Genomic DNA, 57,671 nt, shown 5'->3' on the forward strand with positions numbered 1-57,671 from the left:
TTGCTTGGTGTTTTTTTGCTGAACCAAATTTACAAGTTGGAGACCACCTTTTTCTTTTTGGTTGCAGAAATTTCAACTAACTTTGGGGCATCTTCTGTGGCGCACCTACCAGACCGAAATCAACGCCACTGAAGAAGTCACCACCGAAGACGACAAGATGAAGGGCGAAATCGACCAGGACTTCTGGGATTACGGTGGAGTCGTCACCTTGTCTAACAGCCCGTCCGCCAAGACGGTGTTCTGGGCTGCCGGTGTCGCTGCCATTCGTCATTCGAACTACACCGAAGTAAAGGTCAATGGAACCAAGACCAAAGTCACTGGCAACGCCGCCAACATTTCCATCACGCCGATGTTCAACATCGGTCTCCCGATTCTTTCCACGACCAACGCCCGCGTGTTGCTGGGCGCCAACACCGAAATCCCGCTCGTCTTCTATGACGAAATCAAGGACGAAAACCGCAAGAACAAGGACAACTACCACATCATTGGTGTCGAAACCACACCGAACATCTTGGCAGAACTCGCCCTCGGCAAATGCTGGATGGTCTTTGGTGGCGCCGCCTACACTTGGGACGTGTTTGACATGGAACAGGACGAATACGTCGCCAACTATGACGATGCCGATACCAAGCACAAGCAGAGCTTCACCAAGATTGAATCCGTCACTGGGATGACCACCGTGAACGCCGGCGCCCGTTTCCAGTACAGCAACTTCGCCTTGGAAGCCTCCATCCAGAACAGTTTCTACAACAATCCGCTCGAAGGATTCAACGGAACCAACTTCCTCGCTCAAGTGGGCGGCTTCATCTATTTCTAACACAGGAGTATAAAACATGAAAAAGATTTTCTCTATTCTTTTTGCAACGGCGCTGGTTAGCGCTGTGGTTGGCTGCTCCGGTGAAAAGGACAGCACCATTAGCGGTCCTCGTATGTCGGACCGTCTTAACCCGGAAGATTTGGAAGACATCGCTAAAGGTTCTTCTACCACGCAGCCGACGACTCCTTCCTCACAGGAAGAAGACGAAGTCATCGCCGAATACTGCAATAATTTTACCGAACTCGAACGCGATGGCAACGAAACGGAGTACTATTGCCTGGATAACTCAGAATTCTACCTCTGCACCCAGACTTCGTGCACCAAAGAATAATAAGCGAAAGTTCTCTTAAAGCAAAAAGCCCTGGTCTTGGACCGGGGCTTTTTCTTTTTGACGATAATGCCTTTGCTACTGAAATTGCGGTAGCGAATCAATTTTAGTGAAACGCCTAGTTTCGGGATTAATGACAAAGTAACGAACAGTGTCGCCGAGGGCGAGCATCACGTAATTCGGCGTGATGACCTTGAGATACTTGTTAAGCTGCACCTGCAAAGCCTCCCAGGTGTACTCGCCGGGAGCCTTGCACTCCACCAGGAGCCACGGGAGGTCCATAGTAGCGCCCGTACGAAAACCGTGCACCAAAATATCCACGCGATCGTCCGTTTTGGGGTCGATCGTCGAGAGCGGGAACTCTACCGCAATCAAATGCTCCGGCACCTTCACCTCGTGGAGCAAATAGCGGACTGTCGCCTGACGCACGCGTTCTTCGGGCGTGTTAGGGACTTCTTTTTTGCGAATCGGGTCGTATATCGTTCCGTGGGTCATAACCTGAATATAGAAATCTTAATGGCAAACTTGACAACCTCCACACTTGGAACTATATTTCGGGACATGAACAAATTCTTTGGACAGAACACCGCAGCAGCGGCAAAGGCAGCAAGCCCGGCAGCAGCCCGAGCTATTGTGGGGCTGTCCAGAGAAACCGAAGTCTGCAAGGCATAGCGCTAAAATCCAGACCAAAAGTTTCAAGGGCAGCCCCGTAAAAGGCTGCTTTTTTTATTTACCCCAATTTTAACCACTAACCACAAGGATCGGAAATTCTTACCTAGATCCTTCGCCCTTTACAGGGCTCAGGATGACACTGAGTTGAAAATCAAGGCTCTGGATGGCATTGAAGCAACATTACAGGATGATTATTATTCTATAATTACGCAGTAAAATTTGAGAATTTTCGATACCTATACAGGAGCATAAAATGCGCAGAAGACTTTTGAGCGAAGGTGCCAAGGAACTCTCTTACGAAATCCGCGAGATCGTGAAGAAGGCAAACCAGCTCAAGGCACTCGGCCTCCCCATCCACTGGGAAAACATCGGCGACCCCATCGAAAAGAAGTGCCAGATTCCCGACTGGATCAAGGACATCGTGGTGGACCTCGTCAAGACGAACCGCAGCTACGGCTACTGCCCCTCCAAGGGCATGCTCGAAACCCGCGAATTCCTGGTAAAAGAGAACAACAAGCTCGGCGGTGCACAGATCAACGTCGATGACATCCTGTTCTTCAACGGCCTCGGTGACGCCATCGCCACCATCTACGGACTGCTCTCGATGAACACCCGCATCATCGGACCTGCCCCGGCCTACTCCACCCATAGTTCCGCCGAAGCGGCACATGCCCACACGGCCCCCATCACCTACAGCCTCCAGCCCGAAAACCACTGGTACCCGGACCTGGAAGAACTCGAGAACAAGGTGAAGTACAACCCGAGCATCGCGGGCATCCTGATTTTGAACCCGGACAACCCGACCGGCATGGTCTACCCGCTCGACATCCTCAAGAAGATTGTGGATATCGCGAAGCGCTACAACCTGTTCATCATCTGCGACGAAATCTACAACAAGATTACGTACAATGGCGCCCACGCCTACGCCCTGGCCGAATACATCGGCGACGTTCCGGGCATCGCGCTCAAGGGCATTTCGAAGGAATACCCGTGGCCGGGCGCTCGTTGCGGCTGGGCCGAATACTACAACCGCGACAAGGACGAACAGTTCGACGCCTTCTGCCGCGCCATCGACAACGCGAAGATGGTGGAAGTCTGCTCGACCACGCTCCCGCAGATGACCATTCCGCGTGTGCTGGGCGATCCGCGCTTTATCGAGCACCGCACCGCACTGAACGAGAAGATTGGCCGCCGCAGCGCCATCATCAACGAAATCCTTTCCGACATTCCGGAACTGTACTTCAACCCGACCTACGGCGCGTTCTACAACACCATCATCTTCCGCGAAGGAACCTTGAACAGCCACCAGAGCTTGAAGATTGACAACCCGATCATCAAGAAGAAAGTGGAGGAATGGTGCAGCAAGACCACGAACCTGGACTACCGCTTCGTGTACTACCTGCTGGGCGCGAAGGGCGTCTGCGTGGTTCCGAGTACCAGCTTCTGCACTGACTTGAAGGGCTTCCGCGTGACGCTCCTCGAAGAGGATGAAGACGAACTGCGCAGCGTGTTCACCACGATCCACGACGCCATCGTGGAATACCTGCATAGTTAAGGGACTTTGCGGGAACGGGACATGGAAAGCGCGGACCTCCACATCAAGGGTGTTCAAAAGAGCTTTGGCGACAAGGCAGTTCTAAAGAATATCGACGTCACCATCAAGGACGGCGAGTTCGTGACGCTCCTCGGCCCTTCGGGCTGCGGAAAGACGACGCTCCTCCGCATTATCGCGGGCTTCGAAAAGGCAGACGCGGGCGCAGTTATCCTTGGCGGCGAGGACATCTCGAAAAAGTCCCCTGCAAAGCGCGACATCAATACGGTGTTCCAGAGCTACGCGCTGTTCCCGCACCTGAACGTTTTCAACAACATCGCATTCGGCCTCAAAAGCAAGAAAGTCCCGAAGGACGAAATCGAGCGCCGTGTGAACGCGATGATGGAAGTCGTGAACATCACGGACTTTGCAAACGAGAAACCCAACACGTTGAGCGGCGGGCAGAAGCAACGAGTGGCGCTCGCCCGTGCCCTCGTGAACGAGCCCGACATTCTGCTTTTGGATGAGCCACTTTCGGCACTCGACGCGAACCTCCGCAAAAAGCTACAGACCGAACTCCGCGACGTACAACGTAAGACCGACACCACCTTCATCATGGTGACCCACGACCAAGACGAAGCTATCGCCGTCAGCGACCGCATTTTTGTGATGTACAAGGGCGAAATTGTGCAGGAAGGCACCCCCGAAGACGTGTACGAGCGTCCGGTGAACCGTTTTGTGGCGACATTCATCGGCGAAGCGAATATTTTGGAATGCGAACGCATTTCCAACTCCATAGTCCGCACATGTTTCGGCGATCTCGTTGTGGAACGCGCTCCATCATGGGAAAGCGTAAGTTCGGCTACCGCAAAGGGCGGCGTCGCCATCCGCATGGAAGACATCCACGTGTGTACGCCGAGCGAGCATTTCGAGAACAACACCTTCCCCGCCACTATCTTGGAACGTATCTTCCGCGGCGACTACTGGGAACTGATTGCGCAAATGAAGGACTCAAACGGAAACGCCTGCCGCACGCTCCGCGTAATGACCGACCCCGACGAAATCTACAACGCAGGGGACCAGGTGACACTCTACATGGAGCCTCAATATTTGCAAGTGCTGAGTGACTAATGCGAAAAGCAAACGCAACAAGCAATCCTCACACTCCCGAGGTTATTGAAGGCAAGCTCACGACCAAGAGCCGCATGCGGAAGTTCGGCCTTTTGCTTACGGGACCGGGCATGCTGTGGCTTTTGGTGTTCCTGCTCCTCCCCACCGTTTTCCTTTTGGTGATGGCTTTTGCACAGCGCGGTTCCTACGGCACCATCGACTGGACGTTCAGCATCGAGAACCTGAAAAAGCTCGTGGGCTTCAGCTCGTTCGGCTGGTCCGCCGACAACCTACTCATCATCTGGCGGAGTTTCAAGATCGCAGTCATCACGACACTCCTCTGCCTTGCGGTTGGCCTCCCCATGGCCTTCTGGATTGGTGCCCACAGCAAAAAGACGAGCGCCCTGTTGCTTGCCCTCGTGATGGTTCCGAGCTGCACGAACCTCGTCATCCGTACTTACGCGTGGATGATTTTCCTTGGTGCGCAGATGCCGCCCACGTGGCTAGCCCGCGCGCTCGGCCTTATCGGCGAAATGGAATCGCTTTACCCCGGCACCTTCGCGGTCTACATTGGCATGGTGAGTTGCATGCTCCCCTTCGCGGTACTCCCGCTCTACACGAGCGTCGAACGGCTTGACTGGGGAATCGTCGAGGCGGCACGAGACCTTTACGCAGGGCCCGTTCGCGTATTCTACCACGGAATCTTATCGCAGATGATGCCCGGCATCGTGGCGAGTGTCGTCCTTACGCTTGTGCCGACACTCGGCATGTACGTGGTGAGCGACCTCCTCGGCGGCGCAAAGTTCATCCTCATCGGGAACCTAATACAGCAGCAGTTCTTTGGGACGGCGCTCGACTGGCCGTTCGGTGCAATGCTCGGCATTGTCCTCATCATCTCAAGCGTTTTGAGCCTCATTGTGTTCCAGAAGACGGGAGGGAAGTCCTTTGTCTAAGCGCCTCCCGCTATACGCCCGCATTTTAGCCTACATCGGCATGCTGCTTTTGTACATGCCGCTCTTGGTGGTGCTCATCCAGAGTTTCAACGCGAACAAACACGGCCAGACCTGGGGCGGCTTCACCTTCGACTGGTACGCAAAGCTCTTTGACAACGCACTCGTGCAGTCGGCGACGGTCAACACGCTCATCCTCGCCATCGTGAGTACCGTCATCTCGACCGCCCTCGGCACGCTCCTCGCCATCGGCATCCACCGCACGCCCTGGGGCAAAAAAATGCAGGGCCTCTACGACATGAGCATCAACGTCCCCGTGGTGACGCCCGACATCTTGATGGCAATCGCGCTCGTGAGCGTATTCGCCCTCTTCAGGAGCTTCACCCCGCTATTCGACCCGGGCATGCTTACCCTCATCATCGCCCACGTGACCTTTGAAATCAGCTTTGTGGTGCTCGTGGTGCAGAGCCGTCTCGTCTCCATCGGCAAAGACCAGATCGAGGCCGCCCGCGACCTTTACGCAAGCACCGCCGGTGCCTGGTTCCGCGTGATTCTCCCGCAGCTCTCCACGGCTATCGTCTCGGGGGCGCTCCTCGCCTTCACGCTCTCGCTCGACGACTTCATCATCAGCTTCTTTGTGAGCGGGCCCAAGTCCACGACCCTCCCGCTCTACATATACGGCTCGCTCAAGCGAGGGATTTCCCCGCAAATACATGCCCTCTCTACGCTGATTTTCGCCATCACGCTGTTTGCGATGCTCATTTTCGCCCTCAAAGGATCGTTCAAGAAGAAACGCAAAAAAACTTCTTGTTAGATTTTAGTATAACACTTGCCAAAACGTCCCCGGATCCACCCTCCCGGTGGCTTCAGGATGACAAATGTCGTTCACAATTATTGTAAGGATTACAGAATGAAAAAAATTCTCCTTGCTGCATTCGCCCTTCTTGCAAGCCTCGCCTTCACGGCATGCAACGAGCAAAAACAAGAACAGAAGGCCACGGCCGAAGCCCCGAAGACCGTCACCGTGATGATCTACAGCGAGTATATCGACCCCGCCATGCTGGAAGACTTTGAGAAAAAGACCGGCTACAAGGTTCAGCTGGAACTCTACGAAGCCCAGGAAGAAATGATCGGCAAGCTCCAGGCCGCGGGCACAAGCCAATACGACGTGGTCATCGCCAGCGACGTGGTAATCCAGCAGATGGTGCACTTGGGACTCATCCAGCCCATCGACACGAACAAAATCCCGAACCGCAAAAACATCGCCGAACAGTTCATGGGCCAGCCCTACGACCCGACAAACACCTACACCATCCCCTACCTCTGGGGCACCACGGGCATTCTCTTCCGCGGTGACAAGGTGGACCCGGACAGCGTGAGCTACTCCATGCTCTTTGACGCAAAGCAGACCAAGGGCAACTTCAGCCTTTTGGAAGAGAGCCGTTCCATGCTCTCGATGGCGCTCCAGGCTTTGGGTTTTGACGCGAACAGCACCAAGCAAGAGGAAATCAACAAGGCTGTGGAATACATTCTGCAGGCCAAAAAGGACCCGCACTTCCTCGCCTTTGACGGAAGCGTCGGCGGCAAGGACAAGGTGCTCTCCAATATGGATTGGGCTGCCATCGTCTTCAACGGCGAAGCTGCCGTTGCCATCGACGAGGATTCCACGCTCCAGTACGTGATCCCGAAGGAAGGCTCCTTCATGTGGGTGGACGCCATGACGCTCAGCTCCAAGTCCCCGAACCCGGAAGGCGCCTACGCCTTTATGAACTACATTCTCGACGGTCAGATTGGCGCACAGCTTGCGAAGTTCGTTTACTACGCGACCCCGAACAAGGCAAGCCTCGAAGTCATCGACCAGGATTTCAAGGACAACCGCGTGATCAACCCGACCGAATCTGAAATCAAGCGCATGGTGTTCCTCGCTGACCCGGGTGATGCCGCCAAGCTCTTTGACGAAGCCTGGACCATAGTCAAGACTAGATAGACCCAAAAGACCGCGCTCTCGCTCGGTACAAAAAAAGCCCCTTTGCAGGGCTTTTTTTAATGCAATTTATTCTTCGACTGCCGTAGGCGCGATCGGGAGCGGCGCGAAGGGAGGCTCGAGTTCGATGCTGATGGGGCAATGGTCCGAGCCCATGACCTTCGTATGGATCTCGGATGCGGTGACGTTCGGCACCAGGGCCTCGTCCACAAAGGCGTAGTCCAAACGCCAACCCACGTTCCTCGCACGGGCGCCAAAGCGGTTGCTCCACCAGGAATAGACCCCCGCCTCGTTGGGGTGGAAAACGCGGAAGCTGTCGACAAAGCCGTGCTCCACGTACTTGTCCATCCAGGCTCGTTCGATGGGCAAAAAACCACTCACGTTCTCGTTTTCCTTGGGCCTCGCGATATCGATTTCCTTGTGACAGGTGTTGTAATCGCCCACGGTGACCACGTGCTTGCCGCTGTCGAGCCAGTGATGGCAATTCTCGAGGAACGCGTCATAAAAGCGGAGTTTATAGTCCAGTCGGTCGTCGCCACTGCCGCCATTGGGGAAATAGATGGAGTTCAGCACCCAGTCAGGGAAAACCAACTGGAGCACTCGCCCTTCCTCGTCGAATTCCTCGATGTCGAAACCGTAATTGACGGAATCGGGCTCGATTTTCGTGAAAACGGCCACGCCGCTGTAACCCTTCTTACGCCTGCAGGGGTTCCAGTAAGTCATGTAGCCGTCCAGGTTGCGGAGCGAATCGGGAACCTGGTCCTCGTCGGCGCGTACCTCTTGCAGGCACAAAATATCGGGCTGAGTCTCGGTTACCCAGTTCTCAAAACCCTTCTTGATCGCCGAACGTATCCCATTGACGTTCCAACTGTAAATATTCATCTCTTACCGTTAAAGAAAGTGATCGCCTTAAAGATAGGTTTTTAAAAACGCAAACCGCTGTCAAAAGCGTACATTTTTTTAAAAAACCTTTTTTGGGGCCCCTCAGTCCATTCTTGTAACTAGATTTTTACAATTGCAGTGACCCGAAGTCAAAAAATTTTATTTTTTTCACAATATCTCAACAAAAAAAATGTTTTTTCTTTTGGATAATTTATATTTGCGATATGAAGTTCTCGTACGCTCTTTTAAAGATTTCTCCTGTACTAGTAGCTCTTTCCATGCTGTCCGGTTGCGCCGGTTCCTCCGAAGAGACGCTTGAAGTCCCCACCAACCTCCCTCCCATCTGTCGCGATATCGACTTCTCGGCGAACCCCGACATGCGCGAAGTGTGCGGAGTCCGCAAGGTACACAACAAGGCGTACAAGAACATCCCGCAGCAGCGTTACCTCATCAAGCCAACCGAAACTTCCATCGTAAAGACGGGCAACAAACTAGAGCTCCGCTTCCAGAACTCCTTGCCGCTCTACCTGGAAGGCCCAATCGTGAATGACCTCCAGTTCGGCCAAGAAAAGCGCCTGCAGAAGGTGCCCAACACCTACGACTACCATGAAATTTACAACAAGGCCTCGGGCGAACGTCTCCGCGTGTTCAAGATGAACATCCCGACCGACGCCGGCACCCGTTATGACTTCTGCTTCCGCATCCCCGAAAAGAAGGGCAGCGACAGAACCCGTAACAGGGCTATGGGTTCCAACATAGAACGCATGGACTGCGAAGACTTTGAACAGGTCGTCGCCGCCGACAGGGCAGCCAAGGCCGCCCGCTAGTTCGCCAAGCTACAATTGAACGGGCCGCGTCTTTAAAAGCGCGGCTCTTTTTTTGTGCCCATTTTTCTAAATTTGAATACAAATGACAACAGAGAGCAAGTACATCCACAACGCGCTAAAGCAGGTCCGCCTCACGACCTCGGTCTCGAGCGTCCAGGGGTTCTCCATTTCGGGGCTCGCCACCTACATGCAGTTCCCCGAACTGGACTTTTGCGTCGACATGGGAGAATGTCCGCTCTCGGCAACACCGATGAACCACGTGTTCTTGACGCACGCCCACGGGGACCACGCCCGCTGCCTCATGCGCCATCACAGCCTGCGCAAAATGATGGGCGTCGAGCGCGACAGCGTGTACTACATCCCCAAAAGCATTAGCGACGGCGCCAAGGCCTGGATCAAGGCAGAGGCCATGTTCGAGGGCGTTGGCGAGGCAAAGTTTCGCTACCCCGAGATAGAGCCCGTCAAGGCAATGGAGCGCATCCCGCTGCGCTACCGCAAGGATTTGGTGCTGGAGCCTTTTGAAGTCAAGCATTCCATCCCTGCGATGGGGGCGACCCTTTACCTGCACAAGCGCAAGTTAAAGGACGAATACCTGGGCAAGACCCCCGCCGAGATCATTGAACTCCGCACAAGCGGGGTCGAAATCACCCGCGAGGTGTACGAACCGCTCGTAAGCGTCATGGGAGACTGCCTGGGCGAGAGCCTGCTCGAGAACCCGCACGTCTTTAAATCGAAGGTGCTTGTTACCGAATGCACCTTTTTGGACGACGACGAACAGCAGATGGCGCACAAAAAGGGACACACGCACATAGACAGCATCGTCAAGGCATTGATTAAACTGGGCGACGAAGTGAAGTGCGAACAAATTATTTTGAGCCACTTTTCGATGAAGTACTCCGAGAGGCACATCCAGGAGGCCATCGCCGAAAAGATTCCAGAGAGGTTCAAAGGCAAGGTCGTGGCGTTTTTGTAATTATCGCAGTTTGAGGGAAGGTTTTTAATCAACAATGAAGAGTGAAGAAATTAAAGAAGAAAAGAAAGAAAAAGAAGTCGTGATTCCCGAATTTTATAGGGACTTGAACGAGGACCCCGAACAGAAGGGCCTTTGGCACTATGTGTTCCGCACCAACGGCGACCGCAAGCCCATCAAGACCGAAGACGGTCTCCCCCACAAGTTGGACTTTAACTGGAAGGACATGTTCCCCAACGTGAACGACCACGTGGAAGTAGAAATCGGCAGCGGCAAGGGAAACTTTATGACGGACTACGCCGAAAAGCACCCCGACTACTTTATTATGGGCAGCGAATGGGACTACACCTGGGCGGTCTTTGCGCTGGAACGCATGAAAAAGCGCGGTGTGCTGAACAATGCCGCCATGCTCCGCGGCGACGTCTTTTACTTTTTGCGCGACTGCGTAAAGAGCAACACCGTGGACGCTTTCCACATGTACTTCCCGGACCCGTGGCCCAAGGAACGCCACCACAAGAACAGGCTGTTGCGCCCCGACTTTTTGGACGAGGTCGCCCGCTGCCTCAAGCCCGGCAAGCGCTTTTTTTACTGGGGGACCGACCACAAAGAATACAACGAAATCGCCCTCGAAACCTTTGACGCCTACCCCACCTGCAAGGTCGTTGTCCGCAACACCGCGGAACCTACCGAAGGGATCCAGACTGGCTTTGAACGCAAGTACAAGCGCGAGGGCAGACCAATTTACAGGAGCATTATAGAATTCGAAAAGTGATTTGACAAATCCTGACACTTGAAATTTTATAATTTATCCCCGCTATGTTAAAACAACTTTCGATCAACGGATTTACCCTCATCGCACAGGCCGAAGTCCCCTTCCACAAGGGCTTTACCGCCATTACGGGCGAAACGGGCGCAGGCAAGTCTGTGCTCTTGAAGGCGCTACGCATGGTCTGCGGCGACAAGGCACAAGCGAACATGGTCCGGACCGGCGAACAAAAGGCCGTTATCGAAGGGTCTTTCGATATTCAATACGAGCCGCGCGTCAAGCAGATGCTCGAGCAGCTCGAGATCGACAGCGACGACGAACTCATCATTCGCAGGGAAATTCTTGAGAACGGCAAGGGACGCGCCCGCGTGAACGGCGCCGTGGTGAGCCTCTCCGACTTGCAAAAGCTGGGCGAAGAACTCATCCAAATGCATGGGCAAAGCGAGCAGTTGCTGCTGCGCGATATACGCACCCACACGCAAATGCTCGACGACTACGCCAGCAACAGCGAACTCTTGGCCGAGTACGCCAAGCATTGGGCCGCCTGGAACGCGACCCTCGCCAAAATCGAGGAAACCGAGAACCGCGCCAAGGACCTGGCCGCCCAAAAGGACTTTTTGAAATTCCAGTTCGAGGAACTCTCCAAGGCGAACCTCAAGGATGGCGAAGAAGAGGAACTCGAAGACAAGGTCAGCGCAGCAAGCAAAGGCGAAGCCGAACGCCACTACCTTGACGAAATCCAGGGGATGCTGGGGACCGAGAACGGCCTCTTGGACCAGGTCCGCATTTTGCAGGCGAAACTGCGCGGCCTCGCCGCCAAACTCCCCCGCTACGAGCAGGAATCCAACGCCCTCGCCGAGGTCGCCGACCCGTTCGAGAGCATTTGCAAGGATTTGATGCGACTCGCCCCGGCAAAGTCCCTCTCGGCGGCCGAAATCGACCGCGCCAACTCCCGCATTGCGCAAATACAAAAGCTCAAGCGCAAATACCGCACCGACGTCGCCGGCCTCATGGCCCTTGTGGAGCAGCGCCGTGCCGAACTCGAGAGCCTGGAGAACCTGGACGCCGACCTCGAGGAACTTGAGCGCGAAGCCGCCAAAAACAAGGCAGAACTCGAACGCATTGCCGCGGATCTCACGCAAAAGCGCAAGACCGCCGCACAAAACTTTGACAACGCCGTGCAAAAGATCTTGCACAGTCTGGGCATGCCCAAGGCCACATTCAAGACGAGCATCGAAAAGCAAGCCCTGAGCCAAAACGGAGCCGACCGAATCGAATTCCTGCTGGCGCCCAACCCGGGCGAAGGCGAAAAATCCCTGCAAAAGGCGGTATCGGGCGGTGAACTTTCACGCGTTTTGCTAGCCATCAAGAGTGTAATGGCCGAACTCGACAAGGTTTCTTTGCTAATTTTTGACGAAGTCGATTCGGGAATCAGCGGCGAGGTGGGCAACAGCATCGGCGAAGCCCTCAAAAACCTGGGCAAGCACCACCAGGTGCTCACCATCACCCACCTACACCAGGTGGCAAGCCGCGCCCAGAACCAGCTGGCCGTGAGCAAAAAAGAACTTGACGGCCGCACGTTCACGTCCATCAAGGACCTGGGGTATGACGAACGAATTAACGAACTTGTACGTATGCTCGGCGGGGAGTCCGAAACGGTCCGCGAGCACGCCAAACAACTTTTGGAGAACAACAAATGAGTGAAAAGCCATCTGAAGTCCGCCTGCGCACGCGCATTTGGAGCGTACTCAGAGCCCTTGTATTTGTTTGTGTCATCTTCTTTATATGGAACGGCATGGCAAAGACCGCAGCGGCCTTTGTGCTCGTGGCACTCGTGATGGGCTGGGTCAACCTCTACCAGTTGCGTTCCCAAGAAATCGAGAAACCCTATTACCGGCTATGGCTCAACGTAGTCGACGGCCTTCTCTCGTTCGCGGTGATGATGAGCATCTTTATCCGCGACCTCTACCATTCTGAGAGCGCCGAGAAAATTTTGGCGGTGGGCTGCGCCATTTTACTTGCCCGCCTCATCGCCCACACGCTCTTTAGCCTAGGCGTGCTGCGCGAAGGCAAAAAACTCCCCCAAAAGCGCCGCTGGTCCAAGCTTGCCAACATCGCGACGACCGTCACCATGGGCGTCTACCTTTTGGACCTCGAGGATTACCAGCAAATATGCATGGTGGCGACCATTCTCCTCATTTTGGCGTCGACCGTGGCTTACGCCTACTGGTACTACCGCGACCCCGCGCACCGCAAGCCCCTCTCCATCGCAAGCCAGCTCACCATGAGCCGCATCGTGCTCACGCCCTTTTTTCTCTGGGTGTTCTTTTATGACAACGACCTGGACTACAGCAACAACAGCATCGTTTTCAAGGTGCTCTCGCTCATCATGGTCCTGGGCTTTATGCTCACCGACTTTTTGGACGGCAAACTCGCCCGCGCCATGGGCGAAGTCAGCACGCTGGGCAAGTACCTGGACCCGTTCAGCGACAAGATCTCGAACATGACCATATTCATGTGCTTTATCGCCACGGGTTACGCCCCTGTTTGGATGGTCGCGCTCATCTACTTCCGTGAATCGAGCGTCGAAACGCTCCGCACGCTCGCTGCAAGCGAAGGTCTCATTATGCCCGCCCGCAAAAGCGGCAAGTGGAAAACCGCCCTGCAGGGCATTGGCATCGTCATGATTTTGCTCGGGGCCATCGACCCGGTGCGCGCGCTGATTCCCGGATTCGAGAGCATTTGGAACGTGTTCCCGCAAGCGGTGATGGGCGTCATCACCGGCATTACCATCATTAGCGGCATAGACTATTTTGTTTCGAGCAAGCACATCCTCAAAAAATTCGTCTAGTATAAAACTGCCGAAATTTCGCTAAAAACAAAGAAAAATTGAAAAAGCCCTTGCCAAAACGAGGACTTTTTTCTATATATGGAGCTACCTCGACGCGGGGTGGAGCAGTTGGTAGCTCGTCGGGCTCATAACCCGAAGGTCGCAGCGTTCAAGTCCTGCCCCCGCTACTACAAAAAAACTCGGTTTAAAACCGAGTTTTTTTTGTTTTGACAGTAGTTTTAATGCCGGGGGTGGTCCTTTTTAGGGAACCCCCACTATTCGGGGTAGGCGCAGCAGCGGAAGCCTATGGTCGGGGACTTGTAGAAGGCAGAAACCTCCTTGTAGCCGACCCTTCCGCCCGTGAGGAAGACGACCTCCACATGGTCAGGGACGTAGACCAGGCTGCCCGAGATCTTGGCAAGCCATTCGTCACCGCCATTCTTGTATTCGGAATACGGGGCGTAATCCACTCCCAGGGAGTTGCCGCTGGAGTCCTGCACGTCAAAGAACTGCAGACTGTCCTTGAAGTCCTTTTGGGTCAAGATATTGTAGAGAATCCTGGAGGTGTCGGCCTTGAACACGGTGTCGACCTTGGCCCCCTCGCGGTAGAGGAACACGGAATCGGTCGTGTAGGCAAGGCGCGTGTAGAATGGCGAGAAACGGTTGGTGCACTGCGCCATGGACTCGCGGTCGAGGCCATCGAAAATGCGGTAGCTGGCGCCCTTGATCACGGCGACGGTGTCCTCGGAACGGCCCATCACCCATTCCTGGTACTGCCCGGGCAAATCGCGGATGCCCATCGGGTTCACGCAGCGGGAGTCATGCTTGGTAATATCGGCAGCCGATACAGAATCGTTAGTCGCCACATTGCAATAGGTGAAGAGATACTCCGAGGAAGCCATGTCGTCTTCCTCAACAACGCCATAGGTGAGCGTCCCGCCCGAGAGGCAGACCAGTTCCCAGTCGCGCTCCTTGCAAAGACTCACGGTAAAGCCGCTCGCGCTCACCGCCTCGCACGCGGCAAGGGCTTCAGCGTGCAAAACGTTGGTCATAAAGGCGCCCGAGTCGTTCTGGTGTTCCATTTTTTCCATGCAGAAGAACGAAGTGTCAGAAGTCGAGACCGCCATAAAGCCGTCGGGACAGGTCACCTTTTGGGCGCGAGAGCCAAGCGAAACATAAATCGTATCGATAAGCGCGACCGAGTAGTAGCCTGACTTGTCGATGGAGCGGATGCGCAAAATCAGGGTGTCGCCCGGCGAGACGCGGCGGATGGTATCGGTCACAAAGGTCCCTGTGGCAGAGACGACCATGGTATCGGCATCCACCTCATAAAGCTTGGTATAACGGCCGCTGCCGCCCACGTCGTCGTACTTGACCCATTCCTTTTTAATTTGGTCGTAATGTTCGACGATGTATGTGGCGACCGTGTCGTAGCAATAGCGGGCTATGCATCCATCTGGAATAACCAGCACCGTGTCGATGTCAAATTTGTAATCGAAATTGAGCGGGTCCACGCTCTGGCTCCAGAAGATGCGCAGGCGGTTGTTGCTGTCAAGGCGGGCGAAGCCCGGGAACAGTGTATCGTCGATAGTGAAAATCTTGGTGGGCATGAGCGGCGCGATGGAGTCGGTGGTGATGAACGCCTTGTTGTCCTTGACGGTCGAAGTGCCCTCGGTACACGAGGAATTGCCGCTGGAATCCCAAGAAGAAAGACCGATAGTATATGTGGTCTCGCTCTTGAGCCCCTCGATCACCATGCGGAAGCGGTTCTGCGTGTCGTCTTCGGGATAGTAGCCTTTGCCATCCAGCACCACCAGGCGCAGGTAGTTCTTGACCTTGTCGCCATGGGCAACCGAGTCCACCCACACGGAGTCACCGTCGCGTTGCACTCGCGCATGACGGCGGAAGAGTTCCTCCCCCGTCGAGTCAACGCCATCGGCGGTCGTGACCGTAATCTTCAGGTCGCGCAAATCCTCGTCGGCATCCTCGGACCAAATCACCACGTTGTAACCGACGATTGCTCCCGAAAGCTCCAGCGGCTTGTAAAAATCGGTCTGGTCGGTGGGACGGTTCCACTCGAACATGGCTCCCGTAGTCCACACGGAATCGCGCACCTCCACGCGGGAAGGCGGCAGGTCGTCGCCAAAATGCAGGAACACGTGCTGCACCGCGCCCACGTCGTCGCCGTCGTCATAATCGCAGAACAGCGCAACATGCAGGCTGTCGTACAGTTCCAGGTAATCGACAATGAGTTTGGTCAGGTCGATGGTGTCATAGAGCGCCTCCTTTTTGGAGGAGTACTCGTAAAAGCCGTCCGCCTTGTCGATCTGGTCGTCGTTGACCGCCTTGGAGGTGTCGTCCACCACCTTGTCGCCCACCCACAGGTACACGCCCTTGAAGTGGCTCTTGGCCATGGGGTAATGGAACCGCACTTGGTAGCACGCGGCGCCGCTGTCGGCGTCGGAGGCGCATTCGCGGAGGACCGAGATCTCGGTCGCCTCGCGCTCAAAAAGGTACTCAATGGAAGAATCGTCGTCGGAGCACGCAAGGAAAAACGTCGACAGGGCGGCGAGCAAATACAAATTCAAAAGGCGCATCAACGTCATATATAACAATGTAGCAAAAAAGAAAACCGGACGTTAAACGTCCGGCTCTCAAATTCGACTAAAGCGAACTAATTGCGAGAATTAGTTTTCTTCCGGGTAGACGGAGACCTTCTGGCGCTTTGCATCGAGGCGTTCGAACTTCACCTTGCCATCGACGAGGGAGAACAAGGTGAAATCCCTGCCCATGCCCACGTTGTTGCCATTGTGGAAGTGAGAACCGCGCTGGCGCACGATGATGTTGCCAGCCTTGACGACTTCGCCCGCGTACTTCTTGACACCAAGATACTTGGCGTTACTGTCGCGGCCGTTACGTACAGAACCTTGACCTTTCTTATGTGCCATGGATTAAGCCTCCTTAGCCTTGCGCAGAGAGTTCTTCTTGACCTTAGCAGGCTTCGGAAGGCCCTGGGCGATCTTTTCCTTGCGGGTGAGAGGCTTGTTCTGAGCCTTCTGCTTGGCAAGGGCAGCCACGCGTGCGCGATTGCGGGTAATAACTTGAGGATCAACGACTGCGGATTCGGCGCCGGAGCGGAGTTCCGTGACGAGCACCTCGGTATAGCCCTGACGATGACCGTTACGACGTTCGTAACGAGTGCGGCGCTTCTTCTTGTACACGATGATCGTGTCGTACTTGTCATGGGCGAGAATTTCGACCTTGACAGAGGCGTCGTTCAGGACAGGGGTGCCGACTTGCACTTCTTTTCCTGCGAAAAGAAGGACGGACTTGAGCTCCAGTTCAGAACCAACAGCGGCGTCGAGAGTCGGGACCTTGTAAGCCTTGCCGAGTTCGACTTTATACTGGAAACCACCTGTTTCAACAATAGAATACATTTTGTAATCCTTTTTAGGTTGCTATTGGAGACCCAAATTTAGCTTAAAACCGTTTTTTTGTAAAGGGAAAAGGGCGGACTCGGGCAATTTTTTCTATCTTTTAGCCCGAAAAATCCAAAAAGGACACCCGAATGAATAAAATCATGAGCCTTGACGGCGACTGGCAGATGATCTGGGACACCGACGACCTGGGAATCTCCAACCGCTGGTATGCGACGTACCCCGAAAAGACCGAAACTGTGCAAATTCCCCATATTTGGGAGCGCTCCTTTGACAAGCTCCTCATGTCCCAGGACTGCGCATACTATTTCAAGCGCTTCACCATCGAAGACGAAAAGCAAATTACCAAGCGCATCTTTTTGCATTTTGAGCGCATCGCAACCCACGCCACCATTTGGCTGAACGGCAAGATTTTGGGCACGCACTTTGGCGCCTACACTCCGTTTACCCTCGAAACACAAAAGGCTATCAAGCTGGGCGAAGAGAATATCCTTTGCGTGCGCGTCGCCAACATGGGCGCGGCCAACAGCCGCATCGACTTTGGCCGCGAGAGCAAGGAAGGCGCCGACGACCGCTACGTTCACCCCAGCGAAATGCCCGTGGGCGAACCGTGGAGCCAGTACCCGTTCGGCGGCATTTTTGGCCATGTGAGCCTCATTCTGGGCAACGCCGCCTTTATCTCGGACATGCACGTGGAACCCGACATGGACCAGGAACGCGTGGCCGTGGAGCTCAGTTTCAACAACCCGCGCGGCTGCAACACCCGACTCCGCTTCCTCATGAGGAACCCGAACGGCGACGTATTCGAGTGGTTCAAGGACGGAGTGAAGCTCGACAAGGAGAACACCACCCAGCGTTTCGTGTTCTCCATCAAGGACTGGAAGCGCGACAAGTGCGTGTGGAGCCTCGATAAGCCCAACTTGTTCGCCCTCGAAGCCCAGATGGAAAACAAAACCTCCAAGGGCAAGAACCCTGAATTCAGTTTCTCCGTGGTGAGGACGTTCGGCTTCCGCAAGTTCGACTGCATCAAGGGCGACTTCTACCTCAACGACTCCATCCTCAAGATCCAGGGCGTGGGCTACAACCAGCAGTGGAGCAAAGGCGGTTTGTGGACTACCAACAACCCGGACCTCCGCAAGGACCTGCTCGCGGTCAAGGCCGCCGGGTTCAACGCAATCCGCAGCTGCGGCGCCCCCCTCAGCACCGAAGCCCTGGACATTTGCGACGAAATAGGCCTTTTGGTGTTCCAGGAATTCCCGATCCACACCATGCGGTCCACACCGCAGGGCCTCGAAATCGTCAAGAAGCTCATCAACGACATTGTCAAGGAACAACACCACCACCCGAGCATCGCCATTTGGGTGCTGGGTTCCGAGAACGGCACGTTCATGCTGCAGAACGGCAACAAGCTCTTGAACGCCATTAGCCCGGTCGACATGACCCGCCCCGCCATTAGCAACCTCGACAGCATCTTCATTGACAATGAGGGCAACTACCACCGCGACACCGGCAAGCTGTTGCCCGTGACCGTGGACCGCATTTCGCAGTACGCCTCCCTCCAGGTGAATCCGCGCCTGAGCCCCAACGCGGCCTACACCCACTTCCTCGCCCACTGCTTTAACAAGGACAGCGAAGAGGAACTGATGGTGCCCGACTCAGGACTCGGCGACAGCCAGTTCCAGGACGGCGACGAGAGCGTGAACGACATCGAGAACAAGATGCTTGTGACGCTCCAGAACCACACGTTGCTGCCCGCCAAGGCGACAAACATCGAAGGCCCGCGCAGCTCCAAGAACCAGAAGTCCATCAAGAACCTCTACAAGCAGCTCGAGGACTTCGTCTCTGAATCCGAGCTCTCCGTGTGGACCGACATGGCCTCGTTCAAGAACGACGTGAACCGCATCGCCATCAAGAGCAAGCTCGACCAGATTACCGCGTTCCAGAGCAATCCGCAAATCGCCGGCTTCTTCTTGAACTACTGGTCCGACTTCGGCACCAGTTTTTACGGACTCTGCGACGAAAACCGCAAGAGCAAGGGTCTCGAGGAATTCTGCAAAGAAATCACCGCGCCCGCCCGCATCCTGGTGAGCGAAATCGAGCACGTGGCCGCCCCGCAAAGCGAAATCAGCTTCCAGCTCACGCTCTTGAACAACAGCCGCCTCGAAAACGTGAGCGTCGACATCAGCGTCCTTGACGCCAAGGGCAAGGTTCTCTCGACGCAAACGCAAAACCCCGAGGAACAGGCCGGCAAGACAAGCCTCACCCAGTTCGGCATTTGCACGCTGGTCGCCCCGCGCAGCACCGGCAAGTACCAAATCAAACTTACGCTCAAGGACGACAAGAAAGAAGTCCAGACTTCCACCGAAGACCTGTTCGTTATTGACCAGGTCAACGTGAAGGACGCCATCAAGAAGGTCTGCTTCCTCGACAACAGCGAAGAGTCAAGCGACGCCCTGGCGGCCCTCACCGGCCCCGAGCAGGTCATTTTCACCGCGAACCTCAGTTCCTGGCCCGACGAAATCCTCGACAAGATCGTGGACGTGACCAAGAACGGTGGCAAGACGCTCTTGCTCTCCGACATGACCCAGGACGACATCGACTTTTTGAACCAGAGCCATCAGTTTGACTTTGCCCTCGAAGCGCACTGGACCACCGGTGCGAGCGAAACCAGCCTGCACTACCTGCCCAAGGACTCCAAGCTCTTGCCGGTGTTCGGTGGAGAGAACGTGCTCGACCACTTTGCCGCCGCCGTAATGCCCGGCCTCTCGCTCAACGAGCTCCCGAACGCCACCGTGTTCGCCCGCTCCGTGAGCCTCAAGGAAGGAGAAATCAAGAACGGCGTGGACCTGCAGATGGTGCCGTTTGGCAAGGGCAAGATTGTATTCAACCAGTTCAGCGTGTTCGAAGGGTTGGAAACCAACCCGCTCGCCGACGCCCTGTTCTCTGCGATCGTCGGACTGCTGTAAAAAATACGCGGGTCGCAAGGCCCCTCCCCGCGTGACGAAAAAATCCCTTTTCGCATAAACGAAAAGGGATTTTCTTTTATCTGTAATTTTCGTGACTACAAAAAAAAGAACGGTCCCCAAAAAGGGAACCGCTCTAAATTCGCAATGCGACCAAATTACTTGGTGATGACGCGGGCCATTTCGCAAACCTTGTTGCTGTAGCCCCATTCGTTATCGTACCAGGCGCAAACCTTCACGAAGGTCGGGTCGAGCTGGATACCAGCCTTGACGTCGAAGATGGAAGTGCGAGCGTCGTTGCGGAAGTCGGTAGAGACGAGAGCTTCGTCGGTGTAACCGAGGATGCCCTTGAGTTCGCCTTCAGAAGCTTCCTTCATGGCCTTGCAGATTTCTTCGTAGGTAGCCGGCTTTTCGAGTTCGGCAGTGAGGTCGACGAAGGAAACGTCGGAGGTCGGAACGCGGAGGCTCATACCGGTGAGCTTACCGTTGAGCTGCGGGAGAACCTTGCCCACGGCCTTGGCAGCACCCGTAGAAGACGGGATGATGTTTTCGAGGATGCCGCGGCCACCGCGCCAGTCCTTCTTGGACGGGCCGTCGACGGTCTTCTGCGTAGCAGTAGCAGCGTGGACGGTGGTCATGAGGCCACGCTTGATGCCGAACTTGTCGTTGAGGACCTTGGACATCGGGGCGAGGCAGTTGGTGGTGCAGGAAGCGTTGGAGATGATGTCCTGACCGGCATAGGTGGTGTGGTTCACGCCGTAGACGAACATCGGAGTAGCGTCCTTGGACGGGGCAGACATGATGACCTTCTTGGCACCGGCCTTGATGTGGGCGCGGGCGAGTTCGTCGGTCAGGAAGAAGCCAGTGGATTCCACGACAACGTCAACACCGAGGGCACCCCAAGTGATGTTGGTCGGATCCTTTTCGGCGAACACCTGAATCTTGTTGCCATCGACGATGAGGAAGTTGCCTTCGAAGGACACGTCGTGCTTGAAAGCGCCGTGCACGGAGTCGTACTTCAGCATGTAAGCGAGGTAGTCAACGTCGAGAAGGTCGTTGATACCGACAACAGTAATGTCCTTGGAGAAGTTTTCCACAGCAGCGCGGAAGACCATACGGCCGATGCGGCCGAAACCATTGATACCGAGTTTGAGAGCCATTATTGGATCCTTTTTTGTTTTATTGTGAAATTGCTTCATCCCGCTTTTGGGGGCAGGATGGTGCGTTGACGGGCGTAAAGATACAAAAAATCGGGCAAACCGGCAACGGAGGACGGGGGAAGCCTCCCCCTCGGCGGCACTGCGTTGCCGCCTACCCCCTCTAACGGGGGGCACCCCCGTAACGCCCCCGACCGCTGTCAACTAACCGCTGTCAACCCCGCGAAGGCGGGGTCCTCCTTCTTTTCGTCGAAGAGGACAGTCCTGCAGAACGTCATGCTGACGAAAGTCAGCATCGGATGTCCCCACTAGAAAAGAACGTCCCTAACGGAAATATGTTTGCTTCGAGTGGCATTTCGCACGCTCATACAGACCGCTCGTTCGTTGGCTTGTTAAGAACCTCCGGTTTCTCACTCGCTCTCCCCAACACGGCACGCTTGCGCAGTGCCGCTTTTGGCTCACGACGATCACTTCGTTGAAGTGTTTGCTTTGCGAAACGCCTCCTCTCCGCAAAGAATCACGAGAGGGGCTCCGTTATGTAATGTTACCGCTAGGTACGTGTGCAGCGCGGTAACTGCTCAGCCCTCTGTGAGCCATAAGCGCCTCGTATTAACGAGGCGTGATGGCGAGAGTGAGCGCATACCAGAGTATATTAACCAGAGTGTAGCGCGAACGGTCTCAATCAGACTGTTAGTCCCTTCGGGCTTCACGAAACTCGGGCTTTATTTTGAACCGCCAGGAACGTCTTGATGCGGGACTAGTAATCCTTTACGCAGCGGACGGACAGACCGTCATATTTGGGGTACGCTCCAGTCGTCATTCCATGTTCAACATAGCCATCTGCTAAAATTACTGCACCACCCAAAAGCGGCTGTTTATCATGGGGAACCCAGAAAAGTCCCCTATGGAGTTTGGCATTCATAATGAAATCATAATGAAAACTATCTTCCTCGTAAAAAGCCCCACCACCATAAAGGGCCGAGAAGCCATGGTAATTACTTCCTTCACTTATTTTGGAAAGCAATTGATATCCGCTATCAAATTCCCCTTTCAAGGAAAAATACTCCCTACGGTTCATCACGTGCCAGCCATCGGGGCATACGCCCTGATAAATGTAGCGGTCCCATTCAGCATCGTATATAACTCCAGGATACAAGGAATCCGGGCAAGCAGGAGTCGTGCCCGTCCACACGCTGTCGCAGGCCTTCGGGAGGCCCATCGCCTCACTCCAGCTGTACAGCCCACCGAACCCGTTGTCACAATACCACGGATCATCATCGTAACAGAACTTTTCAACGCGGGAATCGTCAAATTCCAAAGTTCCCAACTTGACCTGCGTTCCATAATTCAGGTTCTGCGCCAGAACCGTCAGTGACTCGGCACCAAAATATTCTCCATAGGGAACCACGATAGTCTTGTACGTTTGCCCGTCACGCGGATCCTTGAACTCTCCATAGGACTTTGTGCTGTTGTAAAGGCTGTCCATGTCGAAATAGCTGCTGGTAGGCACGGACGAGGAGCTGGACTCAATATATGGAACATAAAAACCATCCTGGCATACGTACCAGTCTCTCTCATTCGTCTTCGAATTCGTCCTTTGAATCATGTGCCCCTCTTCGGTACAGGCCTTCATCGAAGAAGAACTTGCCCCCGAGCTGCTCGACTTTACAGAAGAGCTGCTCTTGGAGTCGGTGGACGGGCTGGATTTTGCAGAAGAAGAACTGTTCTTCGACGAAGATTGGGCGCTGCTACTGCTGGAGGAAGGACTGGATGGATTCCCTCTGCCCTGCTCCGAGGATGACTCGGCAATGGAGCTGCTCGTCTCCTTTTCCGGACTCACGAAACTGCTGCTGTCGTCGTCGCCGCAGGCGGCGAACAGTAACGTCAACGCAAGCGCCAAAACATAAACCAAATGCTTCATAAAGCCCCCAAAACTTTTTTTCATAAAAAATCTAGCTAAATATAATCCGCTTCATCCGTAATTTAAATTTACAAACAACATCCCCAAATCGTTTTTGTATCTTTGCACTTATGAATTTTTTCGTGTCCAAGAACAGCCTTCATAATGCCTGCGCCCCGCTATCCGCACTGTTTTTCGCCTTGTCGCTAGTCTCGTGCGCCGGCAGCGGCGCCCCCCTCACCGAAAGCGGCCCCGAGGGCAGCGACAGCGGCTCCGACGGCTATTACGACGACTACGGTTCCGGCAGCACCTACAACAACCCAGCAGACTCACAGGCGGGCGGCAAAAAGGGCGCGTCGGCGAGCATCAAGGGCGGCAAAATCGACACGCGCGGTTACTCCTTTAAAATCCCGGACGGCGGCTGGAGCGTGATAGGCGGCGACGACGGCGCCCCCTACGAGTTCTACAACGCGACCTCGGGTCGCAGGGCAGTGCTGGTCGAGGTGGAACTCCCCTCGGGCGAACCGCTAAGGCTCATGGACCGTGCGCAAATGGAAATGCAGACCTACGAGGCGAGCGGCAAAAAGGCCACCCGCGCCGAAACCTACCCGGAGGAGGCGTTCGGGGTCACGGGCGCGTTCTTTGACGTGGCGGGCAAGCGCTACGAGACGCCCTACGAGGCGGTGGGACTTGTGACCGGAGCCGGGAACCGGGTCTACTCGCTGAGCCTCTCGGCGACCGACGTGGCTCTGGACGAGGGTGCACTCAAGGACGAGTGGAAGGCGTTTTTCGCAGGCTTCGAGCTCAAGGAAATCCCGCAAGAGCAGGGCCCCGAACTCTCGCCCGAACGCGTACAGCAATACACAAACGACGCGTTGGGCTACAGCTGGAGCGTGAAGGACACCCTTTGGCACTACTGGATGGGGATTGCCCGCCAAAACGAGGACCCCGACCTGGTGCTCAGCAACAAGGCCGAGGACATCTCGCTGTTCGTGTACGGCGTGATAGTGCCGAGCGAGGAAGTTAGCCAGCAGGACCTGTTCAAGGTGCTTTTGGTGCGCCTAGGCGTGGACCCCAACGAACCCAGCATGGAAGTCCGTCGAGTGAAGGTGGGCGACCGCTACGCGCAGGAATTCACCCTCACCCACACGGTGAACAAGTTCGACTTCACCTACAAGGGCCGCTACTTTTACGATGACGGCCGCGGTATACTAATCGCCACCTGGACCCAGGGAATCAACCAAAAGAAATACGCGAAGGTGATGGACCACGCGGTAGAAGGCCTCGCCGTGGGTGCAAAGCCCGCCACCGAGCCCACCGACACCGAGAGCGCCAAAAAACAGCGCAAGTTCAACGCGGCCATCATGAGCCAGGTGGGCATTTTGCGACTCATCGAGAACCAGCCACTGGTGGCCCTCAGCTACTTTGAACGTGCCAACAAGATGGACCCCGAGGAACCGCTCTACCTGATCAACTGCGGGTTCGTTTACCAAATGAAGGAGCTTTACGGCCCGGGCATCAGCTACTTTACGAGCCAGATGGAACTTGTGCGTAAGAACGGCAAGCTGCTGAGCATATTGGGCGAAATGTACGAGGCGCTGTTCGACTACGGGCACGCTCGCGAATGCGCCGAAGGAGCGCTGCGCTACACGCCCAACAACCCCGAATACGTAATCAACCTATCGGACGCCCTGTGGGGCCTGGGGCAACGCCACCAGTCGCTCATGGTGGTGCAGCGCCTGTACGACACGCAGCCGAGCAGCCGACTGGGCGTATACCTCGCCAAGACCTACATGGGGCTGGACCAGTACGCCGAGGCGGTGGACGTGCTTTACGGCGTACGCGGCCGCTTTGGCATGAGCAAGGAGCTGGGCGAGACCCTGACGGACGCGCTCGTGTTCTTGGGCCGCTACGAGGAGGCGCGCGCCATTAGCGAAGAGACGCTCGCCAAGGAGAAAAACGATTACAAGCTGTGGACCATGCAGGGCAAAATCCTCTTTTACAGCCGCAACTACCGAGACGCCGAAAAATCCCTCACCAAGGCGCTCGCCCTCAAGGCCGACAACGAAGAAGCCAAGAGCTTTTTGAGCGCGACCAAGGCGTTCCTCGGCAAGGCCGACAACAAAACCCTGCAAAAGCCGATCACCCCGGTGGAGGAACGCACGCACGACCTCAAGTCGCTATTGCGTCCCGATGCCAAGAAGGCCGGCGTGGAGGGAGACTTCCCCGCGGTGGTGCACTACCACAAAGAAATGCTCAAAGCGGCCAAGGGCTCAAGCGACAAGGGCTTTAGCTGGACCCGCAGCGAAGAGATGCTCATGGAAGTGCTGGACCAACGCGGCTCGGCAATTTACCGCGAGTTCACCTTCGACTTTTTGCCGGGATTCGACCGCATTTACCTGAACGCGCTCGAGGTCTACGACAGCAACTGGAACCTCAAGCAAAAGGTGAACCTCTCGGGCGCCTACATCACCTACGCCACCGAGATTGGCGGCGGCAACGAGAGCCAAACCGCGCACTTCCCGCTGCAGGAACTTGCTCCCGGCGACTTCATTTATTTGCAATTCAGCCGCACGAACATCGAGAACAAGGGCATGATTCCCTACACCGACTTTATGAGCAGCAAGGACGTTCCCGTGGGCGAAAGCATCTTCCGCATTTACGCCGACACCACCAGGTTCGTCACCGAAGAATACGGTCCGCTCGAAAAGAAGAACATCAAGGGCGGTGTTGAGTGGAAAATCGACAACCCTGTGGTGGTGCGCAAGGAGCTCTACATGCCTGTGTACCGCGACTTTGGCGCAGGCCTCATGCTCACGGGCAAGCAAGAATGGGCCGCCGTGGGTGAAGATTACCAGAACCTGATCAAGCACCAGTTCAAGCAGGCCGTGAGCGTGCGCGAAAAAGCGTTCGAGGTGCGCGGGAGCCGCCTGGGCGACGAGGCCGTGAAGGCGATTGTGCGCTTTGTGCGCCACGACATCCGCTACCGCGATGTCCGCTTCGGCGGTCATAGCCTTATCCCGCAGACCGCCGAAGTGACACTCAAGGAGCGTCGTGGCGACTGCAAGGACATGGCGCTCTTACTCAAGGAAATGCTGCAGGCCATCGGCGTCAAGAGCTACCTCGCCGCCATCCACCTCACCGAGGAAGGCTTCGAGCACCTCCCCACCATCCAGCAGTTCAACCACATGATCCTCTACATCCCCAAACAGGATAAGGTGAGCGAGATGTGGGTTGACGCAACCGACAAGACGGGTAACGAGCGCCCCGTGCCGCTCGACATGGAGGGCAAGGTCGCCCTCGTCATTGACGACGACAATAGCCGCGTGATGACGACCCCGATTTTGGAAGACAACCAGGAGCACCAGATCGCCATTGACCACCGCCTGTACATTGCAGACGACGGCACCTGCGAGTTCCGCGACTCGGTGGCGCTGCAGGGCAAGTTCGCAAGCACCATCCGCAACCGCTTTTATGGCCGCGAGACCAAGGAACAGGAGCAGCTGCTCGAAGACTTCATGGCCGCCGGCGTTCCCGACGTGGGCATCAGCAACATCAAGATCGAGAACCTGAGCGAGTTCAACAAACCGCTCGTGCTCATCACCACCTACACTTCCAAGGGCTACTTTGGGCAGGGCGGCTCCGAACTCAAGGGGCGCTTCCCCAACGTGTGGGAACGCAGCCTGTTCAAGCTCCCAAAGGTCGCCAAGCGTCACCACCCCATCCGCATGCCGCACGAGACGCAGTTCAGCTACAGCCTTACCGTCAAGGCGGCCAGCGGTCGTACCGTAAGCATCGTAGGTCCCAAGAAGTTCCAGCGCACGCCCGACTACGTGAGCTTTGAAAAGGGCAAATCAAGCAGCAACGGCAATGTCGCCGAGTCGAGCATCAAATGGACCACGTTCGCCCTGTACGCCGACCCAAGCGAATACGAAAAAATCCGCGAGGAATGGAACTACCTGCTGAGCGAAACCAGCCCGATGATTGTGGTGAAGTAGGTTTGAGGAATGAAAGCATTAATTCTATCTGACATTCACGGTTCCGCGATTGCGGCCCGTCAGGCACTTTCGTTTTTCGAGAAATTCAACTGCGACAAGATTTTTTTGCTGGGCGATACGCTCTATCACGGACCGCGCAACCCGCTCCCGGCGGGCCACGGCCCCATGGGGGTCGTCGATGCGCTTGCTCCCTACAAGGAGCGCATCGTCGCGGTCCGCGGGAACTGCGATGCAGATGTCGACCTGATGATGCTCGACATGCCCATCGAGGATGAATTCGCCGTCGTGAAAGATGACTGCGCAGGCGCTACGCCCGCAGAAACGACGCTGTTCCTGAGCCACGGGCACATCTTTATGCCGGAATGCTTCCCGACAGATGCGCTCCACACGCTCGCCCCGAACGACCTGGAACTGAACGGCAGAAAGATAGACGCCTACATCTACGGGCACACGCACATCTGGAAATGCGAGAAGAACTTCAAAGGCGTATTGCTCGTGAATCCGGGTTCCACGAGCCTCCCCAAGGGCGGGAACCCGCCGACCTTCGCCCTCTACGAAAGCGCGACCGCAGCCTCTCCCGCCAAATTCAGCATCCACAGGCTCGACGACGGCAACGAGCTCGCTTCAGCCGAGATTTAACAACCACTTTTTACTAACATTTAAGCCATGGTCTTAAACATCATTTGGCTCATCTTCTTCTTTGGTGCGTTTATCGCGTGCATGGTGCAGTGGATCGCCTTCGGCGACACCCAAATCTTCAACAAGACTATCATGGGCGCGTTCGACATGTCGAAAACCGCGTTCGAAATCGCCCTCGGCCTCACGGGCATACTCAGCCTCTGGCTCGGCATCATGAAGATTGGCGAAAAGGCGGGAGCCGTACAGATTCTCGCAAAAATCGTCTCCCCGCTGTTCAGCAGGCTCTTCCCCGAAGTTCCGAAAGACCATCCGGTCGTGGGCACGATGCTCATGAACATCAGCGCGAACATGCTCGGACTCGATAACGCGGCCACCCCGATGGGCCTGCAGGCGATGAAGCAGCTGCAGGAACTCAACCCCAACGAAGACAAGACCGTCGCAAGCAACTCGCAGATTATGTTCCTCGTGCTCAACGCGAGCGGCCTTACGCTCATCCCGGTGAGCATCATGACGTACCGTGCCCAAATGGGAGCGGCAAACCCGAGCGACGTGTTCCTCCCAATCCTCCTCTCTACGTTCTTCAGCACCATCGCGGGCATCATCGCCATCAGCTTTTTCCAAAAAGTAAAACTCAAGGACCCGGTGACGGTCGCCTGGCTTGGCGGGCTTTCGGCCTGCGTCATCGCCATCATGGTCTACTTCAGCCACCTCACCGCAGAAGCCATCGGCACCACGAGCCTCTTCATCAGCGGAATCGTGCTACTCGGCCTGATTGTCGCATTCATGGCCCTCGCCGTGTACAAGAAGGTGCAGGCCTACGAAGCCTTTGTCGAAGGCGCCAAGGATGGTTTCCACACGGCAGTCATGGTCATTCCCTACCTGGTCGCCATCCTCGTGGGTGTCGCCGTATTCCGTTCTAGCGGAGCGATGGACCTGGTCATGAACGGAATCTCGTGGGTTCTCGCCTGCTTCGGAATCGGCAACGACGTAGTTCCCGCTCTCCCCACCGCATTCATGAAGCCCCTGAGCGGAGGCGGTGCACGCGGCATGATGATCGACGCCATGAAGACCTTCGGTGCAGACAGCTTTGCCGGGCGCCTCAGCAACATGTTCCAAGGCGCAACCGACACCACGTTCTACATCATCGCAGTTTATTTCGGTTCCGTGGGCATCAAGAAGACGCGCCACGCCCTCACCTGCGCACTCATTTCCGATGCCGTGGGCATCATCTCGGCAATTGCAATCGCGTACCTGTTCTTCCCGCCTACTTAATCTCGAGAGGTGGCGACACCACTCTGTACATATTTTCTGAACCCGCGAGGAACCACACGCAAAAGCCGAAGATCTTCCGGCAAGAATGGCTCGGGTTTCTTAATCATCCGTATTAGCTTTTCCGCGATAGCCTCGCTCGCCGCGGCATGCGCTTTTCCGTTCCAGTGTGAATCAGTCCTCCAGAAAATCTCTTCCGGGACTCCGTTAAGATTCCTGCAGCGAATTTTGGAAAAATGGTCTTCTAGATTGACAAATTGAATGCCGTTTAGGAGGAATCTATCAAAAAAGCCGTCATATCGGATATTGAATCCATCGTCCCATTGCGAATTCCTGTTCGGAGGCATCACGAACAGTAGGCGCGCGCCGAAAGTCCACGCAAGCGAATCGAGTTGCCGGAGGTTCTTCATAAGAGCCGCATTTTCCGGTGCAAAGTCCGGGCCAACACCAACCACGACGGAATCCGGAGAATAAAGGAGGTGGTCCGCAACCTCCGCCATAGCCGGCAGGGGTTGTATCGTACCGTCATACGCCTTTATCATGGGGCGACGCCAGACCTTCGCATCGGGATGCCTGTCCCTGTAGAGCGCATAACGCCAGGTATCGGTCAACTCACGGATTTCGGCCACCGGCGGGAACCTGCGCAGCTTGAAGTCGACTGTTCCCGGAGCCTCAAGGAAGGCGCGACGGCGGATGCGCTTGACTTTCGAACCAAGACCCTTGCCCTCGTTCCAGGGCGCCACGTCACCATAATCGAATACCGCATTCGCACCGAAGTTCGCATACACATTGCGTTCGACACATTCCACCACGATGACTTTCGGAGCGGGCATCCCTTCCTTCGCGCGGGCAGCGGCGAGCGCAAAGAGCGATTTCGGGGAGCCCTGCAGGTCGATGTAATCCACCGCAGCAACCTTACCCACGCCCGCTTCAGTTAGTTTGTCCGAAACCGCCTCGGGCAGAGGCTTGTGGCCGAACTGCACGCGGCTAAAACTGTCACCCAGCCACCACACGATACCCGAATCGAGCGGCGCGGTATGCACGCTTTCGTCGGGATGATACGGCTTGTCGACAACTTCCTCGTACTGCTTGACGGAGGTGAGCCTGAAGAGGTCTCCCCTGCCGGTAAACCACTGCGGGAACGCCCCGCTAAAGAAAATCACGAGCAATGCAATGGAAAGCAGGCCGAGCCCGCGAACGCACCAGAGAGCGATTTTAGTCTTAGTATCCATCGTCGCTCCTAGAACTGGAAGTAAATGAAGCCCTGCCCGCTAAAGCGGCCGAGGAAAATGATTGCCAACAGATAGACAAGGCTCCAGGTCCAACGCCACGCACCGGGTTCATCACCCACGACAGCACCACGCGTACCTCCACGGGTAATAAGCGCCCGTGCGCCCCAAATCGAAAGCCCCACGGCGCAACTGACCAGCACGGCACGGGGCACGGCAACACCGCCCCAAATTGCGCTGCGAAACGCATCCACCACATCGCCGAACGAACCAAAATTAAAGAGCGCCGCCATGTAGTTGACCCACGATGCGAAATCCGGCGCACGGAACAAAGTGAAGAACAGCACAACAAGCGCAAACGTCTTGATGCGACCGAGCCACGGGTGCTTTACCGGGAGTTTTCGCCACGGGCGTTCCAGCACATACGCGACACCGTGACACACGCCCCACGCCACAAAAGTCCATGCAGCGCCGTGCCACAGCCCGCTCAAGAAAAATACGATAAGCACGTTCACTACCGCAAGCGGACGCCCCTTGCGCGAACCGCCGAGGCTAAAGTACACGTATTCGCGGAACCAGCTCGTGAGCGAAATGTGCCAGCGCTTCCAGAAGTCGTAGATGCTTGTCGCTAGCAGGGGCGCGTTGAAGTTTTCCATCAGGCGCACGCCAAAAATCCGCGCGATGCCGATAGCGATATCCGAGTAGCCCGAGAAGTCGAAGTATATCTGGAAGGTGAAACACACGCCCGCAATGGCAAGGTCGAGCGGCGACATTTGCATGGCATACCCGGCAGCGACCTGGTTGAACACCGCATCTACGAATACGCCCAGGTGGTCTGCCAGCACCGCCTTCTTGAAGAAGCCCTGCATAATGCGGAACATGCCCGTCTGCAAATCAGCAACATCGAAGCGATGCTCAAGGGCAAGTTGTGGCATCAGGTGCGGGGCACGCTCGATCGGGCCGGCCACCAGCTGCGGGAAGAACGTCACATACAGCGCGTAATTCGCAATGTTCCTGCATGCAGGGATCTTCCCGCGATAAACGTCTATCACGTAGCTCAGGCTCTGGAACGTGTAGAAAGAAATGCCCATCGGGAGCAGCAACTTGGGCAGGTTCAACGGCATGCCCATCCACGGGGCGACAAGCGTGTTCCACGTTTCCTCGAAGAATCCCAGGTACTTGAACGCAAACAGAAGCCCGAGATCAAAGCAGAGCGAAACTACGAGTGCAATGCGGCGCTTAGGATTTGTGCCGGATGAACCATCCGCACTCCGGCCAAACCTTTCGATAAAGCGCGCCATAGTGTAGTCAACGCCGATAGTCGCAAGGATAAGCGCAAGGTACTCGGGGCGCCACACCGCATAAAAGTAGAGGCTCGCACCGAGAATCAGTACACGGCGGAACTTACCGCCCCAGGCATTCTCCCTGCCCACGGGAACCGCGTAGTATAGCCCTACGACAGCGACCGCAAACAGAATGAAATACCAGGAATGGAAAAGCACGCTACTTCAAGACTCCGGTCGCCTGCGCAATAAGCACGCCGATATAGCCCACGTAGGCAACGAGAAATACGGTACCCTCGATACGGTTGATGCGGCCAATGCGCTTTCCGTCGGCACCAATCTTGCTTCCGCGCATGGGAAGGCAGAACACAAAGAGCAAAACCGTAAGTGCCGACATCACCGGCAAATCGCGGCAAATCACCATCGATTCGATTTTTTCCATCGGCGAAATCGTCGAGGCGATACCCACGACAGCGAGTGTGTTAAAGAGGTTCGAGCCAATGATATTGCCCACGGCAAGGTCGTCCTCGCCTTTGCGTGCCGCGGCAATGGAGCTAGCCAGTTCGGGGAGCGAGGTCCCCACGGCCACAATCGTAAGGCCAATGAGCAAATCGCTCACACCGAGCGCCTGCGCAATCTCCACGGCGCCCCACACCAGGGCACGGGAACTTGCCACCAAAAGCAAAAGCCCGAGCAAAAGCCACAAAAGGGACTTGCCCAGCGGCGCCTTCTCGGCGGGATCGTTTTCGAGGATGTCGGTATCGAGGAACTCGCCCTTTTTTTTGGCGCGCAGCTCACTCCAAATGTTAAAAACCATCACGGCTGCAAAAAGCAAAAGCAGAATCACGCCGTCAAGGCGGCTCACGGAGCCATCCACTACAAGTAACACCGCCACGGCGGTAATCGCGATGAGCACCGGCAAGTCACGCTTGAGGGCACTCTTTTTTACAATGACCGGAGTGATGAGCGCGGTCACGCCCAAAATGAGAGCGATGTTCGCTATGTTCGAGCCGTAAGCGTTGCCCAAGGCGAGCGCCGGATTTCCCTGCAAGGCAGAAATCGCCGAGACGACCATCTCTGGAGCCGAGGTACCAAAGCCCACGACCACCATGCCAATCAAAAGGGTGCTCATGCCGCAAAAGCTGGCCACGCCAACGGCGCCGTCCACAAACTTGTCGGCACTCCACACTAAAATGATCAAGCCAAGAACAACGGCTACAACAGGAAGGACCATAAACTAGAACGGGTAGATAGAAAGACCAATCATGAAGGAAGCCGACGAGAGATCATCCAGTTTGAACATCTTGAGGTTGCTGTTCTGGCTCACGTCGTACATGTCCGAGAGGCCCATGTTGAAGCGGAAATCCATGCCAACATACTGGTTCGCCTTCAGGGCAAAGCCAAACACAATGTTCCAGTCCAGCATCTCGCGGTTTTCCTTGTCAATCATGTCGAGCTTGCTCACGCCGCTGCCTTCAAGATCCACGCGGAATTCATCCTTGATGGGAACATCCAGTTCGGTACCGATGTCAAACGAGAACGAAGAACGCGGTCCCTTGAACGAGAAGAGGAGCGGGATGTCGATCTTGCTCTGGGAGAAGCGCACCTTGGCATTCACGCAATCGGAATAATCCCTGCAAACGTAACCCGAATTCTTGGCAATGCTCTGGTCGTAGGCCACGCCAATCTTCAAACCCACGGTGTATTCGTTCAACGGAACCACCACAAAGCCGCCTGCGCGCCAGGCCATGCCCGAGTAGTCTTCGATTTCGTCGCGGTAGTAGGAATCGTCGTAATCGCCACTAATGATGTAAGAACCAATGAATCCCTGGATACCGAACGAAAGCTTCATGGGAACAAGACCGCGAAGTTCGTCAAAGCTCACCGAATCCTTTCCCGGCTTTTGAGTGACATAGACCACATGCACAGGCTCGGAGCGGTTCGCGTTCGGATCCTCGTACACCGGCTGGTAAATCACCTTGGTGGTCTTAGTCTCGGTCGGGGCCGGAGCGGCAACAGGAGCCGATTCTGGGGCCGGGGTCGGGGCGGCGCCATCGCGTACGGCCACCGGGACGGCAGCTTCTTCTGCAGGGGCGGCAGCCTCTGCTGCAGGGGTGGCGGCCTCTGCTGTGGGGGCGGCGGTTTCTGCAGGGGCGGCGGCAGGCGCCGGTTCAGTTGCAGCGGGAGCAGGCTCCGCGGCAGCCGGGGCGGCGGCAGGCGCCGGTTCCTGCGCCATCACAGCCGCGGCCATAGTCAATACAGCAGCAATGGATTTCATTTTGATATTCATGATTCACTCCATTTTAAAGTTTTCCATTAGTTATTATAGCAAAAATATTAGATTTAAGGCATTATGAAATTGAATATAGTCTCCAAAGAATCGGGCAAGGCAAACGCCAACACCCTCTTTTTCGTAAAGCAGTCCGTGCAGTTCTCCGCCGTCCTCAGTGAAAATGGCGAAAAGCAGGTTGAATCCGTTCTCAAGGGCGTCGGCGACGGCGTGTTTGAAGACCTGGAATTCCTGGAAATCGACAACAAGCCCACCTTCTTTGTGGACGCCGCCAAGGAACGAGGCATAAGCGGCCTCGACCACCTCCGCATGGCAGCCTTCAGGCTCGCGAACCGTGCCGCCCAAAAGCAAATCCCCGTCGTGAGCCTCATGCTCGCCGACGCCGCCGACGAACAATTCAAGGCGATTGCCCATGGCCTCCACTACGCCGACTACAAGTTCGACGCGTACAAGTCAAACAAAAAGAATCGCTTCCAGGTGACGTTCGAAATCGTTGCCGGCGATCGCGCCGCCAGTTTCAAGCAAATCGCCGCCGATGTCGCCATCGAGCAAAAGGCTGTCACCCTAGTCAAGAACCTGGTGAACACGCCCGCGGCGGACCTCACCCCCGCCGACTTCGTCGAGAGGGCAAAGACCGTCGCTAAGTATACCCCCGGCCTCTCCATCAAGGTCCGCGACATCAAGCAACTTGAAAAGGAAGGCTTCATGGGCCACGTGACCGTCGGCAAGGGAAGTTCCCGCCCGCCGTTCATGGTGACAATCAGCTTCAACGGTACCGGCAAAAGTGCCCGCACCTCCAAGGACCACCTGGTGATTGTCGGCAAGGGACTCTGCTTTGATACCGGTGGTCTCTGCCTCAAGCAAGCCAAAGGCATGGGCGAAATGATCAGCGACATGACCGGCGCCGCAACCGCGCTCGCCGCCATCCAGGCCATTGCCGAGCTCAAGCTGCCCGTCAAGGTGAGCGCTGTACTCTGCCTCGCCGAGAATGCCATCGGCAACAAATCCGTGCTGCCGGGCGACATCTTTACCGCCAAGAACGGCAAGACCGTTATGGTCGACAACACCGACGCCGAAGGCCGCCTGGTGCTCAGCGACGGGCTCGCCGAAGCAGGCCTCATCGGGGCGACCCACATCGTTGACCTCGCAACCCTCACCGGAGCGATGGTTCGCGCCCTGGGTTACGCCGTCGCCGGATTCTTTAGCAACGACGACGACCTCGCCCGCGCCGTAATCAACTGCGGTGAAGCAAGCTGCGAAAAATTCTGGAGCATGCCGCTCGAAGAAGAATACGCCGACGCCCTCAAGGACAAGTTCGCCGACCTCAAGAACACTGGCAGCGACGCCGGCGCCATCAGTGCCGCCCTCTTTTTGCAGGAGTTCGTCCCCGAAAACACCGCCTGGGCGCACTGGGACATCGCGGGTACAGCGTTCGTCACCAAAAAGTGGAAGTACACTGAATACGGAGCCACCGGTTTTGGCGCACAGACGCTCATCGAGCTCGCCCGCCGCATGGTTGGCGGTCTCGCTCTAAACGAAGGCGAGTACAAGACGGTTTAATTACTTACGGCAAGGGAGCTGTTTCCAGAACTCTTCGTCGACAATGCAGTTCATGACTTTCGAGTTCGGCCCGCAAACGGGGATTTCCTTGACGGCGTAAGAATACATCTCGTTTTCATTGCCCACTGCCCAGACCCTTTGGCGTTGCGTATCGTAGCACGCTCCCTTCAAAATTGTCTTCACTCCGGCACCATCGTTGACCTTGGTCATCGCCACATTATGCATAAACTTTTGCGGACGTGCAAGAATGCCTTGGTAAAGAATCAACGTATCGGCAGGGGCATCTGCCGCTTTCACTAGAATATCGACATCACGAGTCGTGGATCCAATAATGGGTGGAATCCAGAAAATCGCAACGGGCCAAAGAACTCCGCCCAAAAAAACCATGCCCGACGCCAGAATTCCCCCAACCGCCCATCCCGTATAGACGGCCGCGCCATTTTCGTTGCCTACAGAAACCGTATCGTCATATACGACTTGCCCAAAACGCATCACTTGCAAGTGATGTTTGCCTTCGCGAACAACCACTCCTGTAGAATTACCTCCCATAACCGACGCATAAAATTTCCCATCCACATATATATCGTAACTGCCTTTTTCTTGAGGCAGTTCAACCCCGATTTTTGCGTCATGGATATTGGTACAACCGCTAAACGCAAAAGCCAGTACCAGGAGCAAAAAGAATTTCTTTAAACGCATACCACTCCCTCCCTACATCCAAAAGCCCAAGGAGGCGTTCAATACCATAACGGGATCCTTCCCGCCAAAAAACACCATGGGGCCGGCAGACGCCTTCACATGGTCGCCAAGCCAAACCGAGGCACCACCATACAGGCTGTAAAGCCACGGGAACCGGAACGTCAAGTTATCCCCATTCAAATCCGCCACCGCCCCCCAAGGTTCATACGACAAGAACGAAGCCGTCAAGGCTAGGCGATTCCAAAAATAGATGGAACCATAAGCTCCCAGGTCCGCATAAATCCTCGTTTGACGATCTTGCCCCACTTGATTGGAATCAACTCTAGGTTGTTGTGTATAACCCATATCGGTATGGGATGCAAAATAACGGTTGTACAAGTATGTTCCCTTTTCTTTGCGACCACCAAAACCACCATATACGCCCGCTTCCCAAAAACTCCGGTTCGTACCATAGGCAAACCGGAAGAACGGGTACGGATTCAAAATGATCGACAAATCGACCAAGGCTTTCTCGTGCTTGTACATCCAATCAAAGGTGGCAGAGAAATGCATTCTCTCGAACTTGTAGAAAAAATCCACATCGCTCGAAGGCATGACCAAATCCACCCCTTCCACATAGGCGTCGTTCTCGTAGTGTCGCGACCCGCTAAAGGTCTTGCCTTTGTTGCTGACGTCCATCTGGATTTCACGATCCTTGGCGTAATTGAACGAAGCGGAGGCCCCAAAGAGCAACGTCTTTTCGGGGACCTTTTTACCCGCCCCCTTAAAAGGCTCGTTCACGGGAGCCGTAAACGTACCCTCCAACATTTCAACGTCGACCGATGATCCGCAGCCCCACAGCCAAAACATCAAAAAAACACACAAACAATACAATGAATAACGATTCATACCAGCAATATATATAAATTACTCTTAAGATTATTTCTATTTTTTTTCTATATGAAGAACGTTGATACAATTGCCGTTTTAGACTTTGGCGGGCAGTACGCCCACCTGATTGCTAACCGCGTGCGCCGCTTGGGCGTGTTTACCGAGATCCACTCCCCTGCCGCCCCGGTTTCTGAACTCGAAGGCGTGAAGGGCATCATCTACAGTGGCGGCCCCAGCAGCGTGTACGCGGCCGACGCACCGGAATACAATCCTGAAATTTTGAACCTCCCGGTGCCGAAACTCGGCATCTGCTACGGTCACCAGCTCATCGCCCAGCAGTTGGGCGGTCACGTGGAACCGGGCAAGGTCAAGGAATACGGCATTGCCGACCTCATCGTCGGCGACGAAAAGTGCCCGCTTTTGAAGGGACTCCCGAAGGCCAGCCCCATGTGGATGAGCCACGGCGACCAGGTCACGAAGCTCCCCGAGGGCTACAAGATTGTGGCCAGCACCAAGGACTGCGAAATCGCCGCCGTCGCTTTTGACAGCGACAAGCCCGAACGCCAGATTTTCGGCATCCAGTTCCACCCCGAAGTCACCCACAGCAAGTTCGGCATGAAGTTGCTCGAAAACTTCGTGGACTTCACGGGTGCCAAGAAGACCTGGAACATGAAGAGCTACCTGCCGCTCATCACGGAACGCATCAAGGAACAGGTCAAGGACCGCAAGGTATTCCTGCTCGTGTCCGGCGGCGTGGACTCCACCGTTGCATTCGTGCTCCTGAACCGCGTGCTCGGACCGGAAAAGGTTCTCGGCCTGCATGTGGATAACGGCATGATGCGCCTCGGCGAATCCCAGAAGATTATGGACTTCCTCACGAAGGAAGGCATGAACAACCTCAAGATCCGCGATGCAAGCGAACACTTCCTCGCAAAGCTCAAGGGCGTGACCGCGCCGGAAACCAAGCGCGGCATCATCGGTAAGGAATTCTTGACGGTGAAGGACGAGGAAATGGCGAAGCTCAACCTCGATCCGAACCAGTGGATGATGGCGCAGGGCACCATCTACCCCGACACCATCGAAAGCGGCGGCACCAAGAACGCCGACAAAATCAAGACGCACCACAACCGCGTGCAAGAAGTTTTGGATCTCATGGAAAAGGGACTCGTGCTCGAACCGCTCGCCGACCTGTACAAGGACGAAGTCCGCGCCCTCGGCGAAGAACTGGGCATTCCGCACAACCTCGTGTGGCGTCACCCGTTCCCGGGTCCGGGTCTCGGCGTTCGCCTGCTCTGCAGCGACGGCAAGTTCACCGATGACCTCGTGAAATTCGATGATGTTCGCGACACATCAGGCCAGTCCCTCGCCGACTACCTGAAGGCGAACAACATCGCTGGCCGCCTGCTCCCCATCAAGAGCGTGGGCGTGCAGGGCGACGGCCGTACCTACGCACAGCCGTTCCTCATCACCACACCGGGCCTTAGCTGGAAGGATTGCGAAAAGTTCTCTACCGAACTTGCCAACCGCTTCAAGGCCATCAACCGCGTGATTTACCAGATTGGTTCTGTTGCAGATGAAGACCCGAAGCTTGTGGAACAGTACGCCACTCGCGAAAACTTCGATACGCTCCGCAAGTTCGACAACATCTGCACCGAATTCCTGCAGGCAAACGATTTGTACGAAAAGATTTGGCAGATGCCGGTCGTACTCGTCCCGCTCCGTACGGCAAACAAGCCCTGCATCGTGATGCGCCCGGTGAACTCCACCGAAGCCATGACCGCCAACTTCGCCGAAATCGACCAGGGAATGCTCGCAGGACTCTGGCGCAAGTTCGAAGCCGAAGGCGCCGGCAGCCTGTGGTACGACGTGACGCACAAGCCTCCTGGAACCATCGAATGGGAGTAATGGAATCTCGCGATAAGACCATCATCCGCACGAGCGTCGTGGGGATTTTGGCAAACGCGTTCCTTTCGGGGTTCAAGGCCGTCATTGGCCTCATGACCAATTCCATTGCCATCGTACTTGATGCGGTGAACAACCTCTCCGACGCGGCGGCATCGCTCATTACCATCATCGGCACCAAGCTCGCTGGGCGTGAACCCGATAAAAAGCACCCGTTCGGCTACGGCCGCATCGAATACCTGAGCGCCCTCGTGATTTCGCTGCTGGTGCTATATGCGGGCATCACGTCGCTTACGGAATCCATCAAAAAAATCATCACGCCCGAAACACCCGATTACAACGTCCCGGCGCTTGTCATTGTGGGAGTCGCGGTGCTCGTAAAAATCGGGCTCGGCATTTATGTGAAGCGCGTGGGCGTCAAGGTCCATTCCGACTCGCTTGTGAATTCTGGCGAGGACGCCCGCCTCGACGCTGTCATCTCGACATCAACACTGGTGGCTGCCATCGTGTTCATGGTGTTCGGCGTCTCGCTCGAAGCGTACCTCGGCGCCGTCATATCTCTCGTCATCATCAAGTCGGGTTTCGAAATGATCCGCGACACCGTCTCGCGCCTTTTGGGCGAACACGTCGATGCGGAACTCGCCCGCGATATCAAGGCTACTGTCCGTAGTTTTGACGGCGTGAAAGGCGTGTACGACCTGGTGCTCAACAACTATGGCCCAGACACCTACAACGGCTCGGTACACATCGAGGTGCAAGACACCTGCACCGCCGCCGAAATCGACGAACTCATCCGCGGCATTACCGAAAAGGTCTACGCAGAACACCAGGTGATACTCTCCGGCATCAGCGTCTACTCGCAAAACACGAAGGACGCAGCAATTAGCGCCATGCAAAAACAAATTTACCAAGCCGTCCTCGCCCACCAGTATGTGCGCGGCGTCCACGGATTCTACATGAACGAGGCGAAAAAGAAAATCCGCTTTGACGTAGTGGTGAGCTTTGACGCAGGCAACCGTCGCGAAGTCTACGAGGCCATTCGCCAGGAAATCGAGGGCCTCTACCCCGATTATTCGCTCGAGATGACCCTCGACATCGACTTCAGCGAAATCTAAGCCAATCCACCGAACTCAAAACCGGCGTCTTCCACAGCATCCCTGAGCGCAGCCTCGTCGACCTCGCCCTCGATGGTGAGAGTGTTCTTGGAGACGTTCGCCTCGGCGGCCGTGACGCCGGCCAGCTTGGAAGCGGCCTTTTCTACGCTCATTTTGCAGTGGTTGCAAGACATTCCCTTGACAACGAAAGTCTTGGACATAGAAGCCTCCATTTGGATTTTGCTCTTTTTGGGGAACTTAGAATAAATAATGAACGCCACCAAGAGCCCCGCCATCACGTAGTCGAATACGCCCAGGGCATGGTGGCCTGTAGCGACGACGCTTGCGTCGGGAAGCATGTAGGTAAGGAAGGTATCCATCATGAACGAATCGACGATCCAGCCAAACAAAAGTGCACCGCCGGCAATGCTCAGCAAGTAGGCTACCAGGGTCCGCTTGCCAAAAGCCTTCCCCACCACAAGCATCGAAGCGATGCTCGTCGCAGGACCCGCCATCAAGAGAACGAGGGCGGCCCCCGGAGTGAGCCCCTTCGCCACAAGCGCCAGCGCAAGAGGGATCGAGCCCGTAGCGCAGGTGTACATGGGCATCGCCAAGATGAGTACCGCCAGCATGCAGAGGATAGGATACTGGCGGAGCGCCATAAAGAAATCGCTGGGGACAAAAGCCGAAATCAAGGCACCAAGCGCAAGGCCGATCAACAGCCACTTGCTCACGTTCGCCACCATGTCCACAAGGCCGTAGCGGATGGTCTCCGCGAGTTTGCCGGCAAAGGTCGTCGGAATTTCGCGTTCTTCGCAGCAGTGGCCGTCGCAACCGCCTTGGCATTCAAAATGGTCGTGGTCATCATCGTCATGATCGTGGCATTCGCAATGCTCGTGTTCATGCCCATGATCGTGGCATTCGCAATGCTCGTGTTCATGCTCATGCTCCTCTACGGTTTCGTTCCGCGAGGCGAAATTCGTCAACACGCCCCCAAACAAAGCCGTCGCAAAGGCGGCAATCGGGCGCAGAATCGCAAAAGGCAACCCGAGCAGCGAATATGTCGCCAAAATGGAATCCACACCGGTCGCGGGCGTCGAAATCAAGAACGAAACGCTCGCCCCCTTGCTAGCCCCCTCGCGGTGGAGCGCGATGGCCGTGGGGATCACGCCGCACGAACATATTGGGAGCGGGATTCCAAAAATGGTAGCCCAAAGGACCGACTTGAATGTCGGTTTGGAAATCTTGGGAACGTAGAGCTTTTGCGGAATCCACACGTGCAAAATTCCCGCCAGCAAAAAACCGAGCAGCAAGAATGGAGCCATCTCCGCCAAGAGCATGACAAAAGAATGCAAAAAAGACATGAGGATTTCCATAACTATACGCCTTCTTTCTTATGCAGAATGTGAGAGAGACCCGTGCGGAAAATGAGGCCGATGTGCTCGTCGTCCTGCGAATAGAAAATCTGACGGCCCACACGGCGCGGCTTCACGAGGTTCGCCGTGCGCAAAATGCGCAGCTGGTGGCTGACCACCGACTGTTCAAGTTGCAGTTTCTCGGCAATTTCGTTGACCGAAATCTCGCCGTCCAAAAGAATCTGGATGATGCGGATGCGGGTCGTATCGCCAAAGAACTTGAAGAATTCAGCCAGTTCAAAAAGCGTATCCATAGAGAGGGATTCGGTCTTTTTTGTCATCGCACTGCCCTTTTTCAAGAAAAATCATTGCTTTTTTAATATATGAACATTCGTTCATATCTACATATATACAAACAATCAAACCTCTTGTCAACCTATTTTGGCAAGTTTTTTTGAAAATGGCGTTTTTAGGCTAAAAAAGGCAAAAAAAAGACTCGGTGCCGCCACGAGAGAAAATGGAAAGCACCGAGTCAAGACACCCAAGTCCGATACCCTGCGACTACAAGACATTGTCGCGAGTAAAAACAAACCTGTATCTTTAAAATAATCTATCGTGTGACGAAAAACAAGTTTCTATATTAATATTATGAGCATAAATTATTCCAACTTAGAACAATACGCCGACGAATTGGCGAATTTGGCGAAAAAAGCGGGTCGCAATCTGCGCACCGTGAGTGCCGAAAAAAAAGCCCAAGTTCTCCGCCTGGTGGCGGAACGGATCCGTGCACAAAAATCAGAAATCCTCGCCGAAAACGCGAAGGACTGCGAAGCTTTCAAGGACAAACTCTCGGAAGCCATGCTGGACCGCCTGACATTGAATGACGCCCGCATCGAGGCCATGGCCAAAGGCGCCGAAGAAATTGCAGAATTTACCGACCCGCTGGGCCGCGTGCTCGAAAGCCGCGAACTCCCCAACGGGATCCAGATCAGCCGCGTGTCCGTGCCCATGGGCGCCATCTTCTTCATTTACGAAAGCCGTCCGAACGTAACGATTGACGGCGCATGCCTCTGTTTTAAATCGGGCAACGCCGTGGTGCTCCGCGGCGGCAAGGAATCGCTCAACTCCTCCAAGTTCCTCGCAGGAATCTTCCGCAAGGCGCTTGCCGACTGCGGACTCGACCAGGATGCCGTGCAGCTGGTGGAGAACCCCGACCACGCCCTCGTAACGCTTCTGCTGCAAAAGAACGAGGCCCTGGACCTCGTGATTCCCCGCGGTGGCGAACGCCTGATCCGCGCCGTGGTGGAACAGAGCAAGATCCCCGTCATCAAGCACTTCAACGGCATCTGCCATGTGTACGTGGACAAGTCCGCCGACATTGAGATGGCTCGCGAAATCCTCATTAACGCAAAAACGCAGCGCACCGGCGTGTGCAACGCCATGGAATGCGTGCTGTTCGACCGCGCCCTCAACAAGGCGAGCGTACTCTCACTCGTGAAAACCCTACAAGACAAGGGAGTGGAATTCTTTGGCGATGCCGAAGCACAAAAGGAAATCACAAACGTGCAAGACATTGGCGACGACGCCAACTACCACCACGAATACCTCGCCCTCAAGGCGAGCGTCAAGTTCGTGGACGGCGTGAAGGGCGCCTGCGACCATATCGAGAAATACAGTAGCCGCCACACCGAGGCAATTGTTGCAAAGGACACTGCAGCACTCGACTACTTTGCCGCAAACGTTGATAGCAGCAGCGTGATGCTAAACGCGAGCACCCGTTTTGCCGACGGCGGGCAGTACGGCCTGGGCGCCGAGGTGGGCATCAGCACCGACAAGATCCACGCACGCGGGCCCATGGGCGTCGAGAGCCTGTGCACCTACAAGTGGATTTTGCGTGGAACAGGACAAATAAGACAGTAGCTCGGCTCATTAATATACGAGCCGTCTTTTTAATAAGCATTTTTCCGCAAGCAACTAGCGGATTGTAATTCTAGACGTCTTGTACTTGGTACGTACTAGGTACGAACCCGTGGCTATTGAACCGAGGGAGATTTCGTTACCGCGACCTCTGCGAAGCACGACGCCGTTCAAGTCGAGCAAAGCCCAGTCGGTGACACTAGACAGGTAAACCTTGCGGTCGCGGACAGTCAGACGGAACGCCGCCTCCCCCGCCACAGGCTTCACCACGGTCTTCGAAGAGTCTATCGCCTCCCCAAAACGGATGTTCCCCACCTTGAGGGCTCCGCCAAGACCATCGGCCGTGAGGAAGAAATCCTGCACGCCCGCGAGCTCGGGAAGGTTGGTGCACTGCACCTCGATCCACTTGGAGGATTCGCACGTGGAGGGGACCTCGCACTTGGAGATGACCTCCCCCTTTTTGCTTTCGGTACGCAGGCTGAGCGTTCCACCGGAGCACTCCTTGAGTTCGACCTTCACGCCCGCCCCCACGATGGAGTCGGTAATCACATTCTCGAACAGCGCATACCCGCCGTCCTTGATGTTCAGCTGGTCGTCGGCATCGAGACTCACGCGGATACCGTTGTCAAAGCCGTTGCCGGGGATGGAGTCTCGGATGATGCGCAAAAAGTCCAGACGGTCAAGTTCCGCATAGTGCTTGCCCTTTGTAATCTCGATAAAGTTTGACCCACGTTTGAGCTTCGTCGGGATGTACACGACGGACTTCTCGGGGAACTCGCTCCAGGCGCCCGTAAGCGGCAACGCCACCTCCTGTGTTTTGCCGTTGATGTCCACAAAGTGGGAACTCCCGTTGGCACCATCCTCGGTCCAGTTGTTGTCGTAGCGGTAGCGGATCAGGTAGTCGCCCGCCTGCGGGATGATCATGGGCAGGCGAATCTTGCTGTCGTCGTAGTTGATGTAGGCGACAAACTCGCCGTTCGAAGCCTTGGAACTGCTGGAAATTTCCACGTGCGTAAGGGCCCCGTGTTCGGCTTCAGCGCTCAGGTAGCGGCCCAAAAAGGGCTGACCCATCTCGGGCCAGTTGTCTTCGGTGAAAACCAGGTCGCGCACCTGGATGTACGAATTGCCGCCGTCGTTCTTGTCGTAATAGTGGTTCACAAAGCGCAAGCGGTTCACGCCCTCGAACGCCTCGCCACCCGCAGGACCGTAGTAGCGGCCGTAGCGGCTAAGGAGAATCGTGCCACCGCCATTCAAGAGCGCCTTGCCGCTGCGGTCCACGTAGCCGCCGTCAATGCGGTTCGAGCGGCCGACCGTCGTCTTGTAAGAATTGTTCTCGAGGTCGGCTCCCTTCTTGCAGCAGTTGTCCCAGGCGGTAAAGAGGAAGTACTTGCCGTTGTGCTCGATGAGGCTTGCCCCCTCGACGCCCGAACCTCCGCGGTTCGCGATGTTTTGCATTTTGGCGCCGTTCTTGACCTTGCCTGTTGTTTCGTCGAGTTCCAGGATGTGGATGCCCGTGCCCCACGAACCGAAAGCCATCCAAACCTTGCCGTCCAAGTCCTTGAGCACCGCAGCGTCAATGGCGTTGTAGGCGTCGGTCTTGACCGTATGGATGACCTCGCCCTGGTCCGTCCAGCCGTAGCCGGGCTTGGTCGGGTCGATTTCCTTGCTGCTCATGAAGCCCATGCCCGAAGAGCGGATGCCCATCTCGGAGCCGCAATAGTACATGCGGTATTCCTCGCCAACGTAATGAATATCCGGCGCCCAGATGTCGATCATGTTCGGGGCGTAGTCGTAAAGCCACTGCGAAAATTCCGGCATGGCGGGCTCGCCGTTCTTCCAGTTGTAGGCATCCTCGGAGAACTGCATGAGCATGTGGTTGTCCGTCGTGGCGAGCGCGTAGCCATCCTCGTAGCGGATGATGTCGGGATCGTGCCCCGCCCAACGAGATTCCTTAGCGAACCAATCGGCGGCAATGGCGTTGGTCAGAACTGTGGTAAGCAGCAAGGCGCCAAAACGAATATTCATATTGTACTCCAAATTCCTCTTCCCCACACAAAAAATATATATAAAAGAACCCATTTTTCAGCAACGCTCCGTTATCGCATAGATGAATTATCCACGAGATTCGGGGCTTTTCTATATTGTTTAAAAAACCGTAGCGAGGTCATCGTGAAATTTGAAGAAATTCTCAAGGAAATCAAGTTCGAAGTGGAATTTGGCGGCGTGAAGCTCGCGCCGGCCATTGTGCAAGACGCCGACAAGGGCGACGTGCTGATGATGGCCTGGATGGACGAGGAGGCGCTCCGCCGGACGCACGAATGCGGCGAGATGGTATTCTGGAGCCGCAGCCGCAAGGAATACTGGCACAAGGGCGACACCAGCGGCAACGTAATGACCGTGGTGGAATGGGCCGCCGACTGCGACAGTGACGCGCTTTTGTTCAAAGTGCGCATGCAGGGGCCGCAGGTGGCCTGCCACACGGGCGCCCGCAGCTGCTTTTTCAAGAAGTGCGACAAGTAGAAGTTCAATAGGGAGACCTTGCCATGAAAAAACGTTTGGCCTTACTTACAATCACTTTGGCTCTTCTCGCCTGCGGTGACGACAATTCTTCATCTGCCAACGATGGCGAACTTTCATCTTCTTCAAGCATTCAAGAAGCCAGTTCTTCTAGCAACAAAGCTGGATCATTGCCTTCGGATGACAGCTGGACTACTGTCGAAAAAACTGACCGTTTTTCTTTCTTCGATGAAGAACATCTCAGGTACTATTTCCTTGAAGAAGAATGCGACTACGATTCCATCACAAATTCTTTCAAATGGGTAGCGGAAGACTACACGGGCACTTTTAACAGGTACGACGTATCGTCATCTACGTTCCAATCCGAATATGGCGGAGACACGCTTAAATATATGATAGACCGTTCCTTCGGATTCAAGATGTCTAATGACACTCTATACGAATGCGATTACATCGGGGACGAATGCGACGATCCCAACGCTGCTTATGTTTATGTAGGCAAATCGAATTCCATTTTTTCAACATGGGAACTTGTCGGCAAGATCAGAAACGGAACATTCGTGCCCGCTCCGTCCAATCTTAAACAAACTCTTATACTTGAACCAACCCAGAGAACCATAAAATCAAGTTCCAAAGATATCTATAAGCTTTATGGTCCCGGCGAACACTGCTACCAAATTTACCAGATATTTGACGACGAATCAAAAGAAAAATTATGCAGCAACTACTTCATCGAAAACCAGGAAATCTCTTCGGACACTGCATTTATAGCTAGTGGTTTATGGTTCTTGCAGAAAGATTCCAACACTGTAAATATTTCTGTAGACGGAAAGGTTATCGAAATCAGCACGAATCTTTCCATGGGGATGCAGCCCACGCAATACACAAACTTCGTAATAAAAGTATCCTACCAAGGAACGACCTGCACCAAATGGAACAAAAACCTTGACATCACGCAAGAGTATTGCGAAGCTACCGAGCACGACATGGATTTTCTCAAAAATGATTACAGCAACATCCACCATGCTTTTGTCGATCAACTCCTAAGCTACAGCGACAACGATGACGAATTCGAAGAATGCATCAAGCAATTTAACCTGAAATAAAAATTGAGTCTTGATTTAACGCAAAATATTCGACGTCATGGTTTCAAGCGCCTGCTGCTTGCAGTTTCAGGCGGTCTGGATTCCATTTGCCTCGCGCACTATTTCATCGCTAACCGCGAAGCGCTCGGCATCGAATGGCTCGGGATTGCGCACGTGCATCACGGGCTGCGCGAAGGGACCGCAGATAGGGATGCCGCATTTGTGGAGGCTTTTGCAAAAGCGCACAACGTCCCCTTTTTTCTGAAACATCTCGACGGAGATGCTCTCAAGGAAACCGAAGGCTCGCTCGAAGAAAACGCGCGGGACGCCAGGTACAAGGCGCTAATGGAGATCGCCCTGGATCCTTCGGCTTCGCCTCAGGATGACACCTCTAACTCCGAATTCCAAATTCGAAATTCCGAATTCGCCATCGTGACCGCGCACCACGCGGGCGACCAGGCAGAAACCATGTACATGCGTCTCCGTCGCGGAACGACGCTCGCCGGATTGCAGGGAATCCAGGAAATCCGCGCTTATACCTCCCCCACTCCCCACTCCACACTTCACATTTCACTTTCCACACTCCACACCCCACATTTCATCTACCGCCCACTGCTGAACGTGACACGCGAGGAACTGCTCGCCTATGCTCGCGAAAAAAATCTCACTTGGTGTGAAGACGAGAGCAACGCCGATGTTAAATTCGCGCGCAACAAGGTGCGGCGCGAACTTTTGCCCTTGCTGGAACGGGAGTGCCCCGGTGCGACGGAACAACTCTGCCGGATTGCAGAACTTGCAGACTGGGCTTACGCTAAGGTCATTGCCAAGGGCGAGGCAGTTTTCGACTCGGTCTTGGTTAAGCAAGATCCTTCGACTCCGCTACGCTTCGCTCAGGATGACACTCACACAATCACCCTGGACAAGAAAAAACTCAACAAGCTCCTGCGGGAACACGCCGACACCGACCTTTCCGAAATGTTCCGGCTGTGGCTCTCGGCAAAGGGATTCCGCTTCCCCATCGGGTTCTTTTACGGCGAGAGCGAACCCGCGCACCTCAAAATTCCGCATCGCGCCGCATACCGCAAGCGCGCCATCGCCAAAATCCGCCAAACTATCCAGATTTACGAGTTCGACACCCCCGAGGAAGCACAGAAATTTGTATCTTGCCGAGAGAAAGACAAAGGATTATAATGAGTCAACCCAAAAAGCCAGCCGCTCCCTTCAAGAACAGGAATTTCATCATTGTCCTCGTGATGCTCCTCATGCTGTTTGTGCTCTTCCCGCTCACCGGCAAAAACGAAGAGTCGAACCTGACACGCACCGAGTTCCTCGCCATAATGGGCGACTCCACCAAGGTCATTACCGAACTCACCCTGCAAAAGACGCCCGACGGAATCATCATCGAGGGCGCCTACCAGATGTCGCCCGAAGAAATCGCCGAGGCGAAAAAGAACCAGAGCACCATCGCCCGGTTCACGCGCGCCACCAACGAAAACAGCAACACCAAGCGCTTTGTGAGCCACATGCTCGACATCAGTAACGAGCAGATTACCGCCTGGGAAGTTTTCAAAGGCGTGAAGGTCAAGGTCATCCACGAGTCCTCCACCTGGATTGACGCTGTGGTCGCATTCCTCCCGGTCATCATCCTCATCGCCTTCTTCTGGATCATGACAAACCGCCAAATGGGCGGTGGCGGCAAGAACCCGTTCAGTTTTGGCAAGAGCACGGCGAAGGTGCTCTCGAACGATCCCAAAAAGAAGACCACGTTCAACGACGTGGCGGGTTGCGACGAGGCTAAGCAAGACCTGCAAGAGCTCGTGGAATTTTTGAAGGATCCCAAGAAATTTGACGCCCTCGGTGGGCGTATCCCCAAGGGGGCGCTTTTGGTCGGCCCTCCGGGTACTGGTAAAACGCTCCTCGCCCGCGCCGTGGCCGGCGAAGCGGGAGTGCCCTTCTTCAGCATGTCAGGTTCCGACTTTGTCGAGATGTTCGTGGGCGTGGGCGCCAGCCGCGTGCGCGACCTCTTCGAGACAGGCAAAAAGAACGCCCCGTGCATCTTGTTCATCGACGAAATCGACGCCGTGGGCCGCCAGCGTGGCGCAGGCCTCGGAGGCGGACACGATGAACGCGAACAGACCTTGAACCAGCTCCTTGTCGAAATGGACGGCTTCGCCGCAAACGAGGGCGTCATCCTGATTGCGGCCACAAACCGTCCCGACGTGCTCGACAAGGCATTGCTTCGCCCGGGCCGATTCGACCGCCAGATTGTGGTGGGTCTCCCTGACCTCAAGGGCCGTGAAGAAATTTTGAAAGTTCACTTGAAAAAGCGCAAGGTGCCTCTTGCTAAGGACGTGGATGTTTCGGCGATCGCCAAGGGAACCCCGGGCCTCGCCGGTGCCGACCTCGAGAACTTGGTGAACGAAGCTGCCCTCCTCGCAGCCCGCTTCAACAACAAAAAAGTCACAATGCTCGACTTCGAGGAAGCCCGCGACAAGCTCAGCATGGGCGCCGAACGCCGAACGCTCCTGATGACCGACGAGGAGAAGCGCCATACCGCCTACCACGAGGCGGGCCACGCGCTCATGACGCTTTTGTGCAAGCACTCCGACCCGCTGCACAAGATTACAATTATCCCGCGCGGGCGCGCCCTGGGCGTCACCATGAGCCTGCCCGAACGCGACCAGGTGAGCTACAGCCGCGAATATGCCGAAGAACGCATCATGATTATGATGTCGGGCCGCCTCGCCGAACTCATCTTCTTCAACCATCAGAGCACGGGAGCCTCCAACGACATCCAGCGCGCAACAGAACTTGCACGCAAGATGGTCACGGAATGGGGCTTCGACGAAGAAATCGGGCCGGTATGCTACAGCCGCAGCGACGGCGAAGTGTTCCTGGGTCGCGAAATCTCCAAGCCCAAAGAAATGTCCGAAATGATGGCCGAAAAAATCGACAACGCCGTGAACAACCTCATCAAGCGAATGGACCAGGCCGCACGCAAGCTGCTGGAAGAGAACAAGGATAAGCTTATTGACCTTGCCGAAGCGCTGTTTGAATTCGAAGTGCTCGACCGCGAAGAGATTGACCGCGTGATGGCGGGCGAAAAGCTCACCGGCACCAAAAAGAGCCGCCAGTACCAAGCCATGGAAGAGATGGCCGCAAAAAAGAAGCGCGAAGAGGAACCTCCCCCGGACCCGGGCAAGCAACCGCCCACGGCTCCCGTGGCCGACGCCCCCATCGCCGAAGTCACGCCGAAGCCTGCCGCCGGTAGCGAGACCGCAAGCGAACACTCCGTCGAAGTCAATCCCGAGAACAAGGACGTTTAACAGAAATGTTCCGGGACTACTTGTCACAATCGCCATCGGCCACGTGGAAAATTGGGAACGACATCGTCGAAGTCCAGAACATGCCCTTGCTAATGGGAATCGTGAACGTGACGCCCGACAGTTTTTTTGACGGAGGCCGGCACGCGACGCCCGCCGACGCCTTTGAACATGCCATCTCCCTTTTGGAGCAGGGCGCCAACATCCTGGACATCGGCGGCGAGAGCAGCCGTCCCGGCAGTACGCCCGTAAGCGAGCAAGAGGAAATGGACCGCGTGTGCCCCATCGTGGAGAGCCTCGCCGAATTCGCACGCCTCGCCCGCGTCTCAGGCAACAACCCGCGCCAGTTCTACATTTCGGTTGACACCGTCAAGGCGAAGGTCGCCGAGGAATGCATGCGTCTGGGAGCCCACATTATCAACGATATCAGCGCATGCCAAATGGACGAGTGCATGCCAGGCGTGGTCGCCCGCACAAATGCCTCGGTGGTGCTGAACCACATGCGCGGGAACTTTGGCACCATGCAGCAGGATTTTTTGCCCTACACCGACGTAGTGGCCGAGGTCCGCGAAGAACTTGGCCGGCAGGCAAAAAGACTGGAAACCCTGGGCGTGGCCCGCGAACGCATTTGCATTGACCCCGGGATTGGATTCGGCAAGACGGTCCAAGACAACATAGACCTCATGAAATCGGTGGACCTGTTCCACGACCTGGGCTACCCCATCCTCATCGGGAGTTCCCGAAAATCCTACATCGGGGGCATGAAAGGGCTCGAAAACAGCGACAGACTCGTCCCGACAATTACAGCGGGCGTAATTGCGGCCCTCCAGGGGGCCAGTGTGCTCCGGGTACACGACGTTCGCGAAGCAAAAGAATCTATACTTTATATAGAGGCGCTAAGGTCCAATGGAACTGTTTAAGTTATTTGATGTTATTGATGTCCGAATGGCCGACATCCTGGATATACTCCTGGTGTCGATCATCCTTTATTACGTGTTTTTGCTATTCCGCGGCACCCGCGCCGTGCAAATGATTGTGGGCGGTCTCCTTTTGATTGTGGCATGGCTCATTGCCCAGTGGTGGGAACTCAAGTCCATCTCGTGGATCTTGAGCAACCTGACCGGAATCGGCATTATCGCCCTCGTGATCTTGTTCCAGCCCGAAATCCGAAGCGCATTGACCCGCATTGGCCAAACGATTAGCCGAGCGGACATGCGGCAACTATTTTTCCACCCCAGCGGACTGAATGACGTCACGGAATCGATTACCTCGGCCGTGCAAGACCTGGCCAAGAACCGCGTAGGCGCCCTGATTGTGCTCGAAAAGCGCGTGGGGCTCCGCAACTACGAAGAAACCGGCGAAATCTTGAACGCCCGCATCAGTTCCCGTTTGCTCCGAGCCCTGTTTTTCCCGAACTCAGCCCTTCACGATGGCGCCGTGTTATTGAACTGCCAGCAGATAGTGGCAGCCGGTTGTATTTTACCCATGCCCACAGGCAATGCCGAAGGGGACGCCGGTTACGGCATGCGCCACCGCGCCGCCAAGGCCCTCGCCGCCGAATGCGACGCCATGGTGATCGTAGTTTCCGAAGAAACGGGTGGTATTTCGATTGCCTACCGCAACAGCCTGCGCCGCAAGCTCTCCATCAAGGAGCTGGACGCCGAGATTAGGCGCCACTGGGCCGAACTTTTCCACGACGAATCTGTAGAAATCGAAAAAGCGGCCTCCAACGACGACTAGCCGCCCCCCTGCCCATACAACAAACATTTGAGTGCAATAATGAGCGATAACAAAAATTTGAACAAGCAGCAAGAAGCAACCAAAAATGCAAAGCGCAAAAAAAAGAACATCGCGATCCTCGTCATCATGTTCCTTTTGCTTTTGTGCCTGTTCATTGTGCAATGCCAACTTGACAAAATAAAGCAGGAGGCCCTGCGCGAACAGCAGGAGACAGAACTGGAAGCCCGTCAAAAGCATATCCTCGACAGCCTGCGCGCCCTTGAGAAGGCGCGCGCCGACAGCCTTGCCGCCCAGGACGCCCGCATGGCCGACAGTCTCCGCATTGTAGACAGTCTGCGTGTCGCCGACAGCCTCCGCGTGGCCGACAGTCTCGCCGCCCTCAAGCCGAACGTGAACCGCGACAGCATCCGCCGCGTGCGCGATAGCCTCGCCGCCATCGAGAAGGCTCGTCAAGACAGCCTGCAGCGCATTGCCGACAGCCTCGCCGTTTTAGAAAAGGCACGTCAAGACTCCCTCGAAAAGAAGCGCGTCCAAGACAGCATCCGCGCCGCCGACCAGGTCCCGCCCACCGCCGAAATCACACCGCCCGCCGGACGCTACTACGACCCCATCAAGCTCAAGGTCAAGTGTGACGAAATCAAATGCAAAACATTCCTCTCGGTAGGCGACACGCTCCACCCGCAGGACGCAGCCAAGGCGATTGAATACAACAAGACCGGAAGCGTGTTCTACTACGCCGAAGACTCCGTTGGCAACCGCACCGCCTGGGAAGAGGCAAAATACGACATGGCAAGTGACAACATTTGCGGCAAGAACGCCTACCCCGTACCCGTGGGCGGCAAAACCATTTGCGTGGACGCATATGAATACCCGAACACGCCCGACGAGAACCCGCGCGACATGGTTTCGCACGAGCAGGCCGTGAGCCTCTGCGAACAAGCGGGCAAGCACCTCTGCAGCATTGACGAATGGCAAGCCGCCTGCCGCGGCAAAGACAAATTCAAGTACAGTTACGGTGACAGCTACAAGCAGAACAAGTGCAACACCAACACCAAGGCCGTCAAGCGCAGCGGGCGCAAGGAACAGTGCCGCAGCTGGTGGGGCATGTACGACATGAACGGAAACCTTTGGGAATGGACCTCCACCGAGAGTTCCGGCCACGCCGGGATGTTCCTTGTGGCGGGCGGTGCATGGAATACGAACAACGAAAGCAAGTGCACCGACAACAAGCGCAGTTTTTACCCGCAGAACCAGTACCCCAGCGTTGGCTTCCGCTGTTGCAAGTAACACGTAGCGTTTAGTTGGCAGAACTTAGTTGGCAGAACTTAGACATAGCAATAGTCTAAGTTCTAATTTTACATTCCGCATCAATCAAGTAATTCCACATGCAGGTGTTCCGCCTCGCCCTTCTCCCATAGCACGCGGAACCTCGTCCCCAAACGTTCTTGGCAGCGTTCCACAATCTGGCGGCGCTTATCCATGGGGATGAGTTGTATCCTGAAATCCAAAGCCTTGTTCTGGTAGTGCTTTGAATTCTTGGCGTGGTACGGCCAGTCGTTCCCGCTGGTAATCACGGGCGTGTAGTCGTCTCCCAAAATCGTGTGGTAGACATTCACTATTTCGAGGCCCGCCGTATCGAGTGCCGGTTCCAGGCTCTCGAGGTAAACGCCCGGCTTTTGCAACGTGCGCTTGATCAAAAGGCGGTGGACTTCCCTGCTCCCAAAGGGTTTGACCTTCAAATGGCGGTAATATTCGTCGGCATCCCAAACAATCTCGTCCTGCTTCTTGAACTCATAATGCGGAATAGGCCTCTTGTTCGTTTGTATAAGAAAATATACACCGCAGAGGGCGAGAATTGCAAGAATTGGAGCCACCAAATACAAATATTTCATTTTCAAAAACAAAAATAACTATTTTAAAGGCATGAAAAAGATTATCACTATTGCAATTCTCTCTCTCGCCTCCCTCCTGTTCTTCGCCTGCGGCAACGACACAGCCAACTACGTGGGCTACTGGAAGGGTGAAGCCAACATGATCTTTGAAGTCCTCACCGAAAACGGCACGGACTACATCATCCGCAACGTGAACGGCGACCTCACTGCAAAGGTCGAGGACGGCGCTCTGCGCGGCAGGAACTCCCTCGACATGGAATACTTGATGAGGGTCAAGGGCGACTCCGCCTACTACGAATTCGGTTCCATCACTACGGGTTACCAGCGCATTGGCCAGGCCGAATACCAGAAGATTCTCGACTCCCAAAAGAAGGCGATTGTCGATTAACGATCCGCTAAAATACTAAGGATTCATAGTCTCTTGAACGATCTGTTCAAGAGCTTTTTCGCTGGGGACGCCGCTCCACACGCCCTTGATGTAGCCCTCGCTATCGAGCAGCATGAGCGTGGGCACCGAGCGGATGCCGTAACGGCGCCACAGCGCCTGAGTGGCATCGCGGTAAAGTGGGTACGGGGAGCGGTGCTGCTTTTCGTAAAAGGCGTTCAGCGTGTTGAGGTCCTCGTCGGCAATGCCTATGACTTCGAGACCCGCAGGTCCCAGCTTGCCGTAAATGCGTTCCAAAATCGGGAGCGTCTGGCGGCACGGACCGCACCAGGTGGCCCAGAAGTCCAAGAGAGTCGCCTTGGGCTTTGCCTTGCGCTTGTCGCCGTTCTGGTAAAAATTCTTGCCGAACTCCGCCATTTTACTGCCGATGGCGGAACCCGTAAGGCTGCTGATGTCGTCGGGGCGGTCGGTCAACTTAACCTTGAGCGGCATCTTTTTGCCATCGCGCACAATCTCGATGGCAATCGTCTGGCCTACCTTACCTTTAGAGAGGGCGCCCGTGATTTGGGACATCTCGGTAAGGGGCTTGCCCGCAAAACCAACAATCTTGTCGCCAGCCACGACGCCCGCGCCAAAGCAACCCGAGCCAGGATGCACGCCCTTCACGTCAAGCGCCAGATGATTCTCAAAACTCGTCTTTTTAAACGTCACGCCCAGCCAGGGTCCTGCAAAAACATGCCCGGTGGCTACAAACAGAAGACAAAACAAAAACAGATACATGGTTCTCATGCAAAGCCTCTATTAAAAGAATAATATCAAAAAATCCACAAAGACCAAAAAGTGGCCGGTACGGTCAATGAACTCGGAACCCTCGTTCTTGGAGACCGCCTCGCCCAGCAAGTAGGCTGCGCGGACCTCGACTCGCCCAACCAGGTTCGCCTTTTCAAAAAAGAGGATGTCGCGCCCATAGCCAAACGAGACCATCGGCGAAAAATACGTCTCGTCTTTTTTCTCCATGTACATGCCGGCAAAGCCAGCCCGCAAAAAATCGTCATGGCCCGACATGAGCGAACCCGAAAAATAGAACCGGTAGTTGAGACCGATATCCATGAGGTCGTTGCCAAAATAGACGTGACCCACGGCCCCCAGAGAATGGTGGGTGCCCAGGCGACGGTCCACCGAGGCGACCACACCGCCATCCAGGGAGTTGAGGTAATAGGCCACAAAACCTCCCCCGCCCACAAGCCACGCGGGGAGCGGTCGTGTTTGCAGCTGCACCGGGTCCTCGATGGGGATGCCCATAAAGTCCTTGGCCTGCAACAGCGAAGCCGCAAGCAACAACACCAAAACTATATTACGAACAAACTTCATCAACGCTTGCCCAAAGCGCAATTTACCTTTTGGGATTGCGGTCGTCGTACTCGCCCAGCGACTTGTAACCGTCATTCAACAAGGCGTCGTAGAGCTCGTTACGCATGGCGTGAGCCGCCATCCAGCGGAAAGCCACCACCGAGTAGCACTGCACCGCGTCGCAGCCCATCTTAATGAGGTCGTACACCTTGTAGCCGTGGTCAATGCCACCGCAAGCGATAACGCTCATGGAGGGGTAATGCTCACGGATATACTTGACGTTCCACACCATGTTCTCGTAAAGCGGGCGGCCCGACATGCCGCCGCAGTCGCCGTCGGCACGGAGCGGCGTCAAGTCCTCGTACTTGGCCTCCATCGGGAGTTCGCTCATTTTGGCGGTAGGGTAAGTATTCCCAATCACCACGCCATTCACGCCGGTACGCACCAGCATTTCCATAATGGCGATAAGGTGACGTTCCGAGAGGTCGGGACTCAACTTGGCGTACACCGCCTTGCGGAGACCGAGCGTGTTGCGGAAGTTCATGATTTCGGTAAAAATGCGTTCCGAAAAGCTCATGTCGAGGTCCACGCGGGATTCGCCCGTATTGGGGCAGCTCACGTTGATTTCGATGTAATCGCCCGCCTTGTAGGCGATGCTAAAGCTCTCGATAATATCCTTAAGCTTTTCTTCGGGATCGGTCAGGCCCGGGGTTTCGGCGACCGAGATGCCCACGCATAAGCCCGCCTTGTGGGCGCGCACCAGTTGCGCATCCACGCGTTTTGCAATAATCTCGACGCCCTCGTTGTTGAGTCCCATGCTGTTGTGGATGGCGCGGTCGTTCTCCAAAAAGCCAATGCGCGGCCTGTACGTGTTGCCTTCACGATGGTGACGGGTGGCCGTACCTACCGTAATGCCGCCAAAGCCCACGTTCGCGAAGTCGCTAATGCGGTTCGCCGTCTTGTTGGCTCCGGCCGCCAAAATAATGGGGCAGCCAAAGTAAAGCGAATTGCTGTGGTCCGAAAAGGTGATGACCCGCTTGAGCGGCTTGCTCAAATCGGGACGCCCGCCCATAAAGGGAATCAACGGGGCGAACCTCGCCACGTGCTTAAAGGAATCGTGGCGGAACTCGGGGGAATTGTGGAAAATTTTACGGATGAGCGCCAGAACCCTGTCGCTAAAACGCAAGTAATACTCGTGATTGATGCAATCGAAACCCATATTTCTTAAATTATAAAAATAAGAGGTAACAAAATGAATTTTGACATAGAAAATAGAATACATGAGCGCCTTCCCAAGTACATTGAGGCCTTGAAACAGCTCGTTCGCATTCCATCCATCAGTTTTGACAATTTTGACCAGAAATTCGTGCTCCAGAGCGCCGAAGCCGTAAAGCAGATGTTCTCTGACGCCGGGTTCACGAATATCCAGTTTTTGATGCCGCCCAGCGGCCGCCCCACCGTGTACGCCGAGAGCCTCACGAGCCCCGACAAGCCGACGGTTTTGCTGTACGCCCACCACGATGTGCAGCCCACCATGCGCGAAAACCTGTGGGAAACCAAGCCCTTTGAACCGGTGGTCAAAGGTGACCGCCTTTACGGCCGCGGTACCGCCGACGACAAGGCGGGCATCATCACACACATCGCCGCCACCGAGCAAGTGCGCAATCTGCTGGGCAAAGACGGCCCAAACCTCAAGTTCATTATCGAGGGCGAAGAGGAATCCGGAAGCGCCGGCTTCGAGAACATTTTGAGCCAGCACGCAGAACTTTTAAAATGCGACGCCGTAATTGTGGCCGACCTCGGAAACTTCGCCAAGGGAGTCCCCTCCATCACCACAACGCTGCGCGGCATGACCGCCGTCGCCGTGACGCTCAAGGCCACCAAGGCCCCGCTCCATTCGGGCAGCTGGTCTGGACCCATCCCCGACCCGGGCCAGGCGCTTTGCCGCATAATTGCCTCCCTCACCAATGCCGACGGGAGCATCGCCATACCGCACTTTGAAGACGGGCTCATACCGCCGACGCCGGCGGAACTGGAATCGTACCGGAGTCTCGGCTACACTGAGACGACCCTCCGCAAGGAGGGCGGTGTTTTGGACTGCGTCCAACTGAACGTGCCCGAAAAAGAGATTTTGGAATCGCTTTGGCGCA

General features: G+C 55.4%; 49 protein-coding genes and 1 tRNA gene (1 of these 50 running past the window's edge). 30 read left to right on the forward strand and 20 right to left on the reverse strand.

Features of this window, described 5'->3' with window-relative positions; all coding sequences use genetic code 11:
* The first annotated feature begins 82 nt into the window (after positions 1 to 82).
* Entirely contained in the window at positions 83 to 817 is a 735-nt protein-coding gene (locus BUB55_RS08870; RefSeq protein WP_073190092.1) for a hypothetical protein, read from the forward strand.
* A gap of 16 nt (positions 818 to 833) precedes the next feature.
* Positions 834 to 1,148: a hypothetical protein gene (locus tag BUB55_RS08875; RefSeq protein WP_073190094.1), complete on the forward strand. Its 315-nt coding sequence runs from the start codon at positions 834 to 836 to the stop codon at positions 1,146 to 1,148.
* 75 nt (positions 1,149 to 1,223) lie between these two features.
* Here BUB55_RS08875 and BUB55_RS08880 read toward each other — a convergent pair whose 3' ends face one another.
* Positions 1,224 to 1,640, reverse strand: a complete 417-nt coding sequence (locus tag BUB55_RS08880; RefSeq protein ID WP_073190096.1) for a type I restriction enzyme HsdR N-terminal domain-containing protein — start codon at positions 1,638 to 1,640, stop codon at positions 1,224 to 1,226.
* A 430-nt stretch (positions 1,641 to 2,070) separates the two neighbouring features.
* Here BUB55_RS08880 and BUB55_RS08885 point away from each other — a divergent pair, with 430 nt between their 5' ends.
* The 5 genes from BUB55_RS08885 to BUB55_RS08905 all read left to right on the forward strand — a co-directional run bounded on the left by BUB55_RS08885 (position 2,071) and on the right by BUB55_RS08905 (position 7,395).
* Positions 2,071 to 3,372: a pyridoxal phosphate-dependent aminotransferase gene (locus BUB55_RS08885; protein WP_073190097.1), complete on the forward strand. Its 1,302-nt coding sequence runs from the start codon at positions 2,071 to 2,073 to the stop codon at positions 3,370 to 3,372.
* Between the two features lie 21 nt (positions 3,373 to 3,393).
* Positions 3,394 to 4,479 (forward strand): ABC transporter ATP-binding protein, encoded by a 1,086-nt coding sequence (locus BUB55_RS08890; protein WP_073190099.1) that lies wholly within the window; start codon positions 3,394 to 3,396, stop codon positions 4,477 to 4,479.
* On the forward strand, positions 4,479 to 5,411 hold the full coding sequence (locus BUB55_RS08895) for an ABC transporter permease (protein ID WP_073190101.1): 933 nt from the start codon (positions 4,479 to 4,481) through the stop codon (positions 5,409 to 5,411). The genes BUB55_RS08890 and BUB55_RS08895 overlap by 1 nt, the downstream gene beginning before the upstream one ends.
* A complete protein-coding gene (locus tag BUB55_RS08900) occupies positions 5,404 to 6,222 on the forward strand; it encodes an ABC transporter permease (protein WP_200778526.1) in 819 nt (272 codons plus the stop codon). The genes BUB55_RS08895 and BUB55_RS08900 overlap by 8 nt, the downstream gene beginning before the upstream one ends.
* A 96-nt stretch (positions 6,223 to 6,318) precedes the next feature.
* Entirely contained in the window at positions 6,319 to 7,395 is a 1,077-nt protein-coding gene (locus BUB55_RS08905; RefSeq protein WP_073190102.1) for a polyamine ABC transporter substrate-binding protein, read from the forward strand.
* Positions 7,396 to 7,461: 66 nt separating this feature from the next.
* Here BUB55_RS08905 and BUB55_RS08910 read toward each other — a convergent pair whose 3' ends face one another.
* Positions 7,462 to 8,274 (reverse strand): exodeoxyribonuclease III, encoded by an 813-nt coding sequence (locus BUB55_RS08910; protein WP_073190104.1) that lies wholly within the window; start codon positions 8,272 to 8,274, stop codon positions 7,462 to 7,464.
* Between the two features lie 224 nt (positions 8,275 to 8,498).
* Here BUB55_RS08910 and BUB55_RS08915 point away from each other — a divergent pair, with 224 nt between their 5' ends.
* The 6 genes from BUB55_RS08915 to BUB55_RS08940 all read left to right on the forward strand — a co-directional run bounded on the left by BUB55_RS08915 (position 8,499) and on the right by BUB55_RS08940 (position 13,855).
* Complete coding sequence (locus tag BUB55_RS08915) at positions 8,499 to 9,101, forward strand: hypothetical protein (protein ID WP_073190106.1); 603 nt, start codon at positions 8,499 to 8,501, stop codon at positions 9,099 to 9,101.
* An 82-nt stretch (positions 9,102 to 9,183) separates the two neighbouring features.
* Positions 9,184 to 10,074: an MBL fold metallo-hydrolase gene (locus tag BUB55_RS08920; protein ID WP_073190108.1), complete on the forward strand. Its 891-nt coding sequence runs from the start codon at positions 9,184 to 9,186 to the stop codon at positions 10,072 to 10,074.
* A 34-nt stretch (positions 10,075 to 10,108) separates the two neighbouring features.
* Entirely contained in the window at positions 10,109 to 10,843 is a 735-nt protein-coding gene (locus tag BUB55_RS08925; RefSeq protein WP_234971879.1) for a tRNA (guanine(46)-N(7))-methyltransferase TrmB, read from the forward strand.
* A 44-nt stretch (positions 10,844 to 10,887) separates the two neighbouring features.
* Positions 10,888 to 12,537 (forward strand): DNA repair protein RecN, encoded by a 1,650-nt coding sequence (gene recN, locus BUB55_RS08930; RefSeq protein WP_073190110.1) that lies wholly within the window; start codon positions 10,888 to 10,890, stop codon positions 12,535 to 12,537.
* Complete coding sequence (pgsA, locus tag BUB55_RS08935) at positions 12,534 to 13,688, forward strand: CDP-diacylglycerol--glycerol-3-phosphate 3-phosphatidyltransferase (RefSeq protein ID WP_073190112.1); 1,155 nt, start codon at positions 12,534 to 12,536, stop codon at positions 13,686 to 13,688. The genes recN and pgsA overlap by 4 nt, the downstream gene beginning before the upstream one ends.
* Positions 13,689 to 13,781: 93 nt before the next feature.
* A tRNA-Met gene (locus tag BUB55_RS08940) sits at positions 13,782 to 13,855 on the forward strand.
* Between the two features lie 87 nt (positions 13,856 to 13,942).
* Here BUB55_RS08940 and BUB55_RS08945 read toward each other — a convergent pair.
* The 3 genes from BUB55_RS08945 to rplU form a co-directional block, all read right to left on the reverse strand.
* Positions 13,943 to 16,273: a hypothetical protein gene (locus BUB55_RS08945; RefSeq protein WP_073190113.1), complete on the reverse strand. Its 2,331-nt coding sequence runs from the start codon at positions 16,271 to 16,273 to the stop codon at positions 13,943 to 13,945.
* 81 nt (positions 16,274 to 16,354) lie between these two features.
* Positions 16,355 to 16,615: a 50S ribosomal protein L27 gene (gene rpmA, locus BUB55_RS08950; RefSeq protein WP_073190115.1), complete on the reverse strand. Its 261-nt coding sequence runs from the start codon at positions 16,613 to 16,615 to the stop codon at positions 16,355 to 16,357.
* A 3-nt stretch (positions 16,616 to 16,618) separates the two neighbouring features.
* Positions 16,619 to 17,104 (reverse strand): 50S ribosomal protein L21, encoded by a 486-nt coding sequence (rplU, locus tag BUB55_RS08955; RefSeq protein WP_073190116.1) that lies wholly within the window; start codon positions 17,102 to 17,104, stop codon positions 16,619 to 16,621.
* Between the two features lie 131 nt (positions 17,105 to 17,235).
* On the opposite strand from rplU, the gene BUB55_RS08960 reads away from it, so the two are divergent.
* Entirely contained in the window at positions 17,236 to 20,070 is a 2,835-nt protein-coding gene (locus BUB55_RS08960; RefSeq protein WP_073190118.1) for a glycoside hydrolase family 2 protein, read from the forward strand.
* 155 nt (positions 20,071 to 20,225) lie between these two features.
* On the opposite strand, the gene gap is transcribed toward BUB55_RS08960, so the two are convergent.
* Together gap and BUB55_RS08970 are read right to left on the reverse strand one after the other, a co-directional pair.
* Positions 20,226 to 21,227, reverse strand: coding sequence for a type I glyceraldehyde-3-phosphate dehydrogenase (gene gap / locus BUB55_RS08965; RefSeq protein WP_073190120.1), 1,002 nt, complete (start codon positions 21,225 to 21,227; stop codon positions 20,226 to 20,228).
* A 754-nt stretch (positions 21,228 to 21,981) separates the two neighbouring features.
* Positions 21,982 to 23,145, reverse strand: coding sequence for an FISUMP domain-containing protein (locus BUB55_RS08970; RefSeq protein WP_159431954.1), 1,164 nt, complete (start codon positions 23,143 to 23,145; stop codon positions 21,982 to 21,984).
* Positions 23,146 to 23,255: 110 nt separating this feature from the next.
* On the opposite strand from BUB55_RS08970, the gene BUB55_RS08980 reads away from it, so the two are divergent.
* From BUB55_RS08980 to BUB55_RS08990, 3 genes are read left to right on the forward strand one after another with little or no spacing between them, the layout of a single operon-like run.
* Positions 23,256 to 27,122 (forward strand): DUF3857 domain-containing protein, encoded by a 3,867-nt coding sequence (locus BUB55_RS08980; protein WP_073190126.1) that lies wholly within the window; start codon positions 23,256 to 23,258, stop codon positions 27,120 to 27,122.
* A gap of 9 nt (positions 27,123 to 27,131) precedes the next feature.
* The gene (gene yfcE / locus BUB55_RS08985) at positions 27,132 to 27,761 is read left to right on the forward strand and encodes a phosphodiesterase (RefSeq protein ID WP_073190127.1); all 630 of its coding nucleotides are present in this window, start codon (positions 27,132 to 27,134) and stop codon (positions 27,759 to 27,761) included.
* 27 nt (positions 27,762 to 27,788) lie between these two features.
* The gene (locus BUB55_RS08990) at positions 27,789 to 29,033 is read left to right on the forward strand and encodes a nucleoside recognition domain-containing protein (RefSeq protein ID WP_073190129.1); all 1,245 of its coding nucleotides are present in this window, start codon (positions 27,789 to 27,791) and stop codon (positions 29,031 to 29,033) included.
* Here the strand turns inward: BUB55_RS08990 and BUB55_RS08995 are convergent.
* The 4 genes from BUB55_RS08995 to BUB55_RS09010 are packed head-to-tail and all read right to left on the reverse strand — an operon-like array spanning position 29,030 to position 33,832.
* On the reverse strand, positions 29,030 to 30,262 hold the full coding sequence (locus BUB55_RS08995; protein WP_073190131.1) for a hypothetical protein: 1,233 nt from the start codon (positions 30,260 to 30,262) through the stop codon (positions 29,030 to 29,032). The two genes, BUB55_RS08990 and BUB55_RS08995, sit on opposite strands and share 4 nt — an antisense overlap.
* A gap of 8 nt (positions 30,263 to 30,270) precedes the next feature.
* Positions 30,271 to 31,761: an MBOAT family O-acyltransferase gene (locus BUB55_RS09000; protein WP_073190132.1), complete on the reverse strand. Its 1,491-nt coding sequence runs from the start codon at positions 31,759 to 31,761 to the stop codon at positions 30,271 to 30,273.
* Between the two features lies 1 nt (position 31,762).
* Entirely contained in the window at positions 31,763 to 32,776 is a 1,014-nt protein-coding gene (locus tag BUB55_RS09005) for a calcium/sodium antiporter (RefSeq protein ID WP_073190134.1), read from the reverse strand.
* A 3-nt stretch (positions 32,777 to 32,779) separates the two neighbouring features.
* Positions 32,780 to 33,832 (reverse strand): outer membrane beta-barrel protein, encoded by a 1,053-nt coding sequence (locus BUB55_RS09010; RefSeq protein ID WP_073190136.1) that lies wholly within the window; start codon positions 33,830 to 33,832, stop codon positions 32,780 to 32,782.
* A gap of 63 nt (positions 33,833 to 33,895) precedes the next feature.
* Between BUB55_RS09010 and BUB55_RS09015 the strand changes: the two genes are divergently transcribed.
* On the forward strand, positions 33,896 to 35,392 hold the full coding sequence (locus tag BUB55_RS09015) for a leucyl aminopeptidase family protein (RefSeq protein WP_073190137.1): 1,497 nt from the start codon (positions 33,896 to 33,898) through the stop codon (positions 35,390 to 35,392).
* Here the strand turns inward: BUB55_RS09015 and BUB55_RS09020 are convergent, their stop codons facing one another.
* Both BUB55_RS09020 and BUB55_RS09025 read right to left on the reverse strand, forming a co-directional pair.
* Entirely contained in the window at positions 35,393 to 36,091 is a 699-nt protein-coding gene (locus BUB55_RS09020) for a hypothetical protein (RefSeq protein WP_143152985.1), read from the reverse strand.
* 12 nt (positions 36,092 to 36,103) lie between these two features.
* The gene (locus BUB55_RS09025; protein WP_159431955.1) at positions 36,104 to 36,979 is read right to left on the reverse strand and encodes a hypothetical protein; all 876 of its coding nucleotides are present in this window, start codon (positions 36,977 to 36,979) and stop codon (positions 36,104 to 36,106) included.
* A gap of 51 nt (positions 36,980 to 37,030) precedes the next feature.
* Here BUB55_RS09025 and guaA point away from each other — a divergent pair, with 51 nt between their 5' ends.
* Together guaA and BUB55_RS09035 are read left to right on the forward strand one after the other, a co-directional pair.
* On the forward strand, positions 37,031 to 38,866 hold the full coding sequence (gene guaA, locus BUB55_RS09030) for a glutamine-hydrolyzing GMP synthase (protein ID WP_073190142.1): 1,836 nt from the start codon (positions 37,031 to 37,033) through the stop codon (positions 38,864 to 38,866).
* The gene (locus BUB55_RS09035; RefSeq protein WP_143152986.1) at positions 38,866 to 39,978 is read left to right on the forward strand and encodes a cation diffusion facilitator family transporter; all 1,113 of its coding nucleotides are present in this window, start codon (positions 38,866 to 38,868) and stop codon (positions 39,976 to 39,978) included. The genes guaA and BUB55_RS09035 overlap by 1 nt, the downstream gene beginning before the upstream one ends.
* On the opposite strand, the gene BUB55_RS09040 is transcribed toward BUB55_RS09035, so the two are convergent.
* Both BUB55_RS09040 and BUB55_RS09045 read right to left on the reverse strand, forming a co-directional pair.
* Entirely contained in the window at positions 39,975 to 41,333 is a 1,359-nt protein-coding gene (locus BUB55_RS09040) for an SO_0444 family Cu/Zn efflux transporter (RefSeq protein WP_073190145.1), read from the reverse strand. The genes BUB55_RS09035 and BUB55_RS09040 overlap by 4 nt on opposite strands.
* A 2-nt stretch (positions 41,334 to 41,335) precedes the next feature.
* Positions 41,336 to 41,653: an ArsR/SmtB family transcription factor gene (locus BUB55_RS09045; RefSeq protein WP_073190192.1), complete on the reverse strand. Its 318-nt coding sequence runs from the start codon at positions 41,651 to 41,653 to the stop codon at positions 41,336 to 41,338.
* A 307-nt stretch (positions 41,654 to 41,960) separates the two neighbouring features.
* On the opposite strand from BUB55_RS09045, the gene BUB55_RS09050 reads away from it, so the two are divergent.
* Positions 41,961 to 43,232 (forward strand): glutamate-5-semialdehyde dehydrogenase, encoded by a 1,272-nt coding sequence (locus tag BUB55_RS09050; protein ID WP_073190146.1) that lies wholly within the window; start codon positions 41,961 to 41,963, stop codon positions 43,230 to 43,232.
* Positions 43,233 to 43,286: 54 nt separating this feature from the next.
* On the opposite strand, the gene BUB55_RS09055 is transcribed toward BUB55_RS09050, so the two are convergent.
* Positions 43,287 to 45,254 carry a family 43 glycosylhydrolase gene (locus BUB55_RS09055; protein ID WP_073190194.1) on the reverse strand — a complete coding sequence of 656 codons (1,968 nt, stop codon included), beginning with the start codon at positions 45,252 to 45,254 and terminating at the stop codon, positions 43,287 to 43,289.
* A gap of 144 nt (positions 45,255 to 45,398) precedes the next feature.
* On the opposite strand from BUB55_RS09055, the gene hisI reads away from it, so the two are divergent.
* The 7 genes from hisI to BUB55_RS09090 are packed head-to-tail and all read left to right on the forward strand — an operon-like array spanning position 45,399 to position 53,181.
* Positions 45,399 to 45,749 carry a phosphoribosyl-AMP cyclohydrolase gene (gene hisI / locus BUB55_RS09060; RefSeq protein WP_073190147.1) on the forward strand — a complete coding sequence of 117 codons (351 nt, stop codon included), beginning with the start codon at positions 45,399 to 45,401 and terminating at the stop codon, positions 45,747 to 45,749.
* Between the two features lie 23 nt (positions 45,750 to 45,772).
* Positions 45,773 to 46,852 carry a hypothetical protein gene (locus BUB55_RS09065; RefSeq protein WP_143152987.1) on the forward strand — a complete coding sequence of 360 codons (1,080 nt, stop codon included), beginning with the start codon at positions 45,773 to 45,775 and terminating at the stop codon, positions 46,850 to 46,852.
* Between the two features lie 3 nt (positions 46,853 to 46,855).
* Complete coding sequence (tilS, locus tag BUB55_RS09070) at positions 46,856 to 48,022, forward strand: tRNA lysidine(34) synthetase TilS (protein WP_073190149.1); 1,167 nt, start codon at positions 46,856 to 46,858, stop codon at positions 48,020 to 48,022.
* Complete coding sequence (gene ftsH / locus BUB55_RS09075) at positions 48,022 to 50,157, forward strand: ATP-dependent zinc metalloprotease FtsH (protein ID WP_083596954.1); 2,136 nt, start codon at positions 48,022 to 48,024, stop codon at positions 50,155 to 50,157. Before tilS ends, ftsH begins: the two co-directional genes overlap by 1 nt.
* Before the next feature lie 5 nt (positions 50,158 to 50,162).
* Entirely contained in the window at positions 50,163 to 51,074 is a 912-nt protein-coding gene (gene folP / locus BUB55_RS09080; RefSeq protein ID WP_073190157.1) for a dihydropteroate synthase, read from the forward strand.
* Positions 51,061 to 51,894, forward strand: a complete 834-nt coding sequence (gene cdaA / locus BUB55_RS09085; protein WP_073190159.1) for a diadenylate cyclase CdaA — start codon at positions 51,061 to 51,063, stop codon at positions 51,892 to 51,894. Before folP ends, cdaA begins: the two co-directional genes overlap by 14 nt.
* 39 nt (positions 51,895 to 51,933) lie before the next feature.
* Positions 51,934 to 53,181 carry an SUMF1/EgtB/PvdO family nonheme iron enzyme gene (locus BUB55_RS09090; protein WP_143152988.1) on the forward strand — a complete coding sequence of 416 codons (1,248 nt, stop codon included), beginning with the start codon at positions 51,934 to 51,936 and terminating at the stop codon, positions 53,179 to 53,181.
* An 80-nt stretch (positions 53,182 to 53,261) separates the two neighbouring features.
* On the opposite strand, the gene BUB55_RS09095 is transcribed toward BUB55_RS09090, so the two are convergent.
* Positions 53,262 to 53,768, reverse strand: coding sequence for a hypothetical protein (locus tag BUB55_RS09095; RefSeq protein ID WP_143152989.1), 507 nt, complete (start codon positions 53,766 to 53,768; stop codon positions 53,262 to 53,264).
* Between the two features lie 49 nt (positions 53,769 to 53,817).
* Here BUB55_RS09095 and BUB55_RS09100 point away from each other — a divergent pair, with 49 nt between their 5' ends.
* Positions 53,818 to 54,174 carry a hypothetical protein gene (locus BUB55_RS09100; protein ID WP_073190163.1) on the forward strand — a complete coding sequence of 119 codons (357 nt, stop codon included), beginning with the start codon at positions 53,818 to 53,820 and terminating at the stop codon, positions 54,172 to 54,174.
* 15 nt (positions 54,175 to 54,189) lie between these two features.
* Here BUB55_RS09100 and BUB55_RS09105 read toward each other — a convergent pair whose 3' ends face one another.
* The 3 genes from BUB55_RS09105 to BUB55_RS09115 are packed head-to-tail and all read right to left on the reverse strand — an operon-like array spanning position 54,190 to position 56,740.
* Positions 54,190 to 54,960, reverse strand: coding sequence for a TlpA disulfide reductase family protein (locus tag BUB55_RS09105; RefSeq protein WP_234971881.1), 771 nt, complete (start codon positions 54,958 to 54,960; stop codon positions 54,190 to 54,192).
* Between the two features lie 12 nt (positions 54,961 to 54,972).
* A complete protein-coding gene (locus BUB55_RS09110) occupies positions 54,973 to 55,542 on the reverse strand; it encodes a hypothetical protein (RefSeq protein WP_073190167.1) in 570 nt (189 codons plus the stop codon).
* Between the two features lie 22 nt (positions 55,543 to 55,564).
* Positions 55,565 to 56,740 carry a dihydroorotate dehydrogenase gene (locus BUB55_RS09115; RefSeq protein ID WP_073190169.1) on the reverse strand — a complete coding sequence of 392 codons (1,176 nt, stop codon included), beginning with the start codon at positions 56,738 to 56,740 and terminating at the stop codon, positions 55,565 to 55,567.
* A 33-nt stretch (positions 56,741 to 56,773) separates the two neighbouring features.
* Here BUB55_RS09115 and BUB55_RS09120 point away from each other — a divergent pair, with 33 nt between their 5' ends.
* Positions 56,774 to 57,671 carry the 5' portion of a M20/M25/M40 family metallo-hydrolase gene (locus BUB55_RS09120; protein WP_073190171.1) on the forward strand. It continues 485 nt past the right edge of the window, so only the first 898 of its 1,383 coding nucleotides appear in the window; the start codon lies at positions 56,774 to 56,776; its stop codon lies beyond the right edge, outside the window.

The organism is Fibrobacter sp. UWP2, from assembly GCF_900141705.1.
Taxonomy (GTDB): domain Bacteria; phylum Fibrobacterota; class Fibrobacteria; order Fibrobacterales; family Fibrobacteraceae; genus Fibrobacter.

Excerpts from the sequence above, each read along its gene's own strand:
- BUB55_RS08880 (WP_073190096.1), bottom strand. The coding sequence starts at position 1,640 with ATGACCCACGGAACGATATACGACCCGATTCGCAAAAAAGAAGTCCCT.
- BUB55_RS09055 (WP_073190194.1), bottom strand. The coding sequence starts at position 45,254 with ATGAATATTCGTTTTGGCGCCTTGCTGCTTACCACAGTTCTGACCAAC.
- guaA (WP_073190142.1), top strand. The coding sequence starts at position 37,031 with ATGAAGAACGTTGATACAATTGCCGTTTTAGACTTTGGCGGGCAGTAC.
- BUB55_RS09065 (WP_143152987.1), top strand. The coding sequence starts at position 45,773 with ATGAAAAAACGTTTGGCCTTACTTACAATCACTTTGGCTCTTCTCGCC.
- BUB55_RS08945 (WP_073190113.1), bottom strand. The coding sequence starts at position 16,273 with ATGACGTTGATGCGCCTTTTGAATTTGTATTTGCTCGCCGCCCTGTCG.
- pgsA (WP_073190112.1), top strand. The coding sequence starts at position 12,534 with ATGAGTGAAAAGCCATCTGAAGTCCGCCTGCGCACGCGCATTTGGAGC.
- BUB55_RS09045 (WP_073190192.1), bottom strand. The coding sequence starts at position 41,653 with ATGACAAAAAAGACCGAATCCCTCTCTATGGATACGCTTTTTGAACTG.
- BUB55_RS09035 (WP_143152986.1), top strand. The coding sequence starts at position 38,866 with ATGGAATCTCGCGATAAGACCATCATCCGCACGAGCGTCGTGGGGATT.
- ftsH (WP_083596954.1), top strand. The coding sequence starts at position 48,022 with ATGAGTCAACCCAAAAAGCCAGCCGCTCCCTTCAAGAACAGGAATTTC.
- BUB55_RS08890 (WP_073190099.1), top strand. The coding sequence starts at position 3,394 with ATGGAAAGCGCGGACCTCCACATCAAGGGTGTTCAAAAGAGCTTTGGC.
- cdaA (WP_073190159.1), top strand. The coding sequence starts at position 51,061 with ATGGAACTGTTTAAGTTATTTGATGTTATTGATGTCCGAATGGCCGAC.
- BUB55_RS08960 (WP_073190118.1), top strand. The coding sequence starts at position 17,236 with ATGAATAAAATCATGAGCCTTGACGGCGACTGGCAGATGATCTGGGAC.
- yfcE (WP_073190127.1), top strand. The coding sequence starts at position 27,132 with ATGAAAGCATTAATTCTATCTGACATTCACGGTTCCGCGATTGCGGCC.
- BUB55_RS08970 (WP_159431954.1), bottom strand. The coding sequence starts at position 23,145 with ATGAAGCATTTGGTTTATGTTTTGGCGCTTGCGTTGACGTTACTGTTC.
- gap (WP_073190120.1), bottom strand. The coding sequence starts at position 21,227 with ATGGCTCTCAAACTCGGTATCAATGGTTTCGGCCGCATCGGCCGTATG.
- BUB55_RS09015 (WP_073190137.1), top strand. The coding sequence starts at position 33,896 with ATGAAATTGAATATAGTCTCCAAAGAATCGGGCAAGGCAAACGCCAAC.
- recN (WP_073190110.1), top strand. The coding sequence starts at position 10,888 with ATGTTAAAACAACTTTCGATCAACGGATTTACCCTCATCGCACAGGCC.
- folP (WP_073190157.1), top strand. The coding sequence starts at position 50,163 with ATGTTCCGGGACTACTTGTCACAATCGCCATCGGCCACGTGGAAAATT.
- BUB55_RS09050 (WP_073190146.1), top strand. The coding sequence starts at position 41,961 with ATGAGCATAAATTATTCCAACTTAGAACAATACGCCGACGAATTGGCG.
- BUB55_RS08995 (WP_073190131.1), bottom strand. The coding sequence starts at position 30,262 with ATGGATACTAAGACTAAAATCGCTCTCTGGTGCGTTCGCGGGCTCGGC.
- BUB55_RS09040 (WP_073190145.1), bottom strand. The coding sequence starts at position 41,333 with ATGGAAATCCTCATGTCTTTTTTGCATTCTTTTGTCATGCTCTTGGCG.
- BUB55_RS09115 (WP_073190169.1), bottom strand. The coding sequence starts at position 56,740 with ATGGGTTTCGATTGCATCAATCACGAGTATTACTTGCGTTTTAGCGAC.
- BUB55_RS08910 (WP_073190104.1), bottom strand. The coding sequence starts at position 8,274 with ATGAATATTTACAGTTGGAACGTCAATGGGATACGTTCGGCGATCAAG.
- rpmA (WP_073190115.1), bottom strand. The coding sequence starts at position 16,615 with ATGGCACATAAGAAAGGTCAAGGTTCTGTACGTAACGGCCGCGACAGT.
- BUB55_RS09105 (WP_234971881.1), bottom strand. The coding sequence starts at position 54,960 with ATGAGAACCATGTATCTGTTTTTGTTTTGTCTTCTGTTTGTAGCCACC.
- BUB55_RS09005 (WP_073190134.1), bottom strand. The coding sequence starts at position 32,776 with ATGGTCCTTCCTGTTGTAGCCGTTGTTCTTGGCTTGATCATTTTAGTG.
- BUB55_RS09100 (WP_073190163.1), top strand. The coding sequence starts at position 53,818 with ATGAAAAAGATTATCACTATTGCAATTCTCTCTCTCGCCTCCCTCCTG.
- BUB55_RS08990 (WP_073190129.1), top strand. The coding sequence starts at position 27,789 with ATGGTCTTAAACATCATTTGGCTCATCTTCTTCTTTGGTGCGTTTATC.
- BUB55_RS09090 (WP_143152988.1), top strand. The coding sequence starts at position 51,934 with ATGAGCGATAACAAAAATTTGAACAAGCAGCAAGAAGCAACCAAAAAT.
- BUB55_RS09025 (WP_159431955.1), bottom strand. The coding sequence starts at position 36,979 with ATGAATCGTTATTCATTGTATTGTTTGTGTGTTTTTTTGATGTTTTGG.
- BUB55_RS08875 (WP_073190094.1), top strand. The coding sequence starts at position 834 with ATGAAAAAGATTTTCTCTATTCTTTTTGCAACGGCGCTGGTTAGCGCT.
- BUB55_RS08905 (WP_073190102.1), top strand. The coding sequence starts at position 6,319 with ATGAAAAAAATTCTCCTTGCTGCATTCGCCCTTCTTGCAAGCCTCGCC.
- BUB55_RS08885 (WP_073190097.1), top strand. The coding sequence starts at position 2,071 with ATGCGCAGAAGACTTTTGAGCGAAGGTGCCAAGGAACTCTCTTACGAA.
- BUB55_RS09020 (WP_143152985.1), bottom strand. The coding sequence starts at position 36,091 with ATGCGTTTAAAGAAATTCTTTTTGCTCCTGGTACTGGCTTTTGCGTTT.
- BUB55_RS08920 (WP_073190108.1), top strand. The coding sequence starts at position 9,184 with ATGACAACAGAGAGCAAGTACATCCACAACGCGCTAAAGCAGGTCCGC.
- rplU (WP_073190116.1), bottom strand. The coding sequence starts at position 17,104 with ATGTATTCTATTGTTGAAACAGGTGGTTTCCAGTATAAAGTCGAACTC.
- BUB55_RS08895 (WP_073190101.1), top strand. The coding sequence starts at position 4,479 with ATGCGAAAAGCAAACGCAACAAGCAATCCTCACACTCCCGAGGTTATT.
- BUB55_RS09110 (WP_073190167.1), bottom strand. The coding sequence starts at position 55,542 with ATGAAGTTTGTTCGTAATATAGTTTTGGTGTTGTTGCTTGCGGCTTCG.
- BUB55_RS09010 (WP_073190136.1), bottom strand. The coding sequence starts at position 33,832 with ATGAATATCAAAATGAAATCCATTGCTGCTGTATTGACTATGGCCGCG.
- BUB55_RS08915 (WP_073190106.1), top strand. The coding sequence starts at position 8,499 with ATGAAGTTCTCGTACGCTCTTTTAAAGATTTCTCCTGTACTAGTAGCT.
- BUB55_RS08925 (WP_234971879.1), top strand. The coding sequence starts at position 10,109 with ATGAAGAGTGAAGAAATTAAAGAAGAAAAGAAAGAAAAAGAAGTCGTG.
- BUB55_RS08980 (WP_073190126.1), top strand. The coding sequence starts at position 23,256 with ATGAATTTTTTCGTGTCCAAGAACAGCCTTCATAATGCCTGCGCCCCG.